We start from the raw sequence: 56,562 nt of genomic DNA on the forward strand, positions 1-56,562 counted from the left end.
AGCTACAGACGGTGCTCGACGCCGTCTCACGCAACCACTGCCGCATTCAGCCTGAGCGAAGTTATCCCAGGCCACGACGCGTCAAGCCGCACCAGCATTTGGCATATAAGGGGGCTTAAGTTGGGAGTATTGCCGCCGCAGGGGGTGACGTCCCTGCTCAGCTGTTATCTTCGGTCGCCGGCTACTGGCCTTGGGATGCCTGCCGGCTTTGTGGAGGATTCGTGTTCGCCAGGTTGCATCTTCTTGAAATCCACGCGGAGATCGATTCACGCGTTGGCTTGATCCGTGAGCACCGCCCGGACTGGCTGTGTGGCAAGGGCTGCGACAGTTGCTGCCGGCGGCTGGCCAATGTGCCCCGACTCGCCAGCGCGGAATGGCAGTTGCTGCGCGATGGCTTGGCCGCCCTGGATGTGGCGCGGCTCAATGACATCGCGCGCAAGATCATTGCGCTGGCAGATGACGCCTCGCGGCCGGTTGTCTGTCCCATGCTGGATGAGGCCAATGGAGCCTGCCCGGTCTATCTGCAACGCCCGGTGGCGTGTTGGACCTACGGCTTTTACGTTGACCGCGACCTGGGCGTGTATTGCCGGGATATTGAAGCGTTGGTGGCTGGTGGCGAACTGGACGACGTGGTGTGGGGCAATCACGAGGCGATCGAACGGAAGCTCGCAGCCCTGGAGCCGGCTCGTCCGCTGACCGGATGGTTCATGGACTGGTGGGCTGGGCGCGGGGGGTGACAATTGTCCTCCAACGGGTAAGGCGTTGTGCCAGTCATGGGTGAGCGCAGCCGACAAGCTTGTGCTTTTTGCTGTTCTTTTGTACAGTAATTCGAGTCGTGCCGCTCATGCGCCGGGTTTTGCCAAAGTATGGCCGGTTGCCGGCGTGTGGGCGAGAACGAGGTTTTCATCCTGTCCGGTTCCGCAGACCGGTCTTGCCTTTACCGTAAAGCAAAGCCCATGAGTCAGCAGATGAGTTTCGATTTCCCCTCGGGTGCGGTGGTTTTGGGCCCGGTTGCCCGTGGGCTCCGCAGGCGCGGTGGGTCGTCCGGTCTTGCCGCAGGACACGCACCCCAGCAACTCAGCCTCATCTCTGCAGATGGGGCCAGGCCAGCCCATACGACCTCCGTATCCCGCCCACCGCTGTTTCGCCCCGATCCGCAGCCTGCTCCCCTGGGTGATGGACGGCAGTGGACCGAAAACGGGTGGACGGTATCCGTTGTCCGCAATCAGGATGGTGAGGGCTGGGCTGCCCAGGTGCGTCGGGATGGCGAGCAGGAGCCCGTGTTGCTTGCGCCCTGGGCCACCGAGCGCGACAGCCTCGCCCCCAAGCCCCTTGACCAGGCGGCCTTCAACCAGCTGGTCAGGATGGCGGAAGGGACGCTGGAACGACAGGCTCATCAGCTCCAGGCCAGCCTTCACAAGCGTCTGGCCCTGAGTCTGGGAGGTTGTCTGTGGGAGTTTGTGCTGGAGGTCGTTCCTGACGAATACGAGCCCCATGCCCTGCTTTCCGCCATCGATGAGAACGGTGAGCGGATCGCGCAGGAGCGGGTGCTACCGGATTTCAAACTGACTCAGGCCACGGCCCGGGCCTGGATCGAGGCCGATTTCCGCCATTCCGCCGAAGATCACTGGTAAGCGCGGGACGCTCCGGACGGTGAGGCGGAGGCGGGCGGTCCTGGTCGACCCACGCAAGCAGGCCCCTAGCGCTCGCTCCGCGCTGGTGGGCGGCGCAGCGGCGGTGGGGGGCGACAGTCAGGGGCGGTAGGCGCTGGGCTTACGGCGCCTACCGCCCGGGGGGGCTCCACCCCGGGCGGTGGGGCAGCGTCAGGTGCCTTTCCAGCCGCCGCCCAGGGCCTTGAACAGGTCCACGGTAGCGGTGAGGCGCGCCTGGCGGTTCTGGATCCAGGCGATGGTGGCGTCGTTGGCGGTGCGCTGGGCGGTGAGCACCTCGAGGTAGGGTGAGTAGCCGGCGTCGTAGCGGGCCTGGGCGAGCTCGAGGGCGCGTCGGGCGGCGTTCATCGCGCGGGTGTAAGCGTCCTCGGCGTCGGCGTTGCGGCCCACGCTCACCAGCGCGTCATTCACTTCGCGGAAGGCGCCCTGCACGGTCTTGCGGTAGGTCTCCAGGCTCTGCTGTTGCTGGGCCGTGACCTGATCCACCTGGGCGCGCAGGCGGCCACCTTCGAAGATCGGCTGGGTGAGCCCGGCGCCGAACGACCACACCGCCGACGGGGCGCTGAAGAGCTGCGATAGATCCTTGCTCTCGCGGCCGAAGTTGCCGGTGAGGGTGATGCTGGGGAACAGCGCGGCCTTGGCGACGCCGATCCGCGCGTTGGCGGCGACCAGGTCGGTCTCGGCCTTCTTCACGTCGGGGCGCGTTTCGAGCAGGGCGGACGGCAGCCCGGCCGGCGGCACCGGCGGCACCGGCAGCTGGCGCAGGTCGCCCGGGGCGATCTTGAGGCCAGGCTGGCCGACCAGCAGGCCGAGCAGGTTCTCGGAGAGGGCCCGGGCCCGGTCGAGCTCGACTCGGGCGGCCGTGTAGCCGGCCAGCGCGCCTTCGGCCTGCTGCACGTCGAGCTGCGAGGCGATGCCGCCCTCGAAGCGGGTGCGGGTGAGCTGGGTGCTGCGGCTCTGGCTGCGCAGGGAGTCGTCCACGGCCAGCAACTGGGCGTCGATGGCGCGCAGGTTGAGGTAGGCCTGGGTGACGGTGGCGGCGAGGCTCAGCGACACCGTGTCGGCCGCGTAGCGGGTGCCCAGGGCCTGGGCCCGGGCGCCCTCCGAGGCGCGCCGCAGCTTGCCCCACACGTCCAGCTCGAAGGACGTGGACAGGGCGAGGCGGGTGCTGCTGCGGGTGATCGGCGCGGTGGAGGGGATCGGCGTGGCGTTGGTCTGGCTGATCCGGCTGCGGCTGCCGCTGGCGTCGGCATTGACCTGCGGCAGCAGCGCGGCGTCCACCTGGCGCAGCAACGCGTCGGCTTCTTCGATGCGCAGCGCGGCGATGCGGGCGTCGGGGCTGGTGGCGAGGGCCTGGGTGACCAGGCTGTCGAGTTGCGGGTCGCCGAACAGGGTCCACCAGTTGTCGGCCACGGTCGGGGCGGTGGCCAGCGGGCCCGCCGCGGTGTAGCTGTCGGGCAGGCCAAGCTGGGCTGCCGGGCGCTGGTAGTCGGGCCCGATGGCGCAGCCCGACAGCAGGGCCAGCGTCAGCGCGGCCAGGGCGAAGGGGCGCGCGGCGAAGTGGGGGGCATCAGGGCGGCGCATCATGCCTTCTCCTCGGTGCTGTGGGGGGTGACGGCGGCCTGGCGCGCCCGGCGCCCGGCAAACCAGCTGAAGAACATCGGGATGAAGATGGTGGCGATGAAGGTGGCCGCCACCATCCCGCCGAACACGCCGGTACCCATCGACTTGCGGGCCGCGGCGCCGGCGCCGGTCGAGATGACCAGCGGGAAGACGCCCAGGATGAAGGCCAGGGACGTCATCACGATGGGCCGGAAGCGCAACCGTGCGCCTTCGAGGGCGGCATCGAGCACGTGCATGCCCTCGGCCCGCTTCTGGGCGGCGAACTCGACGATCAGGATGGCGTTCTTGGCGGCGAGGCCGATCAGCACCACCAGGCCGATCTGGAAGTAGATGTCGTTGGGCATGCCGCGGATCATCACCGCCGCCAGGGCGCCGAACAGCGCGAAGGGCACCGACATGATCACCGCCAGCGGCAGCGACCACTTCTCGTACTGGGCCGCGAGGATCAGGAAAACCATGATGATGCCGAACACGAAGGCGATCGCCGAGGTGGTGCCGGTGCGCTTCTCCTGGAAGGCCTGGCCGGTCCAGGCCAGCTCGTAGCCGGCCGGCAGGGTTTCGCGGGCGACTTCCTCGACGATCTTGATCGCGTCGCCGGTGCTGACGCCCGGCAGGGAGTTGCCGAGCACCTTGGCGGCCAGGAAGCCGTTGAAGCGTTCGAGCTGCTCGGCGCCAACCTGCTGCCTGACCTTGATCAGCGCACCCACGGGCACCATCGCGCCGGTGGTGGAGCGCACGTAGACCTTGCCCAGATCCTCGGGCCGGGCACGGTAGGCGGCGTCGGCCTGGAGCTGGACGCGGTAGGTGCGGCCATTGAGGTTGAAGTCGTTGACGTAGAGCGAGCCCATCGTGGACTGCAGCGTCTGGTAGACGTCCGCCACCGGGATGTCCATCGAGATCGCCTTGGCGTCGTCCACCTCAACGTAGAGCTGGGGCGAGGTGGGACGGAAGAAGGTGTTGATGCCGGTGAGCTCGGGACGCTTCTTGAGGGCTTCGATGAACTGCTGGATCACGCCGGCCAGCTTCTGGGGGCTGGCGTCGCCGCGGGCCTGGATGTAGGCCTCGAAGCCGCCGGCCGCACCCAGGCCGCGGATCGCCGGCGGGTTGAACACGACGCCCAGGCCGTCGGGCAGGGTCATGCCCAGGCCGGAGAACTTCTTGGCCAGCTCGTCGGCTACGCCGCTGCGCTCGGACCAGTCCTTGAGCGGGATGAACACCGTGCCGGCGTTGGCCTTGAGGCCGCCGCCGATGATGTCGTTGCCGGCAATCACGAAGACCTTGTCGACGTTTTCGTCCTGCTTGAGCTTCTCCTGGAAGGCTTCGCCCGTGACGCGGGTGCGTTGCAGGCTGGCGCCGTCGGGCAGCATCAGCGCGCTGATCAGGTAGCCCTGGTCTTCGGCGGGAACGAAACCGCCGGGCACGGTGCGGAACATGAAGATGCTGCCGCCCACGATGATCGTGCACGCGATGGTGCCGATGATGCGGTGGTGCAGGGTCTTGTCCACCACCGTGGTGTAGGACTTGGTGAAGGCCTCGAAGAGGCGGTTGAAGGGGCGGAAGATCGCCGGCTCCTCGTGCTTGCTCTGCAGCAGCAGCGCGCACAGGGCCGGGGTGAGGGTGAGGGCGACGACGCCGGAGAGGGTCACCGAGATGGCCACCGTGACGGCGAACTGCTGGTAGAGCTTGCCGGCGATGCCGCCGAGGAAGGCCACCGGGACGAACACCGCGCACAGCACCAGCACGATCGCCACCACGGCGCTCGACACCTCGCGCATCGCCTCGACGGCGGCGGCGTGGGGCGCCATCTTCTTTTCCCACATCAGGCGCTCGACGTTCTCGAGCACCACGATGGCGTCATCGACGACGATGCCGATCGCCAGCACCATTGCGAACAGGGTGAGGGTGTTGATCGAGAAGCCGAACAGCCACAGGCCGGCGAAGGTGCCGATCAGCGACACCGGCACGGCGATCAGCGGGATCAATGTGGCACGCCAGTTCTGGAGGAACAGGAAGACCACCGCGGCCACCAGCAGCAGGGCTTCGCCGAGGGTGCGGACGACCTCCTCGATCGAGGCCTGGACGAACTTGGTGGTGTCGAAGGGCACCACGTAGTCGACGCCGGTGGGGAACTTCTGCTTCAGCTCGTCCATCCGGGCGCGCACTTTGTTCGCCACTTCGAGCGCGTTGGCGCCGGATTGCAGGAAGATGCCCACGCCCACCACCGGCTTGCCGAGCAGCGTGGTGCTGGCGTCGTAGTCCTGGGCGCCGAGCTCGACCCGGGCCACGTCCTTGATGCGCAGCACGCCACCCGGGCCGGCGGCGCGGACGACGATGTTGCCGAACTCCTCGGGGGAGGTCAGGCGCCCCTTGGCGGTGACGGTGTACACCAGCTGCTGGCCGGCGGGGGCCGGCTCCTGGCCGATCTTCCCGGCGGCGTTCTGGCGGTTCTGGGCGGCGACGGCGTTGGCGATATCGGTGGCCGTGACGCCCAGCTGGGCCATGCGGTCCGGCTTCAGCCACAGGCGGATCGAGTAGTCGAGGGCACCGAAGATCTGGGCGTCACCCACGCCAGGGATGCGCTTGAGGTCGTCGACGACGTTGACCAGCGCGTAGTTGGACAGGAACAGCGGCGTCCGGCTGGCATCCGGCGAGGTCAGCGTGGTGACCATCAGGATGTCGTTGGAGCGCTTCTGCACCGTCACGCCAAACTGGCGCACCACGTCGGGCAGGCGCGGTTCGGCAATCTTGACCCGGTTATTGACGTTGACGGTGGCCATGTCGACGTTGGTGCCGACCTCGAAGGACGCGGTGATCGTCAGGCTGCCGTTGGACGAGGCGCTGGAGTTGAAGTAGAGCAGGTTCTCGACGCCCGAGAGCTGCTCCTCGATGGGGCCGGCCACCGTCCTGGCGAGGGTTTCGGCGGAGGCGCCGGGGTAGGAGGCGGTGATCACCACCGTCGGCGGGGTGATCTCGGGATATTGGGCGATCGGCAGCGAACGCGCGGCCATCAGGCCGGCGATCACGATGATGATCGAGATGACCGACGCGAAGATCGGCCGGTTGATGAAGAAACGTGACATCGCGCGCGCCCCCTCAACCCTTCGCCGCCGGGGCGGCAGCGGGCGCAGCGCCCGGCTTGGCGGCACCCGGCGCGCCGGGGCCTGCGCCCGGGGCGTGGGGGGCAACCGTCGTGCCCGGACGGGCCTTCATGAGGTTGTCGATGATCACCTTGTCGCCGGCCTTCAGGCCGCCGAGGACCACCCAATCCGCGCCGCTCCACTGGCCGGTCTTGACCGGCCGCGGCTCGACCTTGTTGTCGGCGCCGACGGTCATCACGATGGGGCCCTTGTCGGTCTGCACCACCGCGGCCTGGGGTACCTTGAAGACGCCGCTCTGCTCGCCGGTGATGAGCCGTGCGCGCACGAACTGGCCGGGCAGCAGGCGGCCTTCGGGGTTGGCGAACTCGCCCCGCAGCTGCAGGGTGCCGAGCTTGGGGTCGATCTGGCTGGCGGCGAAGTTGAGCTTGCCGCGCAGCGGATAGCTGCTGCCGTCCGGCAGCACCAGCTCGACGCCGCGGATCGCCTGGGGCTTGAAGCGGCCCTCGGGCATCGCCGCGTTGAGTTCGCCTTCGGGGATGGAGAAACGCACCCATATCGGGTTGACCTGCACCACGGTGGTCAGCAGGGTGCCGCCGCCGGTGGCGAGCAGGGTGCCCTCGGAGACCACCGAGCGGCCGGTGATGCCGCCCACCGGGGCGGTGACGGTGGCGTAGGAGAGGTTCAGCTCGGCCTGGCGCAGCGCGGCCTGGGCGGCCTGCACGGCGGCCTGGGCGACGCTGTTGTCGGAGCTGGCGGTGTCGTATTCGCGCTGGCTGATCGCCTGCTGGGCCAGCAGGCCCTTGAGGCGGGCGGCCTCGCGCTGGGTCTGTTCGACGCGGGCCTTGGCTTCGGCGAGCTGGGCCCTGGCCTGGGCGACGGCGGTTTCGAGGGGGGCCCGGTCGATCTGGTACAGGGCCTGGCCGGCCTTCACGGGGCTGCCTTCCTCGAACACCCGCTTCTCGAGGATGCCGCCGACCCGGGCCCGGACTTCCACCTCGCGGGCGCCTTCGGTCTGGGCGACGGCTTCGACGCTGGTCTCGACGCGGGTCGGTTGCATTTCGAGGGCGGTCACCGGCAGCGGCGGCATCGCGCCGCCCGGGGGGCCGGCGGGCGCTTGTTCCTTGCCGGAGCAGGCGGCGAGCAGCAGGGTGGCGGAAAGGGTCGAGAGGCCAAGGCCGGCAAGGCGGGTGGCGGAGCGAACGGTCACGGTGATCTCCGGGGGCTGGATTTCTGTTGGGGCTTGCGGCATAGTTTATACAAACACGGTTGTATGTAAATACTCCGGCGCGTAAGGACAGGTAAAGATCCTTGCGCTGCGGGATGCTGGGCCCGCAGATGCCGCGCTGCCAACACCGACTCCACGACACGCAGATGGTTCGCAAAACGAAAGAAGAAGCCGAGATCACCCGCCTGCACATCATCGATGCTGCCCGCCGGGTGTTTCTGGAATGCGGGGTGAGCCACACCTCCCTCGAAAAGATCGCCGCCGCCGCCGGCGTGACCCGCGGCGCGGTGTATTGGCATTTTCGCAACAAGAGCGAGCTGTTCTTTGCGATGCGCGAGGAGGCGACGTTGCCCTTCGTCGACCGGGTGGTTTTCGGCGCCGACGATGCAGAACCCCTGCAGGGCATCGAGACGGCGCTGCTGGAGATCTTCCGGGTGCTCGCCGATGAGCCGAAGACCCGCGAGACGATGGAGATCGTCGCCTTCAAGTGCGAATACGTGGACGAGCTGCTGCCGCTGCTGGGCTGCTCGTCCGGCCAGCAGACCTTTCTGGGGGACCTGGTCCAGGCCTATGCCCGCGCTGGTGCTCGCGGCCTGCTGCGCCCGGGCCTGACGCCGGAGGCGCTGGCGATGGACACCTTCATGTTCGTCGGCGGGCTGGTGAAGCACTGGCTGGGGGGCGGGCCCGATTCGCCCTTCCGGCGGGACGCCGAGCAGATGGTGCGCACCCACGTGGCCCTGCGCCGGGCCTGAGCCGCCGTCAGCGCGCCGGGGCCTCGCCGGCCGGCGGGTGCTGGAAGGCACCGGGCAGCCATTCGGCGGGGGCGGCCAGCGCCTGGCGCCCGGCGGGAAAGCGGAACTCCGCGGCGGGGGCGAGCCCGATGTCGTCCGCCGAACTGACCGGCGGGAGCCGCCGGGTGGGCCACGCCTGGCCGGCCTCCAGGGCGTCGGGCGGCAGCCGCGTGTTGCCCCGGTGGTCGCCGGGCATCGCCTCGACGAAGCTGCCCGGCCCGGCCAGCAGGTTGTTGCGCGTGGCCACGCGGGTGTCGGCGGGCAGGCGCTCGAACCACAGGCGCAGGAACTGGCCCGGCCTGTCGCCGTCGTTGATCAGGGTGTTGTGGGACAGGCGCAGGCGGTTAACCGGCCAGCGGCCGTGCTCGGCCCCGTAGGAGACGATGGCCGGGTTCTCGGTGGCGGCGCTCTGGGCGATCAGGTTGCCCACCACCTCCACGTCGCCGCCTTCCGGAAACTCCAGCTCGTAGGACGCCGTGCCGCCCGGCCCGTCCGCCAGCCAGTTGTAACGCACCTCGCTCACCCGGGCGCGGCTCTTGACCAGGTGCCCCCGGTGGCCCTCCAGGAAGCGGCTGCCCTCGAGCACGAAGCGCCCGATCCGTCCCGCGTAGAGCAGGTGGGGCAGCATCGGTCCACCCTGCGGGGCGTGGCCGAAGACGCTGTTGGCGACGCGCAATTCGGTGTCGGCCTCGTTGCCGGTGAGGAGGCCCATCTGGTTGTCCTCGAAGACGCAGTCGGCCAGGTCGAGCGTGCCGCGCTCGAAGCGGATGCCGGAGGCGTTGCCGACCGGGGAGCGGGCGCCGCGGAACTCGATGTTGCGGATCCGGAAGCGGCCGTTGCGGAGCACCCAGATGGCCTTGCCTTCCGCCACCTCGCCGTCGGCGATCAGCACCGGCCGCGGGCCGATGCCGCGGATCTCGAGCGCTTGCTGCAGCCATACCGTGACGTCGCCCCGGTAGGTGCCGGGCTGGATCAGCACGGTGTCGCCGTCCCGGGCGAGCCTGGCCGCGTCGGCGATGCGCTCGACCGTCCCGCCGGGGCCGACGGTGATCACCTCGGCAAGGGCGGGCCCGCTGCCCAGGGCCACCAGCGCGATCTGCAACGCGAGTCGCGGCGACAGCGGCTGACGGGCAGACATCGAGGCCTCAGCGCTCGGCCGGGCGGGTGATGGCGACGCCGCTGCCCTGGAAGGCGCCCGGGGTCCACACCGGGGGCTGGGAAAGGGGCTGGGTGCCGGCCGGGAAGGCGAACTCGGCGCGGGGGGCCAGCTCCGTGCCGCCCAGGGTTTCGGCGCGGCTGAGCCGGCCGCGCAGCCAGGAGTCCGGCGCCGGGGCGAGCTCGAGTTTGTCGGGGTCGATGGCGCCCGGGGGCAGCATGTAGTTGCCCCGGTGGTCGCCGGGCAGCAGCAGCGTGAACACCCCGAAGCCGACGGTGAGGTTGTTGCGGGTGACGATCTCGGTGCCGGCGGGCAGCTTGTCGTTCCAGGCCCGGACGAACCAGGCCGGGCGGATCCCCTTGTTGATCAGGGTGTTGTGGGAGAGGAGCAGGCGGTTCACCGGCCAGTGTGCCCCTTCGGCCCCGTAGCCGACGATCACCGGGTTGCTGCTGGCGGCGCTCTGGGCGATCACGTTGCCGGTGACCACCGCGGTGCCGGCCTCGGGAAACTCCAGCTCGTAGGAGGCCGCCCCCTCGGGCCCGTCGGCGAGCAGGTTGTAGCGCACCTCGCTGACCCGCGCCCGGCTCTTCACCAGGTGCCCGCGGTAGCCGCGCTGCAGGCGGCTGCCTTCGAGCACGAAGTGCCTGATCCGCCCCACATACAGCAGGTGGTGCAGCGCGAGGTCGTCGTGGGGGGCCTTGTCGAAGGTGCTGTTGATGACGCGCAGCTCGGCGTCCTCGAAGTTGGCGGTCAGGATACCGTTCTGGTTGTCCTCGAAGCTGCAGTTGCGGACTTCTAGTGCGCCCTGCTCCAGGCGGATGCCGGCGCCGTTGCCGTCCGCCACGCGGGCGCCCTGGAAGGCGATGTTGTCCACCTTGAATTGCCCGTTCACGAACACCCAGATCGCCTTGCCCTCCGCGTTGCGGCCGTCCGCCTGGAGCACCGGCCGCGTGCCCAGGCCGCGGATCTCGAGGGATTTCTGGTTCCAGACGGCCACGTCGCCCCGGTAGGTGCCGGGCTTGATGAGGACGGTGTCGCCGTCGCGGGCGAGGCGCGCGGCATCGGCGATGCGCGTCACGCTCTCTTCGGGGCCGACGATGATCACCGCGGCCGGTGCGGCGGTGCTGGCGGCGAGCAGCGCCGCGGCGAAGGCGCGCCGGACCCGGCGCAGCAGATGAGGGGTGGGCATGGCGGACACGCTGCGAATGACTCCGTTCATCGGGCCGGCCGCTGGCCGGGCGGCTGGCGGAGGGTCAGCGCCAGCCACAGCAGGAACATCAGGAAGACGGTGACGCGGGGCATGTCCACCACGCTGTCCACCATCCCCACGGTGAGCACGCCGGCGAGGGCCGCCAGGGTGGGCCCGGCCAGCGTCTGCCCGCCGAGGGCCTGGCGGAACAGCCGCACGGCGCCCGCCGCCAGGATCAGGGTGAGGGCCGCGACGCCGAGCAGGCCCTGCTCGACGTAGGTGTGCACGAACAGGTTCTTGGCGTGCCAGGGCAGGTGTTCGTGGTCGGAGGTGAAGAACCAGAAGTCGCTGCCCCGGGCCAGGTCGCCGTTGGCGAGCAGCGCTTGCCAGCCGGCGTCCACCAGGGCGAAGCTGGACAGATCCACCGGCGCGGGCCCGCTCACCTCGACGCTGAACACCGCCAGCCGCGGCGGCCACAGGGGGCCGGGCACGTCGGCCAGCTGGCCGGCGACGTTCTGCCAGCCCTTGCCGCCGGCGATCGGCAGGGTCTGGCTGGCGCAGCGGTCCACGTACAGCAGGTGTTTGCGGCAGATGCTCACGCTCACGTTGGCGTCCTTTTCGCTGCGGGCCTTGAGGCTGTAGCGGGCGACCCCGGCGGTGTCGATCGGGATGCGCTGGGACAGCCGCAGGGGTTCGGTCACTCCGGCCGGCGGCCCGATCTGCATGAAGGCGCCGGTGGCGTCGTGGCCAAGGGCCAGGCCGCTCGGGCGGGGGGCGCCCGGCTCCCAGAAATAGGCCGCCGGATAACGCCCCAGGCCGAGGCCCAGCAGGCTGTCGACGCCGGCGGGTACCAGCCCCAGGCTCAACCGGAAGTGCCGGGAGCGGGTCTCGATGTCGGAGCCGGTCGCGCTCAGGCGGTCGCCCATGTAGTAGCTGCCCAGCGTCGTCACCACCATGCCGGCCATCGCGATGGCGATCGCCACGCCGGGTGCCTGCTGCAGGCGGGGCGCCCACAGGGGCGTGGCGCCCAGGGCCTGGCGCGCCAGCAGCGCCAGCGCCATGATGGCGCCGAGCGCGGTGCCGGCAAAGCTGTGGGTGGTGCTCCAGAAGGCGCTGATGAGCACCGTGGTGCCGGCGAGCCAGGTGAGCAGCGCCAACGTCAGCCCCGGCCGCGGCAGGGCGCTGTGGCGGAGGGCGGCGAGGGTGGCGGCGGTGATCAGCCACGCCACGCCGTAGGCCAGATAGACGCCCTTGGGCAGCGCCAGCATCGCCACCGCGCTGAGGCCAGTGAGCATCAGCCCGCCCAGCACGCCGCCCGCGACCCGTGCCGGGGAACCGCCGGGCAGGGCACCGCCGGCCGCGTAGCCCAGCACCGCCAGCCCGGCAAAGGCCAGCAGGGCCCGGTAGCCCCCCTCCGAAAAGCCCAGCGCGCAGCCGGCCACCAGCGCCCCGGTGAGCAGCAGCAGGGTGCCGGGCCGCGGGCGTGCCGCCGCGGGGCCGGCGGCGGGACGCAGCAACGCCAGGCCGCCGAGGATGGCCGCGGCGACCAGCAGTGCGCCATAGACGATCCGCGAGAAGGTGGTGAAGGCGGCGTAGAAGCCGAGGAGCAGCACGCCCAGGGCCAGGGCCCGGACGACGGGGTGGCGGGCGCGGGCGATGGCGGCCAGCGCGAACGGCAGGCTCAGGGCCAGCCAGGCGTCGAGGGCGGCGCCACCCACGTGCATCTCCCAGAACAGGGCCGAGCTGCGGTAGTCGGCGGCAAAGTTGGTGAGGCCGGGGAAGGCCAGGCGCTCCCATAGCGCCGCCAGGCCGCAGGTGGCGAGGCCCAGCGTGAGGCCGGTGACGATGCGGTCGAGGGCGGCCTCGCCGTCCCGGCGGATGGCCAGGTGCAGGAAGGGGATCAGCGCGAAGGCCAGCACGAAGCCCTTGCCGACCCGCAGCGCGTTGAGGGGCGTGTTGTAGCCGACCAGTGCCGCCGCGTCCAACACCGGCTGCGGGCCGAGGCCGCGCAGGCCCGAGATCAGCACGCTGGCCGCCAGCAGCCCGAACAGCGCCAGCGCGCTCAGGGTCAGCTTGACCGGCGCCCGCCCCTGCAGCGTGGCGGGCGGCGGCGCGACGGCCTCGCGCAGGCCGAGGGCTGCCAGGGTCGCCAGCGCCAGTGCGTCGCTTTCGGTGACGTGGATCTGGCCGCTCCACGGGGTGAGGTCCACCACCGGCCACAGGGCCGGCATCAGCACCAGCCAGAGGGACGGCCGTGCGGCGACGAGGAGGCCGTAGCCGCCCAGCAGGACGCCGGCCATCCAGCGGTCGAGGGGATAGAGGGCGAACCAGCCCGCCAGCCCGGCCAGGGCGACGGCCCCCGCCAGCAGGCCGTAGAGGCGCAGGCCGACGCTGCGGTGGGCACGGGAGGAGGAGGGCGAGGCAGTGGTTTCCACGGCGGGAAGGCAGGACGGTGACAAGCGCTGATGCTAACCGATTGGCCCGGGCCTTGTCGCCGGGGCGTGCCCGGCTTGACCGCGGCGGCGGCGCACCGCAGCATTGGCGGGCTTCAGCCATCCGTCGATCGATTGTCGTGACCCCTTCCGAGCCGCTGCCCGCCCTGCGCGCCCGCCCCTTCGTCGCCGCCTTCCTCGCCACCCGCCCGGCCTTCCTGGGGGTGACCCTGTGCGCCTGCCTGATCGGCATCGCGGTGGCCCACGGCAACGGGCTGCCCATCGATGCCGCCCGCGCCGCGCTGACCGTGCTCTTCGCGCTGCTCGCCCACGCCGGCATCAACGTGCTCAACGATTACTTCGACGCCCGCAGCGGCGCCGACGCGGCCAATGTCGAGCGGGTCTTCCCCTTCACCGGGGGCAGCCGCTTCATCCAGAACGGCGTGCTCAGCGAGGCCGAGACGGCGCGTCTGGGCTGGGGCCTGCTGCTGCCGGTGGTGCCGGCGGGGCTGTGGCTGGCGTGGCAGGCGGGGCCGGGGCTGCTCGCCATCGGGCTGGCCGGGCTGGTGATCGGCTGGGCCTACAGCGCGCCGCCACTGGCGCTGGTGTCCCGCGGGCTGGGCGAGGCGGCGGTGGCGGCCGGCTGGTTGCTGGTGGTGGTGGGCAGCGATTACGTCCAGCGCGGCGCCTTCGCCCTCGCGCCGCTGCAGGCCGGGCTGTCGTACGCGCTGCTGGTGGCGGCGATCCTGTTCATCAACGAGTTTCCCGACCGCCGCGGCGACGCGGCCGCCGGCAAGCGCACGCTGGTGGTGCGCCTCGGCCCGGACGGGGCCAAGTGGGCCTGGCTCGGCCTGGTGCTGGCGGCCTACGGCTGGCTGGTGCTGATGGTCGGGCGCGGCTACCTGCCCCAGGGGGCCGCCGCCGCCGCGCTCACGCTGATCCTGTCCTTCCGTGCGGCGCGCAGCCTGCTCGCCCACGCATCCGAACCTTGCGAGCTGGCGCCGGCCCTCCGGCTGACGATCGCCGCCGCCCACCTGCATGGCCTCGTCCTGGCCGCCACGCTGGCCCTCGGACGCTGGCCCGGAGCCATGACATGAGTTTTGCACCTGCCTTCAGCGCCCTCGACATCTACGGCGTCATCTTCGACATGGACGGCCTGCTCCTCGACAGCGAGCGGGTCGCGCTGGCCACCGTCGCTGCCGCCGCCGCCGAGATGGGCTTCGAGTGGCCGCCCGAGGTCGGGCTGGCGATGGTCGGCCTCAACTCGAAGGACGGCCAGCATGTGATCCGCCGCCACCTGGGCGAGGATTTCCCGGTGGACCAGCTCTACGAGCACTTCGGCCGGATCTACGAGGCGCGCATCATGAGCTGCGCGATCCCGCTGATGGAAGGCGTCACCGAGCTCTTCGACGTGCTCGACGGCCTGGCTTTGGGCCGCGTGGTGGCCACCTCCACGCGGCGCTCCCGGGCCGAGCCCAAGCTCGCCGCCGCCGGCCTGCTCGGCCGGGTGCATGGCATGGTCTGTGGCGACGAGGTGAGCCGTGGCAAGCCGGCGCCGGACATCTTCATCAAGGCCGCCGAGCGCCTCGGCGTGCCGGTGGCGAACTGCCTGGTGCTGGAAGACTCCAACGCTGGCGTGCGCGGTGCCCTGGCCGCCGGCGCCCGGGTGGTAATGGTGCCCGACCTGCTGGCCCCCGCCGACGACGTGCGCGCCGCCGGCGTGCCCCTGGCCCGTAGCCTGCACGACCTGGCGGGCTTCCTCGCCGGCCGGGCCGCCTGAAATCCTCTTCAACCTGCCTTACGGAGTGCAAGCATGAAAATCGTCGGCCTGCTCGATTCGCCGTTTGTCCGGCGCACCGTCATCACCGCGCGGATGCTGGGCATCCCCTTCGAGCACCAGAGCCTGTCGGTGTTTCGCAATTTCGACGAGTTCCACGCCATCAACCCCCTCACCAAGGCGCCGACCCTGGTGCTCGACGATGGCGAGCTGCTGGTGGACAGCAGCCACATCATCGACTGGTTCGAGCGCACCGCGCCCGCCGGCCGCAGCCTCTGGCCCGCCGGCCCGGCGCAGCTGCAGCGCTGCCTGCAGTTCACCGGCTTCGGGCTGGCCGCCGCCGAGAAGGGCGTGCACCGGGTGTACGAAACCAAGGTCCGCCCCCCGGAGAGCCGCGACCCGGGCTGGCTGCGGCGGGTCGAGGGGCAGATCCGCGACACCTTCGGCGAGCTCGAGAAGCGGGTGCCCAGCGAGGGCGACTGGCTGTGCGGCGACGCCCCCACCCAGGCCGACGTCACCGTGGCGGTGGCCTGGCGCTTCATCCACGCCACCGCGCCGGGCCTCGTCGCCGACAGCGATTACCCCCACCTCGCCGCACTGTCGGCCCAGGCTGAGGCGCTGCCTGCCTTCATGGCCACCCGTTTCGAATAACCTCTTTCCCCACTTCTCCGTACCCCATGATCGGACGCATCACCGGCCGCCTGGCCGAAAAGAACCCGCCGCAGATCCTCATCGACGTGAACGGCGTCGGCTACGAGCTGGAGGTGCCGATGAGCACCTTCTACGGCCTGCCGGCCCTCGGCCAGAACGTCAGCCTCGCCACCCACCTGGCGGTGCGCGAGGACGGACACTTCCTGTACGGCTTCGCCACCGAGGACGAGCGGGCGGCCTTCCGCCAGCTCCTCAAGGTGGCGGGCATCGGCGCGCGCACCGCGCTGGCGGTGCTCTCCGGGCTGTCGGTGCACGACCTCGCCCAGGCCGTCGCGTTGCAGGAAACCGGCCGGCTGGTGAAGATCCCGGGCATCGGCAAGAAAACCGCCGAGCGCCTGCTCCTCGAACTGCGCGACAAGCTCGCCAAGGCCCTGCCCGCGGTGGCCGGCAGCGTGACGGCCAACCTGCCCGGCGACGACCGGGCCGACATCGTCAACGCCCTGCTGGCCCTCGGCTACAACGAGAAGGAAGCCCTCGGCGCGGTCAAGAACCTGCCGGAAGGCGTCGGCGTGTCGGACGGCATCCGCCAGGCGCTGAAGGGGCTGTCGAAGGCGTGAGGCGGCGGGAGGGCCGGGTCCGGGCGTGGTGCCGGCCTGATGACATGCGTGTCATTAGGACCGTCACGGCGATTCGGGGATAATCCCCCCACCCCAACCCGAGGTATTCCCCATGGCGCCCCGACGTACCGCCCAGGTGGCCATCACGGCCTTCCTGCTCCTCGGCTGTGCCTACGTGCTCAGCCCCTTCTTTGCGGCGATCCTGTTTGCCGGCACGGTGGCCGTCACCACCTGGCCGCTGTACGCCCGGCTGCATGTCTGGCTGCGCCGGCGCGACAGCCTCGCCGCGTTCACCATGACCCTGCTCCTCACCGCGCTGCTGCTGGTGCCGATGATCGGGCTGGCGGCCTCGCTGACCGACGCGGTGATGAACCTCGTCGAGGTGATCCGCGCCGCCATCGAGGCCTCCGACGGCCGTCCGCCGGCGTGGCTGAAGGAGATCCCGCTGGTGGGTGGCGACCTCGACGCCTACGTGCGCAAGCTCACCCGCAGCCACGACGAGGTGCGCAAGCTGGCGCTGCAGGTCGTCGAGCCGGCGCGCAAGTTCGCGCTGGGGCTGGGCGGCATGCTCGGCCAGGGGCTGCTGCAGATCTCGCTGGTGCTGTTCATCGTGTTCTTCCTGTACCGCGACGGCGCGCGCATCGCCGTCCAGATCGAGACCGGCGCGGCACGGCTGGGGGGCGCCCTGGGCGGGCAATTGCTGGAGCTGGCCGGCAACACCGTCAAGGCGGTGATGATCGGCATCGTCGGCACCGCCGCCGCCCAGGCCCTGGTGGCCTTCATCGGCTTCGTGGTGGCCGGTGTGCCCGGGGCCCTGCTGCTGGCGGCGGGCACCTTCTTCCTGTCGCTGGTGCCGGTGGGGCCGCCGCTGCTGTGGGGCGGAGCGGCCTTCTGGCTGTACCAGCAGGGCGACAGCGGCTGGGCCATCTTCATGGTGCTGTGGGGCACGCTGGCGGTGAGTTCGGTGGACAACTTCCTGAAGCCCCTGCTGATCAGCCGCACCGCCAGCCTGCCCATTTTGCTGATCGCGCTGGGCGCCTTCGGCGGCGTGCTGGCCTTCGGCTTCATCGGGCTGTTCCTCGGCCCGACCTTCCTGGCCCTCGGCCAGGCACTCTTCTCGGCATGGACGGCCATCGTGCCGCCGGCCGACGACCCGGAATCCATGGAGGGCCTCGCATGATCGAGACCGATGCCCTGAAGGGCGGCCAGCCCGACGCCACCGCCCGCCTGATCGGCGCCCAGCGTGCCAGCACCCAGGAGGAGGCCCTGGAGCGGGCCCTGCGCCCCAAGCGCCTGGCCGACTACGTGGGCCAGCAGAAGATCCGCGACCAGCTGGAGATCTTCATCCAGGCGGCCAGGAAGCGCGGCGAGGCCCTCGACCACGTGCTGCTGTTCGGCCCGCCGGGCCTGGGCAAGACGACCCTGGCCCACATCGTCGCCGCCGAGATGGGCGTCAACCTGCGCCAGACCTCCGGCCCGGTGCTGGAGCGCGCCGGCGACCTGGCCGCGCTGCTCACCAACCTCGAACCCCACGACGTGCTGTTCATCGACGAGATCCACCGCCTGAGCCCGGTGGTCGAGGAGATCCTCTACCCGGCGCTGGAGGACTTCCAGATCGACATCATGATCGGCGAGGGCCCGGCCGCCCGCTCGGTGAAGCTCGACCTGCCGCCTTTCACGCTGGTCGGCGCCACCACCCGCGCCGGCATGCTCACCAACCCCCTGCGCGACCGCTTCGGCATCGTCTCGCGGCTGGAGTTCTACACCGCCCAGGAGCTGGCCTACATCGTCAGCCGCTCGTCGCGCCTGCTCGATGTCGAGATCGACGACACCGGCGCCTTCGAGATCGCCCGCCGGGCCCGTGGCACGCCGCGCATCGCCAACCGCCTGCTGCGCCGGGTGCGCGACTACGCCGAGGTGCGCGCCGACGGCCGCATCACCGCCGCGGTGGCCGACGCCGCCCTCACCATGCTCGACGTGGACCACCTCGGCCTCGACCTCATGGACCGCAAGCTGCTCGGCGCGATGCTCGAGAAGTTCGGCGGCGGCCCGGTGGGCCTCGACAACCTCGCCGCGGCGATCGGCGAATCCTCCGACACGATTGAAGACGTGCTCGAGCCCTACCTCATCCAGCAGGGCTACCTGCAGCGCACGCCCCGCGGGCGCATGGCGACGGCATCGATCTGGCAGCACTTCGGGCTGATGCCGCCGACGGCCATGGGCGGCGGCAACCCGTGAGCGGGCGGGGGCGCAGCGGCCCGCGGCGCCGGCCCGCCCCTCGCGACGGCTCCGCCTTGATGCGATAATCGCGTCCTTCGCCCATTTTCGGCCTCCGCCGCTCTGCGCCCATGCATCTTTCCCTGCCGGATTTCTCCGCCTTCCGCGTGCTCGTCTGCGGCGACGTGATGCTCGACCGCTACTGGCACGGCGCCACCGCGCGCATCTCGCCGGAGGCGCCGGTGCCGGTGGTGCAGGTGCGGGGTGACGAACTGCGCGCCGGCGGCGCCGGCAACGTGGCCCTCAACGCGGCCTCCCTCGGCGCCCGCGCCCGGGTCATCGGCCTGGTGGGCGACGACGAGGCGGGCCGCCTGCTCGAGGACAAGCTCGCCGCCCAGGGCGTCGAATGCGCCCTCGAGCGCGTGCAGGACGCGCCGACCATCACCAAGCTGCGGGTCATCTCGCGCCACCAGCAGCTGATCCGCCTCGACTTTGAAGAGCGCTTCGCCGCGATCCACGCCGGGCGGGTGCTGGCAGCCCTCGAGGCCGGCTTGGGCGACGTCGATGTGCTCGTGCTGTCCGACTACGCCAAGGGCACCCTGGCCGACGTGCCGGCCCTGATCGCCGCCGCGAAGGCCCGCGGCATCCCGGTGGTGGTGGACCCGAAGGGCAGCGATTTCACCCGCTACCGGGGCGCCACCATCGTCAAGCCCAACCTGTCCGAGTTCGAGGCCGTGGTCGGCCCGTGCCCCGACGAGGCGACCCTGGTCGCCAGGGGCGAGGCCCTGCGTGCCGAGCTGGGCCTGGAAGCCTTGCTGGTCACCCGCGGCGAACAGGGCGTGACCCTGCTGCAGAAGGGCCAGCCGGCCCACCACCAGCCGACCCGCGCCTTGGAGGTTTACGACGTCACCGGCGCCGGCGACACCGTCTCGGCGGCCCTCGGCTGCGGCCTCGCCGCCGGCCTCGGCCTGCGCGACGCGACCCTGCTGGCCAACCTGGCCGCCGGCGTGGTGGTCGGCAAGCTCGGCACGGCCACCGCCAGCCTCGACGAAGTCCGCGCCGCCATGGACACCCACGCGCCCGTCGCCCACGGCCTGCTCGACGTGGACGCGGCCCTCGCCGCCTGCCAGCGGGCCCGCGCCGCCGGCGAGCGCATCGCGGTGCTGCTCGGCCCCCTCGGCCAGCCCGACGCCGCGCTGCTGGCCCGCCTCGACGCCGCCCGCCGGGCCGCCGAGCGCCTGCTGGTCATCGAGCCCGCCGCCACCGACGCCGGCAGCGCCGCGGTGCTCGCCGCGCTGCGTCCGGTGGATTGGGTGGTCCAGGCCGATCCGATCGGCTGCGCCACGCTGCTGCTGCAGGTCCGCCCCGACGCCCTCGGCTGCGACGCCGCCACTGCCGCCAGCCTGCCCGCCGGCCTCAAGTCGGCGCTGCTGCCCGGCGAGGGGGCGCGATGAGCGACGTGCGGGACATCTCCACCACCGGCGGCCGCATCGCCGCCTGGCTCGACATGCACCTGGTGGACCACGGCGCGATCCGCGCGGTGTACAACAACTTCTACGATCTCGGCGGCGGCATGTACCGCTCCAGCCAGCCCAGCCCGGCGCAGATCCGCAAGTACCAGCAGAAGTTCGGCCTCAGGAGCGTCATCAACCTGCGCGGCCCCCACGGCTACGGCTCCTACGCGCTGGAGCGCGAGGCCTGCGAGAAGCTCGGCATTGCCCTTCACGACGTCAAGCTGTACTCGCGCACGCCGCCCGAGATCGAGGAGGTGCACGCGATGGACGCGCTCTTCAAGACCATCGAATACCCGGCCCTGCTGCACTGCAAGTCGGGGGCCGACCGGGCCGGCCTGGGCGCGGCGCTGTACCGCATCCTGCACCTGGGCCACCGGGTCGAGGACGCCATGGAGGAGCTCGACTGGGTGTACGGCCACTTCAAGAGCGCCAAGACCGGCGTGCTGGACTTCTTCTTCGCCACCTATGTGGCCCGCAACGCCCAGTCCCCCATCGGCTTCCTCGAGTGGGTGGACACCGAGTACAACCGGCTCGAGCTGCACGCCCGCTTCCGCGAGGAGGGCTGGGCCAGCCTGATCGTCGACAAGGTGCTGCACCGGGAATGAAAGCCTCCTTCCAGCTCTACCGCCGCCTGATGGGCTCGGTGCGGCCCTACCTCAAGGTGGTCGCCCTGTCCCTCCTCGCGATGGTCGCGGCGGCCTCCCTCGAGCCGGTGCTGCCGGCCCTGCTCAAGCCCCTGGTGGACGAGAGCCTGATCAAGAAGAACGCCGTCGCCCAGTGGCAGGTGCCGCTGTTCCTGATGCTGGCCTTCCTCGCCAAGGGGGTGGCCGAGTACGTCTCCACCGTCTCCAGCCAGTGGATCGCCAACAAGGCCATCACCGACCTGCGCCAGCAGGTATTCCGCCACCAGATGCACCTGCCGATCCCGGTGCACCAGGCCGAGAGCGGCGGGCGCATGCTGTCGCGCATCCTCTACGACATCCCGCAGGTGGGCGCGGCGCTCTCCAACGCCTGGATCATCGTCGTCCGCGACTCCCTGATCATCATCGGCCTCACCGGCTACCTCATCTACACCGCCTGGGAGCTGACCCTCGTCATCGTCGCCATCGCGCCGGTGGTGGCGTGGCTGATCCGCGTCGCCAGCCGCAAGCTGCGCGGCTCCAACCGCGACATGCAGGAGACCACCGGGCGGATGACCGGGATGGTCGAGGAGACCCTCGGCGGCGTGCGCGAGATCAAGCTGTTCGGCACCCACGACCACGAAGACCGCCGCTTCGCCGCCGTCTCCGAGACCCTGCGCCAGCAGACCATGCGCACCGTGCGGGTGTCGGCGGTCAATGTGCCGCTGGTGCAGGTGCTGGCCGCGGCGGCGGTGGCCACGGTGATCTGGACAGCCGGCTCCCTGTCGGCCCAGAACAAGCTCAGCCCGGGCGAGTTTGTCTCCTTCGTCACCGCCATGTCGATGCTCTTCGAGCCGATCCGCCGCCTCACCAACATCAACGCGGTGATCCAGCGCGGCCTCGCCGGCGCCCAGAGCATCTTCGAGCTCCTCGACACCCTGCCGGAGGTTGACAGCGCCAGCGGCAGCTTCCCGCGGGCGAAGGGCGAGCTCGTTTTCGACGGCGTCTCCTTCGCCTACCCCGGCCAGGGCGGGCTCGCGCTGCAGGATTTCAGCCTGGCCGTCCATCCGGGCCAGACGGTGGCCCTGGTCGGCGCCTCCGGCAGCGGCAAGAGCACCCTGGTGAACCTCGTCGCGCGCTTCTTCGAGCCGGGCAGCGGGCGCATCCTGCTCGACGGCCAGCCCCTCGCCAGCCTGCCGCTGGCCCACCTGCGGGCCCAGCTCGGCTGGGTCGGCCAGCAGGTGGTGCTGTTCGACGATACCATCGCCGCCAACATCGCCTACGGCCGGCCCGATGCTTCCGAGGCCGACATCCGCGCCGCCGCCCGCGCCGCCCACGCCCTCGAGTTCATCGACAAGCTGCCTGACGGCCTCGCCACCCGGGTCGGCGCCAACGGCAGCCTGCTCTCCGGCGGCCAGCGCCAGCGCATCGCCATCGCCCGCGCCTTCCTGCGCGACGCGCCGATCCTGCTCCTCGACGAGGCCACCTCGGCCCTCGACAACGAATCCGAACGCGCGGTGAAGGACGCCCTCGTCGAGCTGCGCCGCAACCGCACCGTGATCGTCATCGCCCACCGCCTGTCCACCATTCACGACGCCGATCTCATCGTGGTCATGGAGCGCGGCCGCATCGTCGAGACCGGCACCCACGACAGCCTGCAGGCCGCCGGCGGCGCCTACGCGCGGCTGCTGGCCAGCGGCGAGGCCGCCCAGCTAACGGAGCCCGCATGAACACCGGCAAGCCCAGCCTCTTCCTGTGCCGCAGCCCGCTGCAGCTGCTCAACTGCATCGAGGCCTGCGAGCATTTCGGCCTGCGCGGCACCCACACCGTGATGGTCTGCGCCTGGCGTGCCGAGCGGGACAAGCACCTCATGCAGCGCCTGCTCGACCTCTATCCCCACTGGTCCGAGCTGCACTTCTTCCCGCTCTATCCCACCAAGGGGCAGCTGCCGGTGATGCTCAAGGTGTTCCGCGGCCGGCGGCATTTCGCTCATCTGTTCTACGGTGACTCGACCCACCTGATCAACGTCTTTCTCAACAAGGTGGGGCGGTTCGACAGCATCCATCTGGTGGACGACGGCGCCGCCACCCTGCACCGAGCACACCAGATCGCCACCCGGGTGCTGCACCGTCAGCGCAAGAACTTCACCCCCCGCGGCAGGCTCGGCACGGCCTTGCAGGCCGGCCTCGGCTTGAGCCCGATGTTTCTCTACCGGGCCCGTTTCTTCACCTTCTACCCGATCAGCCAGCCCGAGCTGGCCGGCACGATCGACCGCAACGAGCTGGCCTTCTGCAAATCGCGGATCGGCGAAAAACCGCGCACCGACGAGGTGTGGTTCATCGGCAGCGACATCCGCCGCGAGGTGCTGGCGCGGCGCGAGGATTACGACGCCTTCCTCGAGCAGGTGCATCGCCGGATCGACCTGTCGAAAGTGGTGTACATCCCCCATCGCAAGGAGCCGGACGACTACCTGGCCGAGATATCGAAGCGCTATAGCATGGAAGTCCGCCGCCTGGAAGCCATCCTCGAACTCGAACTTGTCAACGCGCCCACGCTGCCTAAGGCCTTCGTGTCCTTCACGAGCAGCGCCCTCGACACCATCGACCTCCTGATCAAGCCGCCGATCACGGTATTCCGGATACCTCAGGGGGCCATCCGCGACATCCTCCGTGCGAAGTATGACGAGGTTTACGACGCCATGGCCCGCAAGGGCTTCAATATCGTCGACCTGGACATGCCAGCCACGGCTTGAAGCCGAACACCCCCGAATCCCCAGCGAGGCCCCTCATGCAAAACGTCCTGATCACCGGCGCCGACGGTTTCATCGGCTCCCATCTCACCGAGTTGCTGGTTCGTGAAGGCTACAAGGTCAAGGCCCTGTCCCAGTACAACTCCTTCAACTACTGGGGTTGGCTGGAGGACGTGGACTGCCGCAAGGAGATCGAGGTTCTCAACGGCGACGTGCGTGACTCGCACTACTGCAAGCACATCACCAAGGATGTGGATATCGTCTTCCACCTGGCTGCGCTGATCGCCATCCCTTACTCGTACGTGGCCCCCGACAGCTACGTGGATACCAACGTGAAGGGTACCCTCAACATCTGCCAGGCGGCCCTCGAGAATGGTGTGAAGCGGGTCATCCATACCTCCACCAGCGAGGTGTACGGTACGGCCCAGTATGTGCCCATCGACGAGAAGCACCCACTCCAGCCCCAGTCGCCGTACAGTGCCTCCAAGATCGGTGCCGACGCCATGGCAATGAGCTTCTTCAACGCCCTCGACCTGCCGCTCACCATCGCCCGGCCTTTCAATACCTATGGTCCGCGCCAGTCCGCCCGAGCGGTGATCCCCACCATCATCAGCCAGATTGCCAGCGGCATGCGGCAGATCCAGCTCGGTGACGTGACCCCCACCCGCGACTTCAACTACGTTGCCGACACCTGCCGTGGGTTCCTTGAACTCGCCCGCTGCGACAAGGCCATCGGCGAAACAGTCAACATCGGCTCCAACTTCGAGATCTCGGTGGGCGATACCCTCAACCTGATCCGCGAACTGATGAACAGCGACGTGGAGTTCCTCACCGACGAGCAGCGCCTGCGCCCCGGCAAGTCCGAGGTTTTCCGGCTGTGGTGCGACAACAGCAGGATCCGCGAACTGACGGGCTTCCAGCCCCAATACGACATCCGCGCCGGTCTCGCCGCCACCATCGAATGGTTCACGCGCCCGGAGAACCTCGCCAAGTACAAGGCCGACATCTACAACGTCTGAGCTACCCGAGCCCATGTTCGATGCCCTGATCCGCTTTGTCCGCGAGCAGTACCGCAGTGACGGCTTCATTCCGCTCCACGCACCGGTGTTTGCCGGCCACGAGCGGGACTATGTCACCGATACCCTCGATTCCACCTTCGTCTCCAGCGTCGGGGCCTACGTAGACCGTTTTGAGCGGGACGTGGCCGCCTACACCGGCAGCCCGCGGGCCGTCGCGACGGTGAATGGCACCGCTGCCCTGCACATCGCCCTGCGGCTGGCCGGCGTGGAGCCGGGGGAACTGGTCATCACCCAGTCGCTCACCTTCGTCGCCACCTGCAACGCCATCGCCTACTGCAGCGCCGAGCCTGTCTTCATCGACGTGGACCGTCACACCCTCGGCCTGTCGCCCGGCGCCATGGAGACCTGGCTCGCCGACAACGCCATCGTCGGCGCCGACGGCCTGTGTCGCACCCGCGACAGCGGCCAGGTGATCCGTGCCTGCGTGCCCATGCACACCTTCGGCCACCCGGCCGACCTGGACGGGCTGGTGGATGTCTGCGCCCGCTGGAAGCTGGTCCTCGTCGAAGATGCCGCCGAATCCCTCGGCAGTTTCTACAAGGGCCGCCACACCGGTACCTTCGGCGCCCTCGGCACCCTCAGCTACAACGGCAACAAGATCATCACCACCGGTGGTGGTGGCATGATCCTCGCGGGGGAAGAGCTCGGCGCCCGCGCCAAGCATCTCACCACCACCGCGAAGCGGCCGCACCCCTACGAATACGTGCACGACGAACTCGGTTACAACTACCGCCTGCCCAACCTCAATGCGGCCCTCGGTTGTGCCCAGCTCGAACAGCTCGAAGGTTTCATCGCCACCAAGCGCGAGCTGGCTGCTCGCTACGCCGCCCATCTGGCGGGCAGCGAACTGCAATTTTTTATCGAGCCGTCCGGGTGTCGTTCCAATTACTGGCTCAACGCGGTGATCTGTGCTGACCACGAACAGCGTGACGCCCTCCTCAAGGCTACCAATGATCAGGGCGTGATGACCCGCCCGATCTGGGCCCTGATGAATCGCCTGCCCATCTATGCCCATTGCCGCAAGGGTGACCTCTCCAACGCCGAGTGGCTGGAGGCGAGGGTGGTCAACCTGCCCAGCAGCGTGTTGCCGGACGCGCTGGCATGAGCCGGATGAAGTTCGCCTGGGAAACCGGCCTCGACAGTGCCACTGTCCCTGTCTATATGGGACGGGCCTACCAAAACCTGTTTGCAGACTACGATCGCACGGAAGCTCGCGTACTCGCTTGCTCCGCAGGGGGGCTGACGAGTTACCTCCCGATGCTGGTCCGGGAGCTGGGAAATGGGCAGAATGAAGCCTACTCCGCGTATGGATACGGCGGCCTGTTGGGGGCGCTCAGTCTGTCTGATGCTGACGTTGCCGCACTGAAAGCTTTTCTGGCAGATGCCTCCATCCTGGCCTTGTTTATCCGCCACACTCCTTTTCTGAACAACCACATCGCATGGCCTGGCGATCTTTGCTCACTTAGCCGACACACCTACGCCGCGTCGCTCCGGTCCCACGAGAACTTCGACAACTATCTAGCAAGTCTCCCCCAAAAGCTGCGTTGGTCAGTCAACTATGCGCAGCGTGCGGGACTCCACGTATCGTTTCACGATCTGGCAACGTGCTTGGACAGCAAAATAGAAGCTTTTTACCGCCTGTATGTCGAACTCATGCGGCAAAAAAAAACCGCGAATTACTATCTCTTTTCTGAAGCCTTCTTTTTCGAACATGCTCGCGCTCTCGGAGCAAGCTGCGAACTGGCGGAGATCGTAAATAACGAAACGGGTGAATTGATGGCCGGTGCGTTTTTCCTGATGGACGGAACGGGCTGGGCTCACTATCACCTGAGCGCGGCCACGCGAGATCTCATGAAAAAACAGGGTATGGAACTACTGATTGCGTCGGCGATCTATCGCTACGGTAATAACGGCTGCAGTGCCCTGCATCTTGGCGGTGGTCACGCTCTGGACGAAAGCGACGGATTGAGTCGCTTCAAAGCCAAATTCGCCAGTAATCGCTTCGATTTTTGCTGTACCAAGCTGGTTTGCGACGAAGTGGGCTATATTGCGGAGCGCGAGCGCTTGCCATTAGCCAACCCAGGATTTTTTCTTATTGCGGACGCGCGGGCGTTCTGATGAACGCAGTAATCGAGATTGGCCGATCCAGAGTTAATCTTTTGATTCTATTCGTCATTAAGGCTTCAAGACCATGATAGGTGGCGAACATTATCTTACTCCTCCCGCCCGGGTTGAAAACAGCTTGGGTGAGATGCTTGAAAAAACGACGGGCGAAATGGTTTTCTTCTCGACAGGGCGAGATGCGCTTTTTTCCCTTCTGGTTAGCCTGCCGCACAGGAGCATCTACCTTCCGGACTTGGTGTGTGCGTCAGTTCACCAAGCCTGCGTGGCTGCGGGAAAGGTAATTATCAGCTACCCACTCGAGCCGGAACTTCTTGATAGCAGTCAATTAGACCTGCAGAAGGCCAAATCCTCATGCCTGCTAGTCATGCACTACTTTGGCGTAGCCAATTTGCCTCTTTTGTCCCGAGCCAGACAAGCCGGCATAACGGTAATTTCCGATGTCACCCACATGCTTTTCAATCCCAGGCAGCTGGCGCAGATCGCCCAGGAGTCGGACTACCTGATCGCCAGCCTCCGCAAATCCGGTGCATTTCCGGACGGAGGCTTTGTGTCCAGCTGCTTAGAACCTCTAGTCCAGGCCACGCTGCCCATTCGCGAGAGATTTTTCTCACTCCGTGCGGCAGGTCTGCTCTCCAGAGGTTTTTCTGCGCAGAAAAATTTTTGCGATGACGAAAATTTTCATTTGCTGAGGACTGCCGAGGGTGTAATCGACCAATCCAGCCCAGGTGCGCACCAATGTAGCTATCTGACTAGGCGCCTGCTGTTTACGGTGGATGTCGACGCTGCTGCTTTGAAAGTAAATGACAACATGCAGACTCTGGCTGCCAATCTTAAGGACGCCTGCGTCACCCCTTGTCAGCCCGGCTTCACTTCACCTTACTTTTGTTGTTTCTTTCGTAACAGAAAAGAGCGGGATTTTGTGCGCACTCAACTGGCCGCACGCAAGTACTTCTGCCCCGTGCATTGGGACACTTCTTCGCTGCCCACGCCGAGCCCGTTGTCTGAGCGCTGCCTCAGTATTCCCTGTGATGCACGCTACAATTCAATTGATATGAACGACGTTGCAAGCATCATCGAGTCATGCGTAAAAACATAAAAATCGCGATCCTGACGACTGCCCGTTCAGATTTTGGCCTGTTGAAACGGGTCATTCGCCATGCCGCGGAACGCTTCAATGTCGACCTGCTGGTAGCGGGTTCCCATTTCTTGCGCTCGCGTGGAGAAACCATTCACGAAATTGAATTTGAATTCGCTGCCTGCCCGAACATCAAGATTGTTCCTTTTGATGCCATGGACGGTGCAGCCACTCCATCCGCGCAGGTAAGTACGCTGGCCCATACCCAATTGCTGGTCTCCAGCTGGTTGGAGAGAAATCGCTATGATCTGCTGCTTTTTCTCGGTGACCGCTGGGAACTCTGGGGTGTCACTCTCGCAGCCTTCATGCATGGCGTTCCTCTGGCGCACATCAGCGGCGGTGAAATCACTGAGGGTGTCATTGACGATTCCGTTCGACACGCCCATACGAAGATCGCTGGACTGCATTTTGCGGCAACCACTGATTACGCGAGAAACCTTAGCCTGATGGGGGAAGAGGACTGGCGTATCTCCGTGGTCGGTGAGTGTGGCCTGGATCAAATTCACGATAGCGAAATCGCGTCCCCCGAGGAAGTCAGGGAAAAATTTGGCATTGACTTTTCGCGTGACATCATTCTGGTCACGTTCCATCCATCGACTCTCGATTGCCAGACCTCGGTTTCCGAGCAAATCGGCGCTGTATTGAAATCCTTGTCTGCATTTCCCCGCTACCAGATCATATTCACGGCTCCGGGCGTGGAGCAGGGGGCCGAAACAGTGCTGGAAGCAATTCGGCACTATGTCGCCGAACATGCAAATGCAACGCTTGTCGACCATTTTGGTAATCGGAATTATCTTGCGGTGATGCAACGTGCCAAAGTCGTGGTTGGAAACTCTTCCAGCGGTCTTGTCGAAGCGTCCTCCTTCGGAGTGCCAGCAGTCAACATTGGCCAACGCCAGAAGAATCGTCTTGCCGCGGATTCGGTGCAGCATGTTTCTTATTCGGCTATTGAAATCCGCACTGCTGTAGAGCGAGCCCTGACCGCCGATTTCCAGCAGCATGCTCGCACGTGCCTTAATCCCTATGACCCTTACCGTGATGGTAAGAACTCGTTGCGGATTGTGGATGCGCTAGAATATGCCCTAACTGCTCTGCCGCGAGAGCGTCTGCGCATCAAGAAATTCGATACCCGGGTGATGCCTGAGCAATGGAATTACCTTCTTAAAGAAAGGGCCTGAAGTGAAACACGTTTATATCATTGCTGAGGCTGGGGTTAACCATAATGGCGATGTTGCGCTCGCGCGGAAACTGATCGAAGCTGCCCACGCCGCTGGGGCGGATGCGGTCAAATTTCAGACCTTCAAGACCGAGAAGATTCTGACCCGCAACACTGGCATGGCTGCATACCAGAAGGAAAATCTAAATTCAGATGACACACAGTTTCAGATGGTCAAGGCGCTCGAGCTCAGTTACCGCGATTTTGCTGATCTTAAGGCCTATGCCGATTCGATTGGGATCGATTTCCTGTCAACTCCGGATGATGAGGAAAGTCTGGATTTTCTGGCTGGTGAGCTGGATTTGCCATGGGTCAAGATCGGTTCAGGCGAGGTAACGAACTTGCCCTTTTTGCGCAAGATTGCGGCCAAGCAGAAGCCCCTCATTCTATCTACTGGCATGTCTAACCTCGGCGAAGTCGAGAGGGCTGTCCGGCTGATCCGTACGATAAACAACCATCCGCTGGTGCTTTTGCATTGCACAACCAATTATCCCTGTCCTCCTGCAGAAGTGAATCTGCGGGCGATGCAAACCCTTAAGTGCGCTTTTAATGTCCGGGTTGGTTATTCTGATCACACGGAGGGTTGCGAGGTTCCTGTTGCAGCAGTCGCACTGGGCGCTGAACTGATCGAGAAGCACCTGACCCTCGACAAGGAGATGGAGGGGCCAGATCACCGCGCCTCACTAGAACCTGCTGAGTTTGGTGAAATGGTGCGGCAACTCCGGGCGATCGAGCAAGCGCTAGGAAACGGGGTCAAGTGGCCCAATCCGAGTGAGGAAAAAATCAAGCCCCTTGTGCGCCGCCGCATAGTAGCGGCCCACGAGTTACTCCAAGGAACCGTCATCGACTGGGATCACCTCAGTTTCAAGCGCGCTAATGAGGGTATTTATGTCGATGAAGCGGAGTATCTGATCGGGCGACGCCTGAACGTCAGTCTTGCCGAAGATTTTCCTTTCACGTGGTCCTGCCTTGGTGAACACATCTCACCTACGCAACAACACGCAGACGATACTCACTGAGTCTGCTCATTAAGTCCAAAGACGCGCAATAGGAGCTAAATTTGGAAAAGCCGACTTTCGAAGATGTCAGTCTCAGTCCGGCGGCAGCGGCCGACTTCGATTTTATTTAAGATCTTAAATGCGAAGCAAATGGCATCTGCTGAGGAGGGTTTGCTGCAAAGCCAGACTATGAAAACCTGAACATTGCTGGATACTGATGTATGAAATACTGGAAGAAAACGCTCGTTGAACCGACCGCTTCGCTGGAGAGCGCGATTGCGGCAATGGATAACGGTGGTCTGCGAATCGCTCTTGTGGTGGATGAAGAGCGTTGCCTGCTCGGCACGCTGACTGACGGCGACGTACGCCGGGCCCTGCTACGCCACCAGCCCCTCGATATTCCGGTCAGTCAGGTGATGTGCGCCACCCCTCAGGTCGCCCAGCGGGACTGGAGCCGCGAGCGTGTGCTGGCCGTGATGGAAAGCACCCAGTTGCTGCAGTTGCCGGTGGTGAATGACGACAACCAGGTGGTCGGGCTGGAAACCCTCCATGGCCTGCTCGACAAGCGCCTGCTCAGCAACCCGGTGTTCCTGATGGCGGGTGGCTTCGGTACCCGCCTGCACCCGCTGACCAACGACTGTCCCAAGCCGCTCCTCAAGGTCGGCGACAAGCCAATCCTCGAACTGATCCTCGAAAGTTTCATCCAGGCCGGCTTCCACCGCTTCTTCATCTCAACCCACTACCTGCCCGAGATGGTCCGCGATTACTTCGGCGACGGTAAGCGCTGGGGGGTCAGTATCCACTACACCCACGAGGAGACCCCGCTCGGCACTGGCGGCGCGCTTGGCCTGCTGCCCCACGACGAAATCAACGAGCCGATGCTCATGATGAATGGGGATCTGCTCACCACCCTCAACTACCGCGATCTGCTGGCCTTCCACGACGAGCACCAGGGCATCGCCACCATGTGCGTGCGGGAGTTCGAGTACCAGGTGCCCTACGGGGTGATCCAGAGCGAAGGCCATCTGATACGGTCGATGGTGGAGAAGCCGGTCTACAAGTTCTTCGTCAATGCCGGTGTGTATGTGCTGTCCCCCGAGCTGGTGAAGCGCGTCGCCCCCGGCACTCGGGTGGACATGCCGACCCTGCTCGAACAGGCCATTGCCGAGGGGCGCGACGTGACCATGTTCCCGGTCCACGAATACTGGCTGGACATCGGGCGAATGGAGGACTTCAAGCGCGCCCAGGTGGAATTCGGAACCTTCCTCAAGTGAAAATCCTCACCCTGATCCCGGCCCGCGGCGGCTCCAAGCGCCTTCCGGGCAAGAACATCAAGGAACTGGGCGGCTTGCCGCTGATCGCATGGACCCTCCACGCCGCCCGCGACAGCAGCGTGTGCGCCGCCATCGTGGTGTCCACCGACGATGAAGCCATCGCCGCGGTGGCACGCGAGCATGGCGCCGACGTGCCCGGCCTGCGCCCGGCGGCGCTGGCCACCGATACCGCCGGCAGCGTCGATGTCGCCCTCCACGCGCTCGACCTTTACGAGGCCGGCCATGGCCCGGTGGACGGCCTGCTGCTGCTCCAGCCCACCTCGCCCTTCCGGACGGCCGACACCATCCGCCGCGGCGTGGCACTGTTCGCCGAAAACCATGGCCGCCAGCCGGTTGTCGGGGTCAGCGCGGCGCCGAGCCACCCGGCCTGGTGCTTCCGCACCACCTCCGACGGCATGGAGCCCTTCCTCGGTTGGGATGCCATTGGCCGCCGCTCCCAGGATCTGGAGCCCGCCTGGGCCCTGAACGGCGCCTTCTATCTGATCGCTCCGGCCCGCCTGCGGCAGGAGCGCCGCTTCCTGACCCCGGACACCCGGCCGCTGATGATGGACGATCCGCGCGAGGCCATCGACATCGACAGCCCGGAGGACTGGGCGCTGGCGGAAGCCAGCCTGTCGCGAGAGATCAGATGATCGTAGCCCCTCTCCTGCCCCGTTTGTGGGAGTACTTCAGCCGGCTGGGCCTGCTCACCTTTGCTTTCGGCTATGTGGGGGGGCTGGCCCCGGCCAACATCGGGTTGGGCATTCTGTTGGTGGCCTTCTTGAGCCGATGCGCCTGTGGCGAACGCCATCTCCTGCGTGACCGCTTCGTCCACCTGTCGATGCTGTGGCTGGTCGTTGCCCTCGCGCTCGCCGTGTGGGGCGCCTGGCTCTTCCCGGCCGTCGGCAAATCCCAGTTTTCTTCGCTCCCCGAAGTCTGGAGCTTCGCCTTCATTCCCCTCGTTGCCTTGGCTACCCGAGGCAATAACCGCTTGATCCTGCTGACCCTTCTGGTCGCCCTCTTTGGGTTGCTGTACCGCCTGGCGCGGGATGTCGTGACCGGCGTCGGCCCACCGGATCACTACGACGGCGTCGCCCTCGGCGTCGGGCGCAACCTCGCCGTGCTGTTCATCGACGTGGGCGCGGTCGGCTGCCTGGTCCTGCTGTTCACCCTGTTCGACAGCCCGCTCCTGCGCGGTGCGCGCCGGCTGGTGGCCGCCGGGCTGTGCCTGCTCGCCCTCGCTGCGCTGCTCTACGCCTGGGTCGCCGCCGCCTCGCGGACGTCCCTGGTGGCCCTGCCGCTGGCATGTGCCGCGATCGTGCTCGGGCGTCTGGTGGGGGGGCGCCGCAGCACGATCCTGGTGGGGCTGACGCTGACCGTCGCCTTTGCCGTCCTGATGACGACCTACGCCGGCCGGATTTTCGGGGAGCTGCAGAAGGACGCCGGCACCTGGAGCGCGATCGCTGCCGGCGACTGGGGCGGGGTCCCCCGCGACACCGCCACCGGCCTGCGCTTCCACATGTGGCACCTGGCCTGGGACTACTGGGTGCAGCGCCCCGTCACCGGGCTCGGCCCCAGCGTCACCCACCTGTTGCGCAGCGATCCGTCCCGCGCCTTCCTGGCCGTCTTCAACCAGTACCACAGCGGCTACGTGGAGCTGCTGCTGCGCACCGGCCTGATCGGCGTGGCCTTCTATCTCGTGGCGACGCTGCGGGTGTGGCAGGTCGCCCTCCGCGCCCGCGCCGCCGGCCGCCTGCCGCGCGGACTGTTCGAGCTGCTGGTCGCCGGCTTTGCGATTTTCGTCGCCCTCAACTTCACCAACGCCATCCTGTTCTTCCAGCAGGGCTGGCAATTCGTCGTCCTGTTCGGCGGCATCGCCTACGGTTATGCCTGGGCCGACGGGCGGCCCGCAGACGCGGAGCCCGGATCATGACCGTCACTCCCCGGCGCACGGTGGCCCTCTTCTTCGTCGCCTCGCCGCTGCACTACCTGGCCGCGCGGGTGGTGGCCCGCCACTTCGAGGCCGGCAGCCGCTGCATCGTGGTGCCCTACCGCCCGGGCGCCCGGCAGTTCGTCCGCGAGGCCGACTGGGATGCCGTCGCCTACGCGCCGTGGCCGCGCTTCGACCCGCTGCCGGGCCCGCTCGGGCGCCACCGCCGGCTGCTCGCCAACATCCGCGACGTGGCCGCCGTCGTGGGGCCCTGCGACACCCTGCTGATCCACAGCCCGGTGTTCGACACCGAGGCCATCAACTACTTCCTGCGCGCCCTGCCGAGGCGCTGCGGCGCCGGCACCATGCACGCCCGCATCCTGCCGGACGGGCTGATGAACGTCGCCCGCCACCCCCTCAACCCTGCCCGACGGGCCGCCCAGTACCTGCGCAAGCTGCGCCGGCTGATCTCGCCGCAGCTGGACTACTGGTGCTTCGGCGGCGACCGGATCGGCTCCGAGGCGCCCTTCGTGGACCGCATCTACACCCTGGCCGGCTTTCCCCACGACTACCCGCCCGAGAAGGTGGTCAGCCTGCCGCCGCTGGCGGGCGGGGAGGGCGGAGCCACCAGCGACACCGCGCTGATCGTCGGCCAGCCCCTCGTCAGCATCGGCGCCCTGACCCAGGCCGAGCACGACGCGATCTGCGCCCGGATCGTCGACTGGCTGAAGGCCCGCGGAATCGAGCGGGTCATGTACAAGGCCCACCCCCGCGACCATGCCCACGAGATGCGGGTGCCCGGCGCCGAACTCCTCGAGATCACCGAACCCCTCGAGAGCCACATGGCGGCCCACCCCTACCGGGCGGTGATCGGCATCAATTCGACGGCCCTCTACCTGGCCCGCCAGATTTATGGGCCGGAGGTGCCGGTGGTATCCTTCGGCAACGACAAGGTTCATTTCAAGAACCCGGACCAGCGCGAAACGGCCATTCGTCTGATGAACAGTCTGGGCATCCAGCAGCTTTGAAGCCCGGCTGGGGCGCGGCATTAGCGCCGCGGTTGCAAGCCCCTTTCCTCGCCCCCGTTTCTGACCGAAAATTTGGCCTGGCGCGGCCTGCGGTTCGTCTCCCCACTTTTCGATACTTCTTCATGCTCACCAACAAATCCATCCTCATCACCGGCGGAACAGGCTCGTTCGGCAACACCTTCGTCCCGATGACCCTGGCGAAATACAACCCGAAGCGCCTGATCATCTATTCCCGGGACGAGATGAAGCAGTGGGAGATGGCCAAGAAGTTCCAGGGTGATCCGCGGGTGCGCTTCTTCATCGGCGACGTGCGCGACCGCGAGCGCCTCTACCGCGCGCTCGACGGCGTCGACTACGTGGTGCATGCCGCCGCCACCAAGATCGTCCCGACCGCCGAATACAACCCCTTCGAGTGCGTCAAGACCAACATCAACGGCGCGATGAACCTCATCGATGCCTGCATCGACAAGGGCATCAAGCGCGTCGTGGCCCTGTCCACCGACAAGGCCAGCAGCCCGGTGAACCTCTACGGCGCCACCAAGCTCGCCTCCGACAAGCTCTTCGTGGCCGGCAACTCCTACGCCGGCGGCCACGACACCCGCTTCGCGGTGGTGCGCTACGGCAACGTGATGGGCTCCCGCGGCTCGGTGATCCCCTTCTTCATGTCGATTCGCGACAAGGGCGTGCTGCCGGTGACCGACGAGCGCATGACGCGCTTCATGATTTCCCTGGAGCAGGGCGTCGAGCTGGTGTGGCATGCCTTCGACGACATGGTCGGCGGCGAGATCTACGTGAAGAAGATCCCCTCGATGAAGGTCACCGAGCTCGCCAGGGCCGTCGCGCCCGACGCCAGGGTCGAGTTCGTCGGCATCCGCCCGGGCGAGAAGCTCCACGAGCAGATGATCAGCCCGGAGGACTCCTTCTACACCTACGAATACCCCGAGCACTACAAGATCCTGCCGGCGATCCACAACTGGGACACCACCACCGAGCGCATCAAGGACGGCAGGAAGGTGCCCGAGGGCTTCGAGTACGCCAGCGACAACAACCCCGAGTGGATGAGCGTGGCCGCGCTGCAGGCCTGGATCGCCGCCAACCAGCACAAGATCGGAAACATCTGAGCATGATCCCCTACGGCCGGCAGGACATCACCCCCGAGGACATCGCCGCCGTCGAGGCGGTGCTGCGCTCCGACTTCCTCACCCAGGGCCCGGCCGTGCCGGGCTTCGAGCAGGCCCTGGCCGCTTACTGCGGGGCCGCCCGCGGCGTCGCGATGAACAGCGCCACCTCGGCGCTGCACGTGGCCTGCCTGGCCCTCGGCCTGGGGCCGGGCGACCGCCTGTGGACCAGCCCCAACACCTTCGTCGCGTCGGCCAACTGCGGGCTCTACTGCGGCGCCGAGGTGGATTTCGTCGATACCGACCCGGCCACCTACAACATGTCGGTTGCCGCGCTGGAAGCCAAGCTTGCCGCTGCCGCCGCCGAAAACCGCCTGCCCAGGGTGGTGATCCCGGTGCATTTTGCCGGCCAGAGCTGCGAGATGCGCGCGATCCATGCCCTCGGCCAGCAGTACGGCTTCCGCATCATCGAGGACGCCTCCCACGCGGTGGGGGCGACCTACCTCGGCGAGCCGGTCGGCAACTGCCGCTACAGCGACATCACGATCTTCAGCTTCCACCCGGTCAAGATCATCACCACCGCCGAAGGCGGCATGGCGATGACCAACGACCCGGCCCTGGCCGAGCGCATGGAGCGCCTGCGCAGCCACGGCATCACCCGCGACCCGGCCGCCATGGCCTGGGACAGCGAGGGCCCGTGGTATTACCAGCAGGTCGAGCTCGGCTACAACTACCGCATCACCGACCTGCAGGCGGCCCTCGGCCGTTCGCAGCTGGCGCGCCTCGACGATTACGTCGCCCGCCGCCACGCCATCGCCGCCCGCTACGACGCGGCCCTCGCCGGCCTGCCGCTGACCACCCCGTGGCAGCACCCGGACAGCCGCTCGGCGCTGCACCTCTACCCGATCCGCCTGCACGATGCCGCGCGCCGGCGGGAGGTCTTCGAGGCCCTGCGCGCGGCCGGCATCGGCGTGAACGTGCATTACATCCCGGTGCACACCCAGCCCCACTACCACCGCCTCGGCTTCCGCCCGGGCGACTTCCCCGAGGCGGAGCGCTACTACGCCGGCGCCATCTCGCTGCCGATGTTCCCGACCCTCACGCCGGCCCAGCAGGACGAGGTCGTCGCCGCCCTCGCCAGGGTGCTCGGATGAAGGTCGCGATCATTCCGGCCCGGGGCGGCAGCAAGCGCATCCCGCGCAAGAACATCCGCCCGTTCGCCGGCAAGCCGATCATTGCCCACTCCATCGCCGCCGCCCTCGACAGCGGCTGCTTCGACCGTGTGATCGTGTCCACCGACGACCCCGAGATCGCCGCCGTGGCCCGTGAATGGGGCGCCGAGACGCCCTTCGTGCGTCCGCCCGAGCTCTCCGACGACCACACCGGCACCAACGCGGTCGTCAAGCATGCCCTGCGCTGGCTGGCCGACCAGGGCACGCCGGCCAGCCACGCCTGCTGCATCTACGCCACCGCCCCCTTCGTGCAGGCCGGCTACCTGCGGGAAGGCCTCGCCAGCCTGCTGGCCCGTGGCCGCGGTTACGCCTTCAGCGTCACCAGTTTCCCCTTCCCGATCCAGCGGGCCGTCCGCATCAATGCCGAAGGTTCCGTCGAGGCGATCTGGCCCGAGAACATCTTCCGCCGCTCGCAGGACCTCGAGGAGGCCTTCCACGACGCCGGCCAGTTCTACTGGGGGACCGCCGAGGCCTTCCTGGGCGACGAAGTCGTCTTCTCCCCGGCCTCGGTGCCCGTCGTGCTGCCCCGCCATCTGGTCCAGGACATCGACACCTTCGAGGACTGGCGCCGGGCCGAACTCATGTTCCGCGTGATCCAGGAAGAAAGCGCCAGCGGCCACGCATGAGCCTCACCGACTCCACCTGCGTCAGCCCGTCCGCCGCCGCTCCGCGCCGTTACGCGTTCCGCGCGGACGCTTCCACCGCCATCGGCATCGGCCACGTCATGCGCTGCCTGACCCTGGCCCGGCGCCTGCGCGAGCGGGGGGGCGAGGTCCGCTTCATCGCCCGCACGCTGCCGCAGGCCTACCGCGACGAGATTGTCGGTTTCGGCTGCAGCGTCGCCATGCTGCCCCCCGCCCCGCGCCCGGCCGACACTGCGGCCGGCCCGGCCCACGCCGCCTGGCTCGGCGCCCACCGGGAAGACGACGCGGCCCAGACGGCCGCCGCCATCGAAGCCTGGGGCGGCACCGACGTGCTGGTCATCGACCACTACGCGATCGACCGCCGCTGGGAGGCCCTGCTGCGCCCCCATGCCCGCCTGATCTGCGTCATCGACGATCTGGCCGACCGCCCCCACGACTGCGACGCGCTCCTCGACCAGAACTTCATCGCCGACCCGGCCCGCCGCTACCAGGGCCTGCTGCCGGCCGCCTGCCGCAGCTTCTTCGGGCCGGGCCACGCGCTGCTGCGGCCCGAGTTCCAGGCGGCCCGGGCCAGCCTGCGCCAGCGCGACGGGGGCATCCGCCGCGTCTTCGTGTTCTATGGCGGCGGCGATCCCGACAACTTCACCGGCCTCACCCTCGACGCCCTCGCGCCGCGCCTCGGCCCGGGGCTCGAGGCGGACGTGGTCGTCGGTGCGATCAACCCCCACATCGAGGCGCTGCGGGAGCGCTGTGCCGCCATCCACCACGTCCGCCTGCACGTGCAGCCCGGCAACATGGCCGCGCTGATGGCCGCCGCGGACCTCGCCTTCGGCGCCTGCGGCACCGCCAGCTGGGAGCGCTGCCTGCTGGGCCTGCCGGCCATCGTGGCGATCTTCGCGCAGAACCAGGAGGCGCCGACCCGGGGCCTGGTCGACGCCGGCGCGGTGGAGAGCCTCGGGCGGGCCGACGCCGTGGGCGTCGCGGAGATCGGCGCGGCCTTCGACCGCCTCGCCGCCGACCCGGCTCGCTGCCGGGCGATGTCGGCCGCCGCCCTGGCGGTGATGGCGTCCGAGGGCCCGTCCCTCGACGATTTCCTCGCCGGCGACGAAGCCTTCGAGTTCGAAGGGGTGCGCCTGCGCGCCGCCCGCCAGGACGACGCCGGGGTTCTGCTCGCCTGGCGCAATCAGCCCGACGTGCGCCTATACTCGCGCACCCAGGACATCATCGCTCCCGACAGCCACGCACGCTGGCTGCGCGACGTGATCGCCTCTCCTAACCGCCACCTTATGATCGGTTGCCGGGAAGGCAAGCCGGTGGGGGTGGTGCGCCTCGACGTGGAGGGCGATGCCGGCGAAGTCTCCATCTACCTGGCGCCGGAGGCCCGGGGCCGTGACAACGGCACGGCGCTGCTGCGGGCGCAGGAGGCGTGGCTGCGCGCCAGCCTGCCGGGGGTCACCCGTCTGATCGCCGTGGTCCTCGGCGACAACGTGGCCTCCCGGAAGCTCTTCCTCAAGAACGGCTACACCTGCCTCCCGACCCATTACGAGAAAAGGATCACCCGATGAACGTCTCGATCACCATCGGCAACCGCCAGGTCGGCCTCGATCACCCCCCCTTCGTCATCGCCGAGATGTCCGGCAACCACAACCAGTCCCTCGAGCGGGCGCTGGCCATCGTGGAGGCCGCGGCCAAATCGGGCGCCCACGCCCTCAAGCTGCAGACCTACACCGCCGACACGATGACCCTCGACATCGAGGAGGGCGAGTTCTACATCGAAGATCCCAACAGCCTCTGGAAGGGCGCCTCGCTGCACAAGCTCTACCAGCAGGCCTACACGCCCTGGGAGTGGCACAAGCCGATCTTCGACCGGGCCAACGAGCTCGGCATGCTGGCCTTCAGCACGCCCTTCGACGAGAGCGCGGTGGACTTCCTCGAGAGCCTCGACGTGCCTTGCTACAAGATCGCCTCCTTCGAGAACACCGATCTGCCGCTGATCCGCAAGGTCGCCGCCACCGGTAAGCCGATGATCATCTCCACCGGCATGGCCTCGGTGGCCGAGCTCGACGAGACGGTGCGCACGGCCCGCGCCGCCGGCTGCCGCGAGCTGATCCTGCTCAAGTGCACCAGCACCTACCCCGCGACCCCCGAGAACACCAACATCCGTACCATCCCGCACCTGCGCGAGCTGTTCGGCACCGAGGTCGGCCTGTCCGACCACACCATGGGCACCGGCGTGTCGGTCGCCAGCGTGGCCCTCGGGGCGACGGTGATCGAAAAGCACTTCACGCTGGCTCGCGCCGACGGTGGCGTGGATTCCGCCTTCTCGATGGAGCCCGCCGAGATGGCGGCGCTGGTCGTCGAGTCCGAGCGCGCCTGGCAGTCCCTCGGCCGCGTCACCTACGGCGCGGCCTCGGCCCAGGAGGAAAAATCCAAGGTCTTCCGCCGCTCCCTGTACATCGCCCGCGACCTCAAGGCCGGCGAATGCCTCGACGCGGGGTCAGTCCGGGCGATCCGCCCCGGCCTGGGCCTGCCGCCCAAGTTCATCGACATGGTGATGGGCAAGCCGGTCAAGCGCGACGTCCGGCGCGGCACGCCCCTGTCGTGGGATCTGCTGATCTGACCCGTATCTCCCAGGCTCCCGTGACGCGCATCCTCATCGTCCGCACTTCCGCCATCGGCGACGTGGTGTTCGCCTCCGCGCTGCCGGGGGCGATCCGCCGCGCCCACCCCGACGCCCACATCGCCTGGCTGGTGGAGCCGGGCATCCACGAGCTGCTGCTGGCCGACCCGGACATCGACGAGGTCATCACCTGGTCGAAGGCCGAGTGGGTCAAGCTGTGGAAGTCCGGCCAGCGGCTGGCGCTGCTGCGCCGCGTGCGTACGTTGCGCCGCGAGCTCCACGCCCGCCGCTTCGACATCGCCCTCGACCTGCAGGGGCTGCTGAAGAGCGGCTTCCTCACGTGGCTGTCCGGTGCGCCGCGGCGGGTCGGGCTGGGCTCCAAGGAGGGCAGCCAGCTGCTGATGAGCGAGGTGATCCCCCGCGGCGGCGAGCAGGCGCGCATCGGCTCCGAATACAAATACCTCGCCGAGCAGCTCGGCTTCGACGCGGGCGACTTCCTGCCCACCCTCAAGGTCTCGCCGCCGGCCGAGGCCGGTGTGCTCGCCAAGCTCGCCGCCCACGGCCTCGCCCCCGGCGGCTACGCGGTGTTCGCGCCCTTCACCACGCGGCCCCAGAAGCACTGGTTCGAGGACGCCTGGCAGGCCCTCGCGCCACAGCTCATCGACGCCACCGGGCTGATCCCGGTGATCCTCGGCGGCCCGGCCGATGGCGAGGCGGCGGCCCGCATCGCCGCCGCCGACCCGCGCATCGTCAATCTGGCCGGCCAGACCCGGCTGCCCGAGGCCGTCGCCGCCATCGCCCATTCGGCGCTGCTCATCGGCGTCGACACCGGCCTCACCCACATGGGCACCGCGCTGGCGCGGCCGACGGTGGCGATCTTCGGCTCCACCTGCCCCTATCAAAACACCGGCCGGCCCACCGGGCGCGTGATCTGGCTGGGCCTCGAATGCTCGCCCTGCCGGCGCCGGCCCACCTGCGGGGGCAAGTTCACCTGCCTGCGCGACATCACCCCGGCGATGGTGCTGGAGCGGGCCCGGGCCATGCTGGCGGCCGGGGAGGGCGCATGAAGATCCTCCACGTCGAAGCGGGCAAGCACCTCTACGGCGGCGCCCGCCAGGTGCTCTATATCGTCGAAGGCCTGGCGGCCCACGGCGTCACCAACCTGCTGGCCTGCCCGGCGGGCAGCGAAATGGCCCGCCAGCAGCCGGCCGGCACCCGGGTGGTGGCGATGAAGATGGGCGGCGACGGCGACCTCGGCATGGTGTCCCGGCTGGCCAGCCTGATCCGCGCCGAACGGCCCGACCTCGTGCATCTCCACAGCCGCCGCGGCGCCGACACCTGGGGCGGCCTCGCCGCGAAGCTGGCGGGCGTGCCCTGCGTGCTGTCGCGGCGGGTGGACAACCCCGAGTCGCGCCTCGCGGTCGCCATCAAGTACCGGCTGTACGATCACGTGATCACCATCTCCGAGGGCATCCGCCAGGTGCTGCTGTCCGAGGGGCTGGCGGCGGACAGGGTGAGCTGCGTGCGCAGCGCGGTGGACGCGACGCCCTATCTGGCGCCGGTCGATCGTGCCGCCTTCTGCGCCGAGTTCGGGCTGCCGGCCGACGCCCTGGTGGCCGGCGTGGTGGCCCAGCTGATCCCGCGCAAGGGGCACCGCTACCTGCTCGCCGCGCTGCCGGCGCTGCTCGCCTGCCACCCGCGGCTGAAGGTGCTGATCTTCGGCCAGGGGCCCCTCGAGGCCGAGCTGCGGGCCGAGGTCGAGGCGGCCGGCCTGGCCGGCGCGGTGCATTTCACCGGCTTCCGCCACGACCTGCCGCGCTGGCTCGGCGGGCTCGACCTGCTGGTCCACCCGGCCGACATGGAGGGCCTCGGGGTGTCGCTGCTGCAGGCCTCGGCCGCCGCGGTGCCCATCGTCACCAGCCGGGCCGGCGGCCTGCCGGAGGCGGTGCAGGACGGCGTCACCGGCATCCTGTGCCCGCCGGGGGATGTCGCTGCCCTTGGCGCCGCCATCGACCGCCTCGCTGGCGACCCCGCGCTGAGGGCCCGCTACGGCGCGGCCGGAAGGGCACGCATCCTCGCCGAGTTCTCCATCGACGCGATGGTGGACGGCAACCTGCGCATCTATCGCCAGGTGCTCGGGCGATGAAGATCGTCACCGTGCTCCACAGCCTCAAGAGCGGCGGGGCCGAGCGCCACGCGCTGCAGCTCATGAAGGGCCTGCGCGCCCGCGGCCACGAGGCGCTCTACGCCGGCCCGATGAAGGGCTGGCTCGGCCAGCAGCTGCGGGCCGAGGGCTTCGGCGGCATCGACCTGCCCCTCACCGGGCTCTACGACCTGCCCTCCATCGTCCGCCTGGCCCTCTACGCCCGCCGCGTCGGCGCCGACCTGATCCACGGCCACCTCACCCGCGGGGCCTGGTACACCGGCCTGGCCGCCAGGCTGGCGGGCCTGCCTAATGTGGCCACGGCCCACTCCGACAACGCCGGCAAGCACTTCGGCCGTGCCGACCGGATCATCGCGGTGTCCCAGGCGGTGGCGGATTTTCTGGTGCGCCAGGGCTATGACGCCGGGCGCACCCGCATGGTCCATCACGGCATCGCCGACATCGCCGCGCGCCTGCCCGCCGGCACCCGCGAGGCTACCCGGCGCAGCCTCGGCCTCGACGCCGACGAACCCTGCCTGCTGATGGCGGCCCGCATCGTCCCGGCAAAGGGCCACGACACCGCGCTGCGGGCGCTGGCCCGCCTCACCGACCAGCCCTGGACCCTGCTCGTCGCCGGCGATCACCACGGCGATCTCGGCCCGCAGATGCAGGCGCTGGCGCAGGAGCTCGGCATCGCCGGGCGGGTGCGCTTTTTGGGGCTGCGCGAGGACGTACCGGCCCTGATGGCCGCCTCCGACGTGCTGCTCGCCCCGTCCCGCCGCGAGGCCCTGTCGCTCACCCTGCTCGAGGCCTCGGCCTGTGGGCTGCCCATCGTCGCCACCCGCGTCGGCGGTATCGCCGAGGTGGTGGAGGAGGGCGCCAGCGGCTTCCTGGTGGTGCCCGACGACCCGCCGGCGCTGGCCGGGGCCCTCGCCCCGCTGCTCGCCGACGCGGCCCTGCGCGCCCGCTGCGGCGCCCGCGCCCGCCAGCGCTTCGAGGCCGGCTTTCTGGAGGACGCGATGTTCGACAAGACCGTGGCGGTCTACCGTGAAGCCTGCGGAGGCCACCGATGACGCGCGTGCAGATCCTGATGTACCACCGGGTCGGGCATTTCCCGGGGCGGGTCAAGGCCCATGGCGCGCTGTACTGCCACCTGCCGCGCTTCAAGGCCCAGATGCGCCTGCTGCGCCTGCTCGGCTACAGCGTGGTCAGCCTCGACGAGGCCGCCGCCGGGCTGCGGGGCGACAAGCCCCTGCCGGCGCGCCCGCTGGTGCTGACCTTCGACGACGCCTACGTGGATTTCCTCGACAACGCCGCGCCGGTGCTCCAGGCCCACGGCTACCCGGCCACCGTGTACGCGGTGAGCGGCCTGATCGGCGCCACTTCCAGCTGGGATGCAGGGGTCGGCCCCGAGCCGGCGCCGCTGATGAGCGCCGCCCAGCTGCGCGAGATCCAGGCCATGGGCTTCACGATCGGCTCCCACTCGGTCAGCCATCCGCGCCTCGCCGGGCTGGACGAGGCCCGCATCCGCGCCGAGCTCACGGGCAGCAAGCACGCCCTCGAAGACCTCCTCGGCCGCCCGGTCGAGCACTTCTGCTATCCCTATGGCAGCCACGACCTCCGGGCCGTCGAGGCGGCCGCTGCGGCGGGCTATGTCACCGGCACCACCTGCGTGCGGGCCGCGGCGACGCCGGCCGACGATCTGCTGGCCCTGCCGCGCAAGGCGGTGTCGCGGGGCGACGACGTGTTCGGGGTGGCCTGGAAGCTGCTGGCCAAGAACATCGCCAAGCACCCGCAGATCCATCGCGGCGCTTGAGTTCGTACCCATGCCGGGTACTCCCGGCGTGCAGATTCAGGCGGCAGCCCGCATCATCACCGTACGCACCCGGTCGGCGGTGGCGATGAAGTCGGGCAGGTTCTCGTCATCGAAGGGCTGCAGGCACAGCGCGGCGGCCTTGGCGGTGATGGTGAGGCCGCCCTTGGCATCGCGGCTGATCCAGCCGTTGTGGATCAGGTGGCTGACCTTGCGGCGCACCGTCTCGCGGGGGATGCCGGTGGACGAGCTGATCGAGAAGGCGTTGCAGGGGCGCAGCGGCAGGCGGTCGAAGGCGTCGCCGTAGCAGCGCAGCGCGGCCAGGGCGTTCTCGTCGAAGCCAAAGCCGCCGACGTTGTAGAGGCCGACCTCGCCGAGCACGATGGGCAGCAGCAGGTCGCCGTCGAAGGCCGAATAGAGCCGCACCAGGTAGCGCAGGTTGTAGCGCGCCAGGAGCAGCGCGGCGACGCGGCTCTCGCCGGGCGCCTCGATTTCAGCGGCGCGGCTGGCCGGGCTGGCGATGCCCGACATGGCCATGGAAGGGGGCAGAAAGCTGTTCATTTTCATCTCCGTATGAATGCCCAAAGTGATTATTTGGTAACATTAATTAACCATTCATATGGAGCATACACAGCCTTTTGGCATGTGTTAGGACAAAAGCACCCGCCCCCGGGAGTTTGTCACACTTGACAGGCCAGCCCCTTCAAGTATTCACCTTCCGGCACCGCCAGACCGATCGGATGGTCGGGGGCGGCGGACAGCCGGTGCAAGATGCGTGCCTCCACGCCCACGTCGGCCGCCGCGCCGGCGACGATCTTCTGGAACAGCTCGAGGCCGATGCCGCCGGAGCATGAATAGGTCATCAGGATGCCGCCCGGGTTGAGCAGGCGGAAGCCCAGCAGGTTGATGTCCTTGTAGGCGCGGGGGGCCCGGTCGGCGTGGGCTGCCGAGGGCGCGAACTTGGGCGGGTCGAGGATGATCAGGTCGAACTTGCGGCCCTCCGCCTTGAGGCTGCGCAGGGCCTGGAACACGTCGTCCTCGCGCCACTCGGCGCGGCTGGCGTCGAGCTGAGGGTTGAGCGCCACGTTGCGCGCCGCGGTGGCCAGCGCCGGGCCGGACGAATCGATCGACACCACGTGCTTCGCGCCGCCGGCGAGGGCCTGCAGCGAGAAGCCGCCGGTGTAGCAGAAGCAGTTGAGCACCTCGCGCCCGGCGGCGAGCTGGCCGGTGAGCAGGCGGTTGTCGCGCTGGTCGAGGTAGAAGCCGGTCTTGTGGCCGCCCACCACATCCACCTCCATGCGCACGCCGTTCTCGACGATGGTGAGCACGTCGGGCAACTCGCCGTACACGATGCCGCTCTGGGGGCCGAGGCCTTCGAGGCGGCGCACGTCGGAATCCGAACGCTCATACACGGCGCTGCAGCCGGTGGCCTGGATCAGCCCGGCGACGATGGCGTCGCGCCATTTCTCGGCGCCGGCGCTGGTCAGCTGGACCACCACCACGGGGCCGAAGCGGTCGGCGATGACGCCGGGCAGGCCGTCGGATTCGCCGTGGATCAGGCGCACCCCGTCCTGTTTCGCCAGCCACGGGTGGGACGCCCGGCGTGCCACCGAGGCCGCCACGGCGCGCTTGATGAAGGCGTGATCCACCGACTGGTCGCAGTCGAAGGTCCACACCCGCGCGCGGATCTGCGATTCGGGTGACCAGGCCGCCCGCGCCAGCGCCTTGCCGTCGGCGTCCTTCACCAGCACGGTGTCGCCCGGCCGCGCGCGGCCTTCGAGGCGCTCGACCGAGCCGGCGAAGATCCAGGGGTGACGACGGATGACGGAGCGCTCTTTGCCAGGTTTGAGAATCAGGTCGGCCATGATGGGGAGTGGAAAGTTGGGGGTGGGGAAGGGGGCGCCGCGGGGCGGCGCGACGGCCGGCGCCGCCGCGAGGGTGCGCGGGCCGGTCGTGCCGGGGGCGGTTCAGCCCAGGTCGCGGACGAGGGCGGCGGAGATCATCTCGCCGATGCGGTTAACGTAGAGGGTGCCCATCTCGGGGTAGAAGCGCTCCGGGTCTTCGCTGCCCAGGGCCAGCAGGCCGAAGGTCGTGTCGTCGCGGCGCAGCGGCACCAGGGCGACGGAGCGGATCAGCCGGGAGGCCGGGCCGAACCACAGGTTGGCCTCGTGCACCACCGGGGCGCCGCAGTAGGGCTGGACCATGTCGCCGGTGAAGTAGCGGACTTCGTCGCCCACCGGCAGGAACTCGGACCCGCCCCGCGACCGGGCGCTGTTCCAGACCCGGAAGGTCACGTGGGGGACGGCGAAGTCTTCCTGCAGGTGGATGTAGATCGCCCGGCGGATGGCCTCGAAATCCGCGGCTTCGAGGAGTGAGACGCACAGGCGGTGGATCTTGTCGCCGATGGCGTCGTTTTCCTCGCCGAATTCGAGAAGTTCGGCGAACTTGCCTTCGAGCTGGGCGATCCGCTCGCGCATCGCGATCAGCTGCCGCTCGGTGAGGGAGATGGCCTGGCCGGTGTGGGGGTGGGTTACCGTCAGCTCGGTCAGCAGGGCCGAGTTGTCGTCGAAGAATGCCGGGTTGGCCCGCAGGAAGCGGATGATGTCGGAAGCTTTCATGGCGGTGCGGCGCTCAGGGCAGGGTGAGTTCGCCGGCGAAGACGGTGACCGCCGGGCCGGTCATCATCACCGGCGTGCCGACGCCGCCCCAGGCGATCGTCAGTTCGCCGCCGCGGGTGGCCACGCGCACCGGTGAGGCCACCAGGCCGCGCAGGATGCCGGCCACCACCGCCGCGCAGGCGCCGGTGCCGCAGGCCAGGGTCTCGCCGGCGCCGCGCTCGAAGACGCGCAGGCGCACGTGGTGTTCGTCCACCACCTGCAGGAAGCCGGCATTGACCCGCGCCGGGAAGCGCGGGTGGTGTTCGATCAGCGGACCCTGCTCGGCCACCGGGGCGGTGTCCACGTCGGCCACCACCTGCACCGCGTGGGGGTTGCCCATGCTCACCGCGGTGATCGCCACCGGGGTGCCGGCCACGTCGAGGGGCTGCACCCAGGCGTCGGAGTCGCTCACGAAGGGCACCTCGGCGGGCGTCAGCACCGGCACGCCCATGTCGACGGTCACGTTGCCGTCGTCCTCGAGGCGGGGGGTGATGATGCCCTTCTTGGTCTCGACTCGGATCTCGCGCTTGTCGGTGAGGCCCTGCTCGAAGACGAAGCGGGCGAAGCAGCGGGCGCCGTTGCCGCACTGCTCGACCTCGCCGCCGTCGGCGTTGAAGATGCGGTAGCGGAAGTCGACGCCCGGCGTCCGGGCCGGCTCGACCACCAGCAGCTGGTCGCAACCGACGCCGAAATGGCGGTCGGCCAGCCAGCGCACCTGGTCGCTGCTGAGCTGGATGGGCTGGCGCACGGCGTCGATCATCACGAAATCGTTGCCGAGGCCCTGCATCTTGGTAAAGGCGAGCTTGGTCATGGGATAAAATCCAGGTAATCACGCCACACGCAGCGATCCATCACTACGGTGATGCCGGCGGCGCGGGCCTTTTCGGCGGCTTCCTCGTTGACGACCCCATCCTGCAGCCACAGGCGCCTGACGCCGAGCGCGATGCATTCGTCAACGATCGGGCCGACATCGTCGGGGTTGCGGAACACATCGACCAGATCGACCTCGAAGGGGATGTCCGACAGGCGCGCATAGGCCTTTTCGCCGAGCACCTCGGAGACGGCCGGGCGCACCGGCACGATGCGGTAGCCGAAACCCTGCATGGCCCGGGAGACGCGGTAGCTGGGGCGCGCGACGTTGGGCGACAGGCCGACGACGGCGATGGTCTTGACCTCCCGCAGCAGGCTGCGGAGCTGGTCGGGCGTGGGATTGGTGAACATGGCCGGATTCTACCGGATTGGCCGCCGCCGCAAACCTCGGGCACGGCGCCCGCGGGCGGCACGATGAAGGCATTTTGGAGAGCAGCATGGAGCGCAAAGCAGGGCCGGGTCTGATCAGAAGAACGCTGTCGGGCCTCTGGCGGGCCCTCGACCGGATTCGGCAGGCCAGCCTCAACCTGATCTTCCTGGCGGTGGTGGCCTTTCTGGTGGCCGGCTGGCTGGCGAGCCGGCCGGCGGCGCTGCCGGCCGACGCCGCGCTGCTGATTGCCCCCCGGGGCCAGCTCGTCGAGCAGCGCAGCGTGAAGACACCGATGAGCCTGCTGCAGGGCGGCGACGGGATGCACCAGGTGCTGCTGCGCGACGTGGTCGACGCGATCCGCGGTGCCGCCAGCGACAGCCGCATCAAGGCGCTGGTGATCGAGACCGACAGCCTCTCCGGTGCGGGGCTGGCCAAGCTCGAGGAGATCGCCGAGGCGCTCGACGCCTTCCGCAAGACGGGCAAGAAGGTCCACGCCTGGGGTCGCCACTTCGACCAGGCCCAGTACCACCTGGCGGCCCACGCCGACGAGGTCTTCCTCAACCCCGACGGCTACGTGCTGCTCACCGGCTTCGCGCGCTACCCCACCTACTTCAAGGGCCTGTTCGACCAGGCCGGCGTGAAGGTGCAGGTCTTCCGCGTCGGCACCTACAAGTCCTTCGTCGAGCCCTACACCCGCAGCGACATGTCGCCCGAAGACCGCGAGGCAACCCGGCTCTACCTCGACGCCGCCTGGCAGGCCTACCAGGCCGACATCGCCGCCGCCCGCCCGAAGGCCGCCGCCGGCCTGGCCCGCTACGTGAACGACGCGCCGGGCCAGCTGGCCGCGGCCCGGGGCGACGCCGCTGCGATGGCCCAGGCGGCCGGCCTGGTGGACGGCCTGAAGGGCGCCGACGAGTGGCGCGCCCACCTGGCCGGCCTGTTCGGCAAGTCCGACGACGCGCGGGGCTTCAAGCACGTCGAGATGTCCACCTACCTGGCGCGCCTGCGCGAAGAGGCGCCCCGGCGCGCCGGCAAGGTCGGCGTGGTGGTGGCCCAGGGGGCCATCGTCGACGGCGAGCAGCCGCCGGGCAACGTGGGCGGCGATTCGGTGGCCGCGCTGATCCGCCAGGCCCGCGAGGACGACGCCGTCAAGGCCGTGGTGCTGCGGGTCGACAGCCCGGGGGGCAGCGCCACCGCGTCCGAAGTCATCCGCCGCGAGCTCGACCTGACCCGCCGCGCCGGCAAGCCGGTGCTGGTTTCGATGGGTTCGGTGGCGGCCTCCGGCGGCTACTGGATCAGCATGGCCGCCGACGAGGTGTGGGCCAGCCCGACCACGCTCACCGGCTCGATCGGCATCTTCGCGATGCTGCCGGACCTGTCGGGCCCCTTCGGCAAGCTCGGGCTGGCGGTGGATGGGGTCGGCACCACGCCGCTGGCCGGCGGCATCGACCCGCGCCGGCCCCTCGACCCGCAGATCGCCAGCCTGCTCCAGCAGAGCATCGAGCACGGCTACCGGCGCTTCCTCGGCGTCGTTGCCACGGCCCGCCGGATGAGCCCGGAGGCCGTCGACGCGGTGGCCCAGGGCCGCGTCTGGCTGGGCCGCCAGGCGCTGGAGCGGGGGCTGGTGGACAAGCTCGGCGGGCTCGACGCGGTGGTCAGGGCCGCCGCCGCCCGCGCGGCCCTGGCCGACTACGAGGTGAGCTACATCGAGAAGCCCCTGTCGCCGCGCGACCAGCTGCTGGTGCGCCTGCTCAACGGCGAGGACGAGAGCGAGGCGTCCGCGCCGCGCCGGCCGTCCCTGGCCGAGCAGGCCCTCGCCCGGGTGCGCGGCGAGCTTGAAGCCCTCACCCTCTGGAACGACCCCGGCAACGTGTATCTGCACTGCCTGTGCGAGGCGCCGTGAGGGGCGGTGGGCGCCCCGGTGACGACTGAAGCGCCGGTCCGCGCGTCCTCGGGCGTCGCGGAGGGCCGGCAACTGGCGGAAAGGGCCTGAAAATGGACAAGCCCGGGAGCGCCTCCTGGACGGGCGACCTGTGGGGCGGGCTGGCGGCGATGCTGGTGGCCCTGCCCTCGGCGATCGCCTTCGGCGTCACGATCTTCTCGCCGCTGGGGGCCGGCAACGTCGCCCACGGGGCGCTGGCCGGCATCATCGGGGCCACCGTGCTGGGGCTGGTCGCCCCGGCCCTGGGCGGCACCGACCGCCTGATCACCGCGCCCTGTGCCCCCGCCGCGGCGGTGCTGGTCGCGGTGGCCATCGACCTCGCCCGGCAGGGGGTCGGCGCCGAGGCGGGCATGCTGCTGTTGATGCTCATCGGCCTGCTGGCGGGCCTCATCCAGATCGTGCTGGGCCTGGTCGGGGTGGGCCGCCTGATCAAGTACATTCCCTACTCGGTGGTCTGTGGCTACCTCAGTGGGGTGGGCCTGACCATCATCGGCGGCCAGTTGCCGCGGGTGCTCGGGGTGCCCCGCGAGATGGGCTTCTGGCAGGCGCTGACGACGCCCTCGGCGTGGCACTGGCAGAGCATCGTGGTCGGCACCGTGGTGGTCGCCACGATGGCCCTGGTGCCCCGCGTGATCCGGGTGGTCCCCGCCGCCATCATCGCCATGCTGGCTGGCGTTGCCGCCTACCTGCTGCTCGGGCTGGCCGACCCGGCCTTGTGGACCGCCGCCGGCAACCCCCTGCTGATCGGGCCGCTGGGCGTCGCGGCCGGCGGGCTGCCCGACGCCCTGCTGCATAACCTCCAGGCCCTGGGCGACTTCGATCCGGCCCGGCTGCCGCTGATCCTGCTGCCGGCCCTGACCCTGGCGGCGCTGCTGTCGATCGACACCCTCAAGACCTGCGTGGTGCTCGACGCGCTCACCAGCACCCACCACGACCCCGACCGCGAGCTGCTGGCCCAGGGGTTGGGCAACGCCGGTTCGGCGCTGCTCGGCGGCATTCCGGGGGCGGGCCAGATGGGCGCCTCGATGGTCAATCTGGCCAGCGGCGCCCAGACCCGCCGCTCCGGCACCTTCGAGGGCGTCTTTGCGCTGGCGGCCCTGCTGGTCCTGGCGCCGCTGGTCGCGTGGATTCCCATCGCGGCGCTGGGCGGCATCCTGCTGCTCGTCGGCTACCGCATGATCGACCAGCACAGCCTGGAGTTCTTCCAGTCCCGGACCACCCGCTTCGACTTCTTCGTCATCGTCGCGGTGATCGTCACCGCCCTCACGGTGAGCCTGATCGCCGCGTCGGGTGTCGGCATCGTGCTGGCGGTCGGCCTCTACCTGCGCGAACAGGCCCGCAGCTCGATCCTGCACCGCAAGATCGAGGGCGGCGAGCAGTTCTCGAAGGTCGTGCGCCACGACCAGGAGCTCTCCATCCTGCTGCGCAACGGTCGCAAGACGGTGATCGTCGAGCTGCAGGGCAGCCTGTTCTTCGGCACCGCCCATCAGCTCTACCTGGCCCTCGAGCCGGAGATCGGCCCGCGCACCTATGTGGTCCTGAGCATGCGGCGGGTCCAGTTCCTCGACCTCACCGCCACCCATGTCCTCGAGCAGATCAAGGACCGCCTGGAGCGCGTGGGCGCCTACCTGATCTTCACCGACATCCCCCGCGGCCTGCCCAGCGGCCTCAAGATGAAACGCTACCTGCGCGACGTGGGCCTGCTGCGGGAGTCCGGCCGGGCCCTCGCCTTCCGGCAGCTCGACCAGGCGCTGGAGTGGATCGAGCGGCAACTGCTGGTCGCCGAGGCCTTCCCCGGCGACAACGAGGGCCCGCCCCTCGAGCTGGCCGAGCTGGAGCAGCTGCTCGGCTGGAAGCCCGGCACCCTGGGCAATCTGGCCGATCTCCTCGAGCCGCGGCATTTCCCGGCGGGGAGCCGGGTGTTCACCGCGGGCATGCCGGGCGGCGACCTGGTCTTCATCCGCCGCGGCACGCTGCGGGTGGAGATGCCGATCGCCAAGAAGGACGTCTGGCACATCGGCACCTTCGGTCGCGGGGATTTCATTGGCGAGATGGGCTTTCTCGACAGCGCACGGCGCTCGTCCGACGCGCTGGCCGTCACCGACACCGACTGCTTCATCCTGTCCCGGGCCCGCTTCGACGCCGCCGGCAGTCCGGATGCCGCCGACATCTTCGAGGGCCTCGCCCGCGTGCTGGCGATGCGCCTGCGCTTCACCAACAAGGAACTGCGGGCCCTGCGGAGCTAGGCGCTGGCCGGATGTGGCCACCCGCGAGCGGCTCGGGCCCGGTGCGGGACTCCGTCAGGCCGTGGCCTGGCGCGGTTCCGTTAGCGGCCCGGGAGCTCGTCCGCAGCGATGCAGCCCGGATGCGCGCCGGAGAGCACCGGATAGGCGCAGATTTCGTCGATCTGTTGACGATAGGTGCGGGCGACGCATGGCTCGTCCGCGCACCGGTTGCGTTGCGCCAGTCACTTCTTCCGGGTGGCCTGCAGATCCTTGCGGGCGCCGTCGCCGATGTTGGCCGCGCGCATCGACCGGTAGTTTTCGGACAGGGCGTCGTCGAGCTGGCTCAGGGTTGCGTTGGCGCAGATCGCCTGCTCGACGAAGCGCGCGGCCTTCGCGCACTCGAAGGAGGCCGCGTGCCCGAGCCGGGGCAGCAGCGAGGCGGCGAGCGCCGCCAGGGCGCAGGCGATTTTATTAATGATCAACCCTCGGTTCGCGGGCGCGGCCGGGCGCTCACCAGCGCTTGATCACCCACTTCGGCACGCGCACGCCGGCATCCTGGGCGTCGCGGCGGGTGAAGTCGCCGTTGCCGACGTCGTCGTAGAGGTAGTAGGGCACGCCGTGGGGCGGGGTGACCTTGATCATGTAGAGCTGGCCATTGACCCGGTATTCCTCGACGGTGTCCTCGCCCTTCCGGACGATGGTCACCTGGGGCTCCAGGGCCGGGTCGAGCTCCAGGCCGGGCGGCGGCGGGGGCGGCTCGGGCAGCGGCTCGAGGTTCTGGGGCTGCTGGGCCCAGGCGGCGGCCGCGACGAACAGCGCGGCCAGGCTTGCTACAGAGTGTGCGACACGGGTCATGGGAGTCTCCTGGCTATGCCGCGATTGTAACCCGCCCCTTTGCAGGCACCGCCGACATTCCCGCTGGTGCCGTCCGGCCATCCGCCGGGCCGCCCCAAGGAAGGCCGGCGCCCCCTCGGGGGGGGCAGCGAGCGAAGCGGGCGTGGGGGCCGTCCGGCCATCCGCCGGGCCGCCCCAAGGAAGGCTGGCGCCCCCTCGGGGGGCAGCGAGCGAAGCGGGCGTGGGGGCCGTCCGGCCATCCGCCGGGCCGCCCCAAGGAAGGCCGGCGCCCCCTCGGGGGGCAGCGAGCGAAGCGGGCGTGGGGGCTGTCCGGCCATCCGCCGGGCCGCCCCAAGGAAGGCCGGCGCCCCCTCGGGGGGCAGCGAGCGAAGCGAGCGTGGGGGCCGTCATCTCTTTTTTTAGAGGTTGAGCATCAGCTCGTGTTCTTCGGGCAGCGGCAGGAAGCCGCGGGTCTGGTAGTGGTTGAAGATCGCGTCGACCACCTTCTCGGGCTCGTCGATCACCTGGATCAGGTTCATGTCGTTGGGGTGGATCATGCCCTCGCTCACCAGCGTGGTCTTGAACCAGTCGAGCAGCCCGTTCCAGAAGGCCGACTCGACGAGGATCACCGGAATCTTGCGGCTCTTGCCGGTCTGGATCAGGGTCATCGCCTCGAGGAGTTCGTCCAGCGTGCCGAAGCCGCCGGGCATCACCACGTAGGCGATCGCGAACTTCACGAACATGAATTTGCGCGCGAAGAAGTGCTGGAAGGTCTGGGAGATGTCCTGGTAAGGGTTGGCCTGCTGCTCCATCGGCAGCTGGATGTTGAGGCCGACGCTGGGCGACTTGCCGAAGTAGGCGCCCTTGTTGGCCGCTTCCATGATGCCGGGCCCGCCACCGGAGATCACCGAGAAGCCGGCGTCCGAGAGCTGGCGGGCGATGCGCTCGGTCTTCTCGTAGTAGGGGTGATCGGGCGCGGTGCGGGCGCTGCCGAAGATCGACACCGCCGGGCGGATCGGCTTGAGGCGCTCAGTGCCCTCGACGAACTCTGCCATAATCCCGAAAATCCGCCACGACTCCCGCGCCGTGAAGCCCTGCGCCTCGGTGTTGGGCATCATCTGCGGCAGTTTGTCTTTTGCAGTCATTATTCTTGTAAGGAGTAAGGGGTGAAGGGAGCGGGCCGCCGCCTCTTCAGCCTGCGTGCCCATGCCTACCTTGTTGCTCGTCGACGGCTCCAGCTATCTGTACCGTGCCTTCCATGCCCTGCCCGATCTGCGCAACTCGGCGGGCGAACCCACCGGCGCGGTGCGGGGCGTGCTGTCCATGCTACGTCGGCTCGAATCCGACTACAAGGCGGAATACCGGGCCTGCGTCTTCGACGCCAAGGGCAAGACCTTCCGCGACGACTGGTTCCCCGATTACAAGTCCCACCGCCCGCCGATGCCCGACGACCTGCGGGCCCAGATCGAGCCGCTCCACGAGGCTGTCCGGGCCGAAGGCTGGCCGCTGCTGATGGAGGAGGGCGTCGAGGCCGACGACGTGATCGGCACCCTCACCCGCCAGGCCGTCGAGGCCGGCTGGGAGGTGGTGATCTCCACCGGCGACAAGGATCTCACCCAGCTCGTCCGCCCCGGCGTGCGCTGGGTCAACACGATGAGCGAGGAGGTCCTCGACGAGGCCGGCGTCACCGTCAAGTTCGGCGTGCCACCCGAGCGCATCGTGGATTACCTGGCGCTGGTCGGCGACACCGTCGACAACGTGCCCGGCGTCGAGAAGTGCGGCCCCAAGACGGCGGTCAAGTGGCTCACCGAATACGGCACCCTCGACAACCTCGTCGCCAACGCCGACAAGGTGGGGGGCAAGGTCGGCGAAAACCTGCGCAAGCACCTGGATTTCCTGCCGCTGGGCCGCAAGCTGGTCACCGTGGTCACCGACCTCGCGCTGCCGGTCAAGCCGGCCGACCTGCCCGCCCGCGAGGACGACAAGGAAGCCCTCGCCGCGATCTACCGGCGCATGGAGTTCAAGGGCTGGCTGAAGGAGCTGGAGGAGGGCGTCCATCGCCCCGCCGCGCCGGCCGCCGCCCAGGCCGCTGCGCCCCAGGGTGAGCCCGGCGCCCACCGCACCGGCTACGAGACCCTGCTGTCGTGGGATGCCTTCGATGCCTGGCTGGCCCGCATCAACGCCGCCAGCCTCACCGCCTTCGACACTGAGACCACCGGCCTCGACCCGCTGGCCGCGCGGCTGGTGGGCATGTCGTTCGCCACCACCGAGGGCGAGGCCGCCTACCTGCCGCTGGCCCACGGCTACGCCGACGCGCCGGCCCAGCTGCCGCTGGCCGAGGTGCTGGAGCGCCTGCGCCCCTGGCTCGAATCCGACGCCCACCGCAAGGTTGGCCAGAACCTCAAGTACGACGCCCACATCCTGGCCAACCACGGCATCCAGCTCGCCGGCATCGCGGAAGACACCCTGCTCGAATCCTACGTGCTCGAGAGCGACAAGTCCCACGACATGGATTCCCTCGCCAGCCGTCACCTGGGCCTCAAGACCCTCACCTACACCGAGGTGTGCGGCAAGGGCGCCAAGCAGATCGGCTTCGGCGAGGTCGAGCTGGCCCGCGCCACCGAATACGCCGCCGAAGACGCCGACATCACCCTGCGCCTCCACAACGCGCTCTCCGCCCAGCTCGCCGCCGAGCCCGGCCTCGCCGCGCTGTACCGCGACATCGAGCTGCCCACCGCGCGGGTGCTCTTCGAGATGGAGCGTACCGGCGTGCTGATCGACGACTTCCTGCTCGCCCAGCACTCCGAAGAGCTCGGCCGCCGCCTCCACGCGCTGGAGCAGCAGGCCCATGAACTCGCCGGCCAGCCCTTCAACCTCGGCTCGCCCAAGCAGCTCGGCGAGATTTTGTTCACCAAGCTCGGCCTGCCGGTGGTCAAGAAGACCGCCACCGGCCAGCCGTCGACGGATGAAGACGTGCTCTCCCAGCTTGCCGAGGACTACCCGCTGCCCAAGCTGCTCCTCGAGCACCGCAGCCTCGCCAAGCTCAAGAACACCTATACCGACAAGCTGCCGCAGATGGTGAACCCGCGCACCGGCCGCGTGCACACCAGCTTCAGCCAGGCGGTGGCGGTCACCGGGCGCCTCGCCAGCTCCGAGCCCAACCTGCAGAACATCCCGATTCGCACGCCGGAGGGCCGCCGCATCCGCGCCGCCTTCATCGCCCCGGCCGGCCACAGGATCGTCTCCGCCGACTACTCGCAGATCGAGCTGCGCATCATGGCCCACCTGTCGGGCGACGCCGGCCTCACCGGCGCCTTCGCCCGCGGCGAGGACGTGCACCGCGCCACCGCCGGCGAGATCTTCGGCGTCACCCCGCTCGAGGTCACCAGCGAGCAGCGCCGCTACGCCAAGGTGATCAACTTCGGCCTGATCTACGGCATGAGCGCCCACGGCCTGGCCAAGAATCTCGGCATCGAGCGCGTCGCCGCCGCCAATTACATCGACCGCTACTTCGCCCGCTACCCGGGCGTCGCCGCCTACATGGAGCGCACCCGCCTCGAAGCCAAGACCAAGGGCTACGTCGAGACGGTGTTCGGCCGCCGCCTGCACCTGCCCGACATCCGCGCCCAGCAGGTCGGCCGCCGCCAGGCCGCCGAGCGTGCGGCGATCAACGCGCCGATGCAGGGCACCGCCGCCGACCTCATCAAGAAGGCGATGATCGCCGTGTCGGCGTGGCTCAAGGCCAGCGGCGCCAAGTCGCGGCTGATCCTGCAGGTGCACGACGAACTGGTGCTCGAAGTCCCCGACGCCGAAATCCCGTTGATCCGCGAGCAGTTGCCCCGCCTGATGGCCGAGGTGGCGCAACTTTCCGTGCCGCTGCTTGCCGAAGTGGGAGTCGGCGCCAACTGGGACGAAGCCCACTGAGGGTCCCGGCCGGTCCGC

General features: G+C 68.8%; 49 protein-coding genes. 35 read left to right on the forward strand and 14 right to left on the reverse strand.

Features of this window, described 5'->3' with window-relative positions; all coding sequences use genetic code 11:
• Positions 1 to 221 precede the first annotated feature (221 nt).
• Both ACE3OU_RS08375 and ACE3OU_RS08380 read left to right on the forward strand, forming a co-directional pair.
• Complete coding sequence (locus ACE3OU_RS08375) at positions 222 to 737, forward strand: YkgJ family cysteine cluster protein (protein ID WP_374241094.1); 516 nt, start codon at positions 222 to 224, stop codon at positions 735 to 737.
• A gap of 219 nt (positions 738 to 956) precedes the next feature.
• Positions 957 to 1,634, forward strand: a complete 678-nt coding sequence (locus ACE3OU_RS08380; protein ID WP_374241095.1) for a hypothetical protein — start codon at positions 957 to 959, stop codon at positions 1,632 to 1,634.
• Positions 1,635 to 1,823: 189 nt separating this feature from the next.
• Here ACE3OU_RS08380 and ACE3OU_RS08385 read toward each other — a convergent pair whose 3' ends face one another.
• Genes ACE3OU_RS08385 through ACE3OU_RS08395 form a run of 3 tightly spaced genes read right to left on the reverse strand, consistent with a single transcriptional unit; the run spans position 1,824 to position 7,598 of the window.
• A complete protein-coding gene (locus ACE3OU_RS08385; RefSeq protein WP_374241096.1) occupies positions 1,824 to 3,257 on the reverse strand; it encodes an efflux transporter outer membrane subunit in 1,434 nt (477 codons plus the stop codon).
• A complete protein-coding gene (locus ACE3OU_RS08390; RefSeq protein WP_374241097.1) occupies positions 3,254 to 6,373 on the reverse strand; it encodes an efflux RND transporter permease subunit in 3,120 nt (1,039 codons plus the stop codon). Before ACE3OU_RS08390 ends, ACE3OU_RS08385 begins: the two co-directional genes overlap by 4 nt.
• A 13-nt stretch (positions 6,374 to 6,386) precedes the next feature.
• Positions 6,387 to 7,598, reverse strand: a complete 1,212-nt coding sequence (locus ACE3OU_RS08395) for an efflux RND transporter periplasmic adaptor subunit (protein ID WP_374241098.1) — start codon at positions 7,596 to 7,598, stop codon at positions 6,387 to 6,389.
• 164 nt (positions 7,599 to 7,762) lie between these two features.
• Between ACE3OU_RS08395 and ACE3OU_RS08400 the strand changes: the two genes are divergently transcribed.
• The gene (locus ACE3OU_RS08400) at positions 7,763 to 8,368 is read left to right on the forward strand and encodes a TetR family transcriptional regulator (protein WP_374241099.1); all 606 of its coding nucleotides are present in this window, start codon (positions 7,763 to 7,765) and stop codon (positions 8,366 to 8,368) included.
• A 7-nt stretch (positions 8,369 to 8,375) separates the two neighbouring features.
• Here ACE3OU_RS08400 and ACE3OU_RS08405 read toward each other — a convergent pair whose 3' ends face one another.
• The 3 genes from ACE3OU_RS08405 to ACE3OU_RS08415 are packed head-to-tail and all read right to left on the reverse strand — an operon-like array spanning position 8,376 to position 13,187.
• Positions 8,376 to 9,545 carry a hypothetical protein gene (locus ACE3OU_RS08405; protein ID WP_374241100.1) on the reverse strand — a complete coding sequence of 390 codons (1,170 nt, stop codon included), beginning with the start codon at positions 9,543 to 9,545 and terminating at the stop codon, positions 8,376 to 8,378.
• Positions 9,546 to 9,552: 7 nt separating this feature from the next.
• Complete coding sequence (locus tag ACE3OU_RS08410; RefSeq protein WP_374241101.1) at positions 9,553 to 10,752, reverse strand: hypothetical protein; 1,200 nt, start codon at positions 10,750 to 10,752, stop codon at positions 9,553 to 9,555.
• A gap of 26 nt (positions 10,753 to 10,778) precedes the next feature.
• Entirely contained in the window at positions 10,779 to 13,187 is a 2,409-nt protein-coding gene (locus ACE3OU_RS08415) for a hypothetical protein (protein WP_374241102.1), read from the reverse strand.
• 137 nt (positions 13,188 to 13,324) lie between these two features.
• Between ACE3OU_RS08415 and ACE3OU_RS08420 the strand changes: the two genes are divergently transcribed.
• The 29 genes from ACE3OU_RS08420 (at position 13,325) to ACE3OU_RS08560 (ending at position 43,725) form a co-directional block, all read left to right on the forward strand.
• A complete protein-coding gene (locus ACE3OU_RS08420) occupies positions 13,325 to 14,281 on the forward strand; it encodes a prenyltransferase (protein WP_374241103.1) in 957 nt (318 codons plus the stop codon).
• A complete protein-coding gene (locus tag ACE3OU_RS08425; RefSeq protein WP_374241104.1) occupies positions 14,278 to 14,964 on the forward strand; it encodes an HAD family hydrolase in 687 nt (228 codons plus the stop codon). The genes ACE3OU_RS08420 and ACE3OU_RS08425 overlap by 4 nt, the downstream gene beginning before the upstream one ends.
• Positions 14,965 to 14,997: 33 nt before the next feature.
• The gene (locus tag ACE3OU_RS08430) at positions 14,998 to 15,612 is read left to right on the forward strand and encodes a glutathione S-transferase family protein (RefSeq protein WP_374241105.1); all 615 of its coding nucleotides are present in this window, start codon (positions 14,998 to 15,000) and stop codon (positions 15,610 to 15,612) included.
• A 26-nt stretch (positions 15,613 to 15,638) separates the two neighbouring features.
• On the forward strand, positions 15,639 to 16,229 hold the full coding sequence (gene ruvA / locus ACE3OU_RS08435) for a Holliday junction branch migration protein RuvA (protein ID WP_374241106.1): 591 nt from the start codon (positions 15,639 to 15,641) through the stop codon (positions 16,227 to 16,229).
• Between the two features lie 112 nt (positions 16,230 to 16,341).
• The gene (locus tag ACE3OU_RS08440; RefSeq protein WP_374241107.1) at positions 16,342 to 17,409 is read left to right on the forward strand and encodes an AI-2E family transporter; all 1,068 of its coding nucleotides are present in this window, start codon (positions 16,342 to 16,344) and stop codon (positions 17,407 to 17,409) included.
• Positions 17,406 to 18,467: a Holliday junction branch migration DNA helicase RuvB gene (ruvB, locus tag ACE3OU_RS08445; RefSeq protein WP_374241108.1), complete on the forward strand. Its 1,062-nt coding sequence runs from the start codon at positions 17,406 to 17,408 to the stop codon at positions 18,465 to 18,467. Before ACE3OU_RS08440 ends, ruvB begins: the two co-directional genes overlap by 4 nt.
• Before the next feature lie 110 nt (positions 18,468 to 18,577).
• Positions 18,578 to 19,900, forward strand: a complete 1,323-nt coding sequence (gene rfaE1 / locus ACE3OU_RS08450) for a D-glycero-beta-D-manno-heptose-7-phosphate kinase (protein WP_374241109.1) — start codon at positions 18,578 to 18,580, stop codon at positions 19,898 to 19,900.
• Positions 19,897 to 20,565 carry a tyrosine-protein phosphatase gene (locus tag ACE3OU_RS08455; RefSeq protein WP_374241110.1) on the forward strand — a complete coding sequence of 223 codons (669 nt, stop codon included), beginning with the start codon at positions 19,897 to 19,899 and terminating at the stop codon, positions 20,563 to 20,565. Before rfaE1 ends, ACE3OU_RS08455 begins: the two co-directional genes overlap by 4 nt.
• Positions 20,562 to 22,310, forward strand: a complete 1,749-nt coding sequence (gene msbA / locus ACE3OU_RS08460; protein ID WP_374241111.1) for a lipid A export permease/ATP-binding protein MsbA — start codon at positions 20,562 to 20,564, stop codon at positions 22,308 to 22,310. The genes ACE3OU_RS08455 and msbA overlap by 4 nt, the downstream gene beginning before the upstream one ends.
• Positions 22,307 to 23,332 (forward strand): hypothetical protein, encoded by a 1,026-nt coding sequence (locus ACE3OU_RS08465; protein WP_374241112.1) that lies wholly within the window; start codon positions 22,307 to 22,309, stop codon positions 23,330 to 23,332. Before msbA ends, ACE3OU_RS08465 begins: the two co-directional genes overlap by 4 nt.
• 35 nt (positions 23,333 to 23,367) lie before the next feature.
• Entirely contained in the window at positions 23,368 to 24,348 is a 981-nt protein-coding gene (locus ACE3OU_RS08470) for an NAD-dependent 4,6-dehydratase LegB (protein ID WP_374241113.1), read from the forward strand.
• 13 nt (positions 24,349 to 24,361) lie between these two features.
• The gene (locus ACE3OU_RS08475) at positions 24,362 to 25,513 is read left to right on the forward strand and encodes a LegC family aminotransferase (RefSeq protein ID WP_374241114.1); all 1,152 of its coding nucleotides are present in this window, start codon (positions 24,362 to 24,364) and stop codon (positions 25,511 to 25,513) included.
• A 5-nt stretch (positions 25,514 to 25,518) separates the two neighbouring features.
• Positions 25,519 to 26,526 (forward strand): GNAT family N-acetyltransferase, encoded by a 1,008-nt coding sequence (locus tag ACE3OU_RS08480; RefSeq protein WP_374241115.1) that lies wholly within the window; start codon positions 25,519 to 25,521, stop codon positions 26,524 to 26,526.
• 73 nt (positions 26,527 to 26,599) lie between these two features.
• Positions 26,600 to 27,628, forward strand: a complete 1,029-nt coding sequence (locus ACE3OU_RS08485) for a hypothetical protein (protein WP_374241116.1) — start codon at positions 26,600 to 26,602, stop codon at positions 27,626 to 27,628.
• A complete protein-coding gene (gene neuC, locus ACE3OU_RS08490; RefSeq protein WP_374241117.1) occupies positions 27,613 to 28,845 on the forward strand; it encodes a UDP-N-acetylglucosamine 2-epimerase in 1,233 nt (410 codons plus the stop codon). Before ACE3OU_RS08485 ends, neuC begins: the two co-directional genes overlap by 16 nt.
• Position 28,846: 1 nt before the next feature.
• Complete coding sequence (gene neuB, locus ACE3OU_RS08495) at positions 28,847 to 29,902, forward strand: N-acetylneuraminate synthase (RefSeq protein ID WP_374241118.1); 1,056 nt, start codon at positions 28,847 to 28,849, stop codon at positions 29,900 to 29,902.
• A gap of 200 nt (positions 29,903 to 30,102) precedes the next feature.
• The gene (locus ACE3OU_RS08500) at positions 30,103 to 31,155 is read left to right on the forward strand and encodes a nucleotidyltransferase family protein (protein ID WP_374241119.1); all 1,053 of its coding nucleotides are present in this window, start codon (positions 30,103 to 30,105) and stop codon (positions 31,153 to 31,155) included.
• Positions 31,152 to 31,847, forward strand: coding sequence for a cytidylyltransferase domain-containing protein (locus ACE3OU_RS08505; protein ID WP_374241120.1), 696 nt, complete (start codon positions 31,152 to 31,154; stop codon positions 31,845 to 31,847). The genes ACE3OU_RS08500 and ACE3OU_RS08505 overlap by 4 nt, the downstream gene beginning before the upstream one ends.
• Entirely contained in the window at positions 31,844 to 33,127 is a 1,284-nt protein-coding gene (locus ACE3OU_RS08510; protein WP_374241121.1) for an O-antigen ligase family protein, read from the forward strand. Before ACE3OU_RS08505 ends, ACE3OU_RS08510 begins: the two co-directional genes overlap by 4 nt.
• The gene (locus tag ACE3OU_RS08515; RefSeq protein WP_374241122.1) at positions 33,124 to 34,152 is read left to right on the forward strand and encodes a polysialyltransferase family glycosyltransferase; all 1,029 of its coding nucleotides are present in this window, start codon (positions 33,124 to 33,126) and stop codon (positions 34,150 to 34,152) included. The genes ACE3OU_RS08510 and ACE3OU_RS08515 overlap by 4 nt, the downstream gene beginning before the upstream one ends.
• A 122-nt stretch (positions 34,153 to 34,274) precedes the next feature.
• Positions 34,275 to 35,273, forward strand: coding sequence for a UDP-N-acetylglucosamine 4,6-dehydratase (inverting) (gene pseB, locus ACE3OU_RS08520; RefSeq protein WP_374241123.1), 999 nt, complete (start codon positions 34,275 to 34,277; stop codon positions 35,271 to 35,273).
• Between the two features lie 2 nt (positions 35,274 to 35,275).
• On the forward strand, positions 35,276 to 36,424 hold the full coding sequence (gene pseC, locus ACE3OU_RS08525; RefSeq protein WP_374241124.1) for a UDP-4-amino-4,6-dideoxy-N-acetyl-beta-L-altrosamine transaminase: 1,149 nt from the start codon (positions 35,276 to 35,278) through the stop codon (positions 36,422 to 36,424).
• On the forward strand, positions 36,421 to 37,128 hold the full coding sequence (pseF, locus tag ACE3OU_RS08530) for a pseudaminic acid cytidylyltransferase (RefSeq protein WP_374241125.1): 708 nt from the start codon (positions 36,421 to 36,423) through the stop codon (positions 37,126 to 37,128). Before pseC ends, pseF begins: the two co-directional genes overlap by 4 nt.
• Positions 37,125 to 38,711 carry a UDP-2,4-diacetamido-2,4,6-trideoxy-beta-L-altropyranose hydrolase gene (gene pseG / locus ACE3OU_RS08535; RefSeq protein ID WP_374241126.1) on the forward strand — a complete coding sequence of 529 codons (1,587 nt, stop codon included), beginning with the start codon at positions 37,125 to 37,127 and terminating at the stop codon, positions 38,709 to 38,711. The genes pseF and pseG overlap by 4 nt, the downstream gene beginning before the upstream one ends.
• Positions 38,708 to 39,766 carry a pseudaminic acid synthase gene (pseI, locus tag ACE3OU_RS08540; RefSeq protein ID WP_374241127.1) on the forward strand — a complete coding sequence of 353 codons (1,059 nt, stop codon included), beginning with the start codon at positions 38,708 to 38,710 and terminating at the stop codon, positions 39,764 to 39,766. The genes pseG and pseI overlap by 4 nt, the downstream gene beginning before the upstream one ends.
• A gap of 20 nt (positions 39,767 to 39,786) precedes the next feature.
• The gene (locus ACE3OU_RS08545; protein WP_374241129.1) at positions 39,787 to 40,833 is read left to right on the forward strand and encodes a glycosyltransferase family 9 protein; all 1,047 of its coding nucleotides are present in this window, start codon (positions 39,787 to 39,789) and stop codon (positions 40,831 to 40,833) included.
• Entirely contained in the window at positions 40,830 to 41,912 is a 1,083-nt protein-coding gene (locus ACE3OU_RS08550; RefSeq protein ID WP_374241130.1) for a glycosyltransferase, read from the forward strand. The genes ACE3OU_RS08545 and ACE3OU_RS08550 overlap by 4 nt, the downstream gene beginning before the upstream one ends.
• Entirely contained in the window at positions 41,909 to 42,982 is a 1,074-nt protein-coding gene (locus ACE3OU_RS08555) for a glycosyltransferase (protein ID WP_374241131.1), read from the forward strand. The genes ACE3OU_RS08550 and ACE3OU_RS08555 overlap by 4 nt, the downstream gene beginning before the upstream one ends.
• The gene (locus ACE3OU_RS08560) at positions 42,979 to 43,725 is read left to right on the forward strand and encodes a polysaccharide deacetylase family protein (RefSeq protein ID WP_374241132.1); all 747 of its coding nucleotides are present in this window, start codon (positions 42,979 to 42,981) and stop codon (positions 43,723 to 43,725) included. Before ACE3OU_RS08555 ends, ACE3OU_RS08560 begins: the two co-directional genes overlap by 4 nt.
• Positions 43,726 to 43,761: 36 nt before the next feature.
• Here the strand turns inward: ACE3OU_RS08560 and ACE3OU_RS08565 are convergent, their stop codons facing one another.
• The 5 genes from ACE3OU_RS08565 to ACE3OU_RS08585 all read right to left on the reverse strand — a co-directional run bounded on the left by ACE3OU_RS08565 (position 43,762) and on the right by ACE3OU_RS08585 (position 47,600).
• On the reverse strand, positions 43,762 to 44,283 hold the full coding sequence (locus ACE3OU_RS08565; protein ID WP_374241133.1) for a hypothetical protein: 522 nt from the start codon (positions 44,281 to 44,283) through the stop codon (positions 43,762 to 43,764).
• A gap of 119 nt (positions 44,284 to 44,402) precedes the next feature.
• Complete coding sequence (locus tag ACE3OU_RS08570) at positions 44,403 to 45,587, reverse strand: class I SAM-dependent rRNA methyltransferase (protein WP_374241134.1); 1,185 nt, start codon at positions 45,585 to 45,587, stop codon at positions 44,403 to 44,405.
• Positions 45,588 to 45,689: 102 nt separating this feature from the next.
• A complete protein-coding gene (locus tag ACE3OU_RS08575) occupies positions 45,690 to 46,340 on the reverse strand; it encodes a DUF484 family protein (RefSeq protein ID WP_374241135.1) in 651 nt (216 codons plus the stop codon).
• Positions 46,341 to 46,353: 13 nt separating this feature from the next.
• Positions 46,354 to 47,190 carry a diaminopimelate epimerase gene (dapF, locus tag ACE3OU_RS08580; RefSeq protein ID WP_374241136.1) on the reverse strand — a complete coding sequence of 279 codons (837 nt, stop codon included), beginning with the start codon at positions 47,188 to 47,190 and terminating at the stop codon, positions 46,354 to 46,356.
• Positions 47,187 to 47,600, reverse strand: coding sequence for a CoA-binding protein (locus ACE3OU_RS08585; RefSeq protein WP_374241137.1), 414 nt, complete (start codon positions 47,598 to 47,600; stop codon positions 47,187 to 47,189). Before ACE3OU_RS08585 ends, dapF begins: the two co-directional genes overlap by 4 nt.
• An 86-nt stretch (positions 47,601 to 47,686) precedes the next feature.
• Here ACE3OU_RS08585 and sppA point away from each other — a divergent pair, with 86 nt between their 5' ends.
• Positions 47,687 to 49,522: a signal peptide peptidase SppA gene (sppA, locus tag ACE3OU_RS08590; RefSeq protein ID WP_374241138.1), complete on the forward strand. Its 1,836-nt coding sequence runs from the start codon at positions 47,687 to 47,689 to the stop codon at positions 49,520 to 49,522.
• A gap of 92 nt (positions 49,523 to 49,614) precedes the next feature.
• Positions 49,615 to 51,807 carry an SLC26A/SulP transporter family protein gene (locus ACE3OU_RS08595; RefSeq protein ID WP_374241139.1) on the forward strand — a complete coding sequence of 731 codons (2,193 nt, stop codon included), beginning with the start codon at positions 49,615 to 49,617 and terminating at the stop codon, positions 51,805 to 51,807.
• A gap of 221 nt (positions 51,808 to 52,028) precedes the next feature.
• Here the strand turns inward: ACE3OU_RS08595 and ACE3OU_RS08600 are convergent, their stop codons facing one another.
• From ACE3OU_RS08600 to ACE3OU_RS08610, 3 genes are all read right to left on the reverse strand, one after another.
• A complete protein-coding gene (locus ACE3OU_RS08600) occupies positions 52,029 to 52,268 on the reverse strand; it encodes a hypothetical protein (RefSeq protein ID WP_374241140.1) in 240 nt (79 codons plus the stop codon).
• Between the two features lie 28 nt (positions 52,269 to 52,296).
• The gene (locus ACE3OU_RS08605) at positions 52,297 to 52,641 is read right to left on the reverse strand and encodes a DUF2782 domain-containing protein (protein ID WP_374241141.1); all 345 of its coding nucleotides are present in this window, start codon (positions 52,639 to 52,641) and stop codon (positions 52,297 to 52,299) included.
• Between the two features lie 398 nt (positions 52,642 to 53,039).
• Complete coding sequence (locus tag ACE3OU_RS08610) at positions 53,040 to 53,765, reverse strand: TIGR00730 family Rossman fold protein (protein ID WP_374241142.1); 726 nt, start codon at positions 53,763 to 53,765, stop codon at positions 53,040 to 53,042.
• A gap of 61 nt (positions 53,766 to 53,826) precedes the next feature.
• Here ACE3OU_RS08610 and polA point away from each other — a divergent pair, with 61 nt between their 5' ends.
• Entirely contained in the window at positions 53,827 to 56,544 is a 2,718-nt protein-coding gene (gene polA, locus ACE3OU_RS08615; RefSeq protein WP_374241143.1) for a DNA polymerase I, read from the forward strand.
• Positions 56,545 to 56,562 lie beyond the last annotated feature (18 nt).

Source organism: Zoogloea sp. (assembly GCF_041908905.1).
Lineage (GTDB): Bacteria > Pseudomonadota > Gammaproteobacteria > Burkholderiales > Rhodocyclaceae > Zoogloea.

Excerpts from the sequence above, each read along its gene's own strand:
- ACE3OU_RS08475 (WP_374241114.1), top strand. The coding sequence starts at position 24,362 with ATGTTCGATGCCCTGATCCGCTTTGTCCGCGAGCAGTACCGCAGTGAC.
- msbA (WP_374241111.1), top strand. The coding sequence starts at position 20,562 with ATGAAAGCCTCCTTCCAGCTCTACCGCCGCCTGATGGGCTCGGTGCGG.
- ruvB (WP_374241108.1), top strand. The coding sequence starts at position 17,406 with ATGATCGAGACCGATGCCCTGAAGGGCGGCCAGCCCGACGCCACCGCC.
- ACE3OU_RS08575 (WP_374241135.1), bottom strand. The coding sequence starts at position 46,340 with ATGAAAGCTTCCGACATCATCCGCTTCCTGCGGGCCAACCCGGCATTC.
- ACE3OU_RS08560 (WP_374241132.1), top strand. The coding sequence starts at position 42,979 with ATGACGCGCGTGCAGATCCTGATGTACCACCGGGTCGGGCATTTCCCG.
- dapF (WP_374241136.1), bottom strand. The coding sequence starts at position 47,190 with ATGACCAAGCTCGCCTTTACCAAGATGCAGGGCCTCGGCAACGATTTC.
- pseF (WP_374241125.1), top strand. The coding sequence starts at position 36,421 with ATGAAGGTCGCGATCATTCCGGCCCGGGGCGGCAGCAAGCGCATCCCG.
- ACE3OU_RS08605 (WP_374241141.1), bottom strand. The coding sequence starts at position 52,641 with ATGACCCGTGTCGCACACTCTGTAGCAAGCCTGGCCGCGCTGTTCGTC.
- ACE3OU_RS08565 (WP_374241133.1), bottom strand. The coding sequence starts at position 44,283 with ATGAACAGCTTTCTGCCCCCTTCCATGGCCATGTCGGGCATCGCCAGC.
- pseB (WP_374241123.1), top strand. The coding sequence starts at position 34,275 with ATGCTCACCAACAAATCCATCCTCATCACCGGCGGAACAGGCTCGTTC.
- rfaE1 (WP_374241109.1), top strand. The coding sequence starts at position 18,578 with ATGCATCTTTCCCTGCCGGATTTCTCCGCCTTCCGCGTGCTCGTCTGC.
- ACE3OU_RS08570 (WP_374241134.1), bottom strand. The coding sequence starts at position 45,587 with ATGGCCGACCTGATTCTCAAACCTGGCAAAGAGCGCTCCGTCATCCGT.
- ACE3OU_RS08515 (WP_374241122.1), top strand. The coding sequence starts at position 33,124 with ATGACCGTCACTCCCCGGCGCACGGTGGCCCTCTTCTTCGTCGCCTCG.
- ACE3OU_RS08485 (WP_374241116.1), top strand. The coding sequence starts at position 26,600 with ATGATAGGTGGCGAACATTATCTTACTCCTCCCGCCCGGGTTGAAAAC.
- ACE3OU_RS08480 (WP_374241115.1), top strand. The coding sequence starts at position 25,519 with ATGAAGTTCGCCTGGGAAACCGGCCTCGACAGTGCCACTGTCCCTGTC.
- ruvA (WP_374241106.1), top strand. The coding sequence starts at position 15,639 with ATGATCGGACGCATCACCGGCCGCCTGGCCGAAAAGAACCCGCCGCAG.
- ACE3OU_RS08400 (WP_374241099.1), top strand. The coding sequence starts at position 7,763 with ATGGTTCGCAAAACGAAAGAAGAAGCCGAGATCACCCGCCTGCACATC.
- ACE3OU_RS08470 (WP_374241113.1), top strand. The coding sequence starts at position 23,368 with ATGCAAAACGTCCTGATCACCGGCGCCGACGGTTTCATCGGCTCCCAT.
- ACE3OU_RS08410 (WP_374241101.1), bottom strand. The coding sequence starts at position 10,752 with ATGCCCACCCCTCATCTGCTGCGCCGGGTCCGGCGCGCCTTCGCCGCG.
- ACE3OU_RS08550 (WP_374241130.1), top strand. The coding sequence starts at position 40,830 with ATGAAGATCCTCCACGTCGAAGCGGGCAAGCACCTCTACGGCGGCGCC.
- ACE3OU_RS08385 (WP_374241096.1), bottom strand. The coding sequence starts at position 3,257 with ATGATGCGCCGCCCTGATGCCCCCCACTTCGCCGCGCGCCCCTTCGCC.
- sppA (WP_374241138.1), top strand. The coding sequence starts at position 47,687 with ATGGAGCGCAAAGCAGGGCCGGGTCTGATCAGAAGAACGCTGTCGGGC.
- ACE3OU_RS08425 (WP_374241104.1), top strand. The coding sequence starts at position 14,278 with ATGAGTTTTGCACCTGCCTTCAGCGCCCTCGACATCTACGGCGTCATC.
- ACE3OU_RS08455 (WP_374241110.1), top strand. The coding sequence starts at position 19,897 with ATGAGCGACGTGCGGGACATCTCCACCACCGGCGGCCGCATCGCCGCC.
- ACE3OU_RS08610 (WP_374241142.1), bottom strand. The coding sequence starts at position 53,765 with ATGACTGCAAAAGACAAACTGCCGCAGATGATGCCCAACACCGAGGCG.
- ACE3OU_RS08595 (WP_374241139.1), top strand. The coding sequence starts at position 49,615 with ATGGACAAGCCCGGGAGCGCCTCCTGGACGGGCGACCTGTGGGGCGGG.
- ACE3OU_RS08510 (WP_374241121.1), top strand. The coding sequence starts at position 31,844 with ATGATCGTAGCCCCTCTCCTGCCCCGTTTGTGGGAGTACTTCAGCCGG.
- pseG (WP_374241126.1), top strand. The coding sequence starts at position 37,125 with ATGAGCCTCACCGACTCCACCTGCGTCAGCCCGTCCGCCGCCGCTCCG.
- ACE3OU_RS08405 (WP_374241100.1), bottom strand. The coding sequence starts at position 9,545 with ATGTCTGCCCGTCAGCCGCTGTCGCCGCGACTCGCGTTGCAGATCGCG.
- neuC (WP_374241117.1), top strand. The coding sequence starts at position 27,613 with ATGCGTAAAAACATAAAAATCGCGATCCTGACGACTGCCCGTTCAGAT.
- pseI (WP_374241127.1), top strand. The coding sequence starts at position 38,708 with ATGAACGTCTCGATCACCATCGGCAACCGCCAGGTCGGCCTCGATCAC.
- ACE3OU_RS08430 (WP_374241105.1), top strand. The coding sequence starts at position 14,998 with ATGAAAATCGTCGGCCTGCTCGATTCGCCGTTTGTCCGGCGCACCGTC.
- ACE3OU_RS08390 (WP_374241097.1), bottom strand. The coding sequence starts at position 6,373 with ATGTCACGTTTCTTCATCAACCGGCCGATCTTCGCGTCGGTCATCTCG.
- ACE3OU_RS08555 (WP_374241131.1), top strand. The coding sequence starts at position 41,909 with ATGAAGATCGTCACCGTGCTCCACAGCCTCAAGAGCGGCGGGGCCGAG.
- polA (WP_374241143.1), top strand. The coding sequence starts at position 53,827 with ATGCCTACCTTGTTGCTCGTCGACGGCTCCAGCTATCTGTACCGTGCC.
- ACE3OU_RS08380 (WP_374241095.1), top strand. The coding sequence starts at position 957 with ATGAGTCAGCAGATGAGTTTCGATTTCCCCTCGGGTGCGGTGGTTTTG.
- ACE3OU_RS08465 (WP_374241112.1), top strand. The coding sequence starts at position 22,307 with ATGAACACCGGCAAGCCCAGCCTCTTCCTGTGCCGCAGCCCGCTGCAG.
- ACE3OU_RS08585 (WP_374241137.1), bottom strand. The coding sequence starts at position 47,600 with ATGTTCACCAATCCCACGCCCGACCAGCTCCGCAGCCTGCTGCGGGAG.
- ACE3OU_RS08440 (WP_374241107.1), top strand. The coding sequence starts at position 16,342 with ATGGCGCCCCGACGTACCGCCCAGGTGGCCATCACGGCCTTCCTGCTC.
- ACE3OU_RS08500 (WP_374241119.1), top strand. The coding sequence starts at position 30,103 with ATGAAATACTGGAAGAAAACGCTCGTTGAACCGACCGCTTCGCTGGAG.
- pseC (WP_374241124.1), top strand. The coding sequence starts at position 35,276 with ATGATCCCCTACGGCCGGCAGGACATCACCCCCGAGGACATCGCCGCC.